The following is a 57,671-nucleotide window of genomic DNA, read 5'->3' as shown; positions in this document are numbered from 1 at the left end:
CCGGTCGCGCCCACCGTCTCCGCGGCCCAGCGGCGTAGTCCCGCACCGCCCGCGACGAGTAGCACCCGCGACCCATTGTGCACACCGAGAGCGGTGAGCAGTCGCGCGGTGCGCGGATCGTATGTCTGGTCCAAGGCGGACACTATGTCTCTCATCCGCCGAGCCCGGCCGCCACTATCGGTCCCCGCAGTCATCGCGATGCTCCCCACGAGCCACTCAGAGACCGTCGCCGAGTACCGGTCTCGCCGTGGTAATAGGGATGAAAGGCGAACCGCGACGCCAACTCTCGACAGAACTGGATTCCGCGCACCGAGTTCCCGCGCCGATCGAGCCGGGGCGAGAACACACAGACACCCAGCACGTTCGGTATCACCACCATGATCGCGCCGGATACCCCGCTCTTGGCGGGCAGCCCGACCGAGTACGCGAATTGCCCCGAGTAGTCGTACATTCCGCAGAGCGACAACAGCGACAGACATCGACGTACCGTCGCGGGACTGAATATTCGCCGTCCGGTCAACGGCGTCCGACCGCCGTTCGCGAAGGCTGCCGCAGCGACGGCGAGCGATTCCGCATCCAGTTCGATCGAACAGCACCGCAGGTACAGCTCGAGGGTCCGCCCGAGTTCGGCTCCTGCCGGAAAGGCGTCCATCATCAGCTCGCCGATCGCGAAATTACGCTCGGCCGACTCTGTTTCGGATCGGAAGCAATTCGCATCGAACGCGGGCCGAGTGGAATCGGTCAACCGCCGCCAAGTATCCATTATGTACTCGAAACCGGCAGCCGGATCATGATGCGATGCCAGTAGCGAACAACACATGATCGCGCCGGAATTGATCATCGGATTGTGCGGCAATCCGTCTTCGGCCAGCACGAGCGCGTTGAACGCTTGCCCGCTCGGTTCGTAGCCGACAAACCGGTGCACCCGCTCCGGACCATGCGCCTGCAGTGCCAAACAGTAGTTGACGGGTTTGCACACCGACTGCACGCAGAATCCGTCACGCGCATCTCCCACGGAGAAACGCTGACCGTCCACCGTGCATACCGAAACCGCGAACGCACCGTCGTCGGTCGGGGCCAGCCGTTGGTAGATATCGGTCACCTCGTCGGTGAACTCGGTGAACTCGGATCCGACAGCGCCGCGTCGCGTCCGACCGACCGATATCGGCGATGCCGATGCGAGTGTGCTCAACGGGGCCTCCAGAATGCTGTGCCACAGCGTGACGCCGGACAGGGAACGAGAGTTGATCCGTCGATGGAACCAGAATGGCGACCGTCGGCCGATGGCCGATCGCACAACGCTCGACCGGTCGTCGCTGTGCATTCGTCGCGCACCGAACATGTTGGGCAACAACACATTCACGCATGTCGAGGATTGTGCGGGCGCCCAGACCGAGCAGGTCGGCGCCCGCCTAACCTCCATTGAGCGAATCGCCAGCCCCCACACCTGCTCTGAACGGTGATGCCTATGCCAACCGCCTTTCCCACCAGCAAAATAGCGCCCACTGCTCTGGTTATCGGCGCCGGAGTCAACGGCCTGACTACCGCACTATGCCTGCGGCACAGCGGATTCAAGGTCACCATTCTCACCCGCCACCGGGCCCCCGACACCGTGTCCATGGTCGCGGGCGCGCTGTGGGAGTGGCCACCCGCCGTCTGCGGCGCACATACCGACACCGTCTCACTGGCTCGCGCAAAAGGCTGGAGCTACGTCTCCTACCGCGAATTCGAACGTCTCAGCACCGACCCGCACAGCGGCGTCTTCCTGCGACCGGCCGTCTGCTATTTGCGCAAGCCGCTCCTCGACGATCCGGCACAGCGGCACAAGGCCACCGAAATGCGCAATTACATCAAGGAATTTCGGCATGACGCCGCGCTGATCGACGAGCACGGGGTCAACCCCGAGGCAGGCGCGGTCGACGCCTACTCCTACCTCGCGCCGATGGTCGACACCGAGGTCTATTTGCCGTGGCTGCTGGATTGGGCGCTGGCCGAGGGCGTCGATGTGCGGATTCGCGGCGTCGACGGGGATCTGCGCGAGCGCAGCGCGACCCTGCGCGCCGAGTATCGCGCCGATATCATCATCAACTGCGCCGGTCTGGGCGCAGCCGAGCTGGCCGGCGACGACACCATCTATCCGCTACGCGGCGCGCTCGTGCATGTGCTCAACGATGGTATCGAGATGCCGCGAATCACGGCCGCGCACTTCATGGCCCATGATGCGAGCCTGGGCCGACAGAATATGGTCTCCATCGTCCCGCGCGGTAACGACACCCTCGTACTCGGTGGATTGGTCGAACCCGGCGAATGGTCCCTCGACCTCGATGGCGAGTACCCGCCGATCCGCGATATGGTCGAACGCTGCCGCCGGTTCCTGCCCGCATTGCGCACCGCCACGGCCGACCACTCGATTCGAGTCGGGCTGCATCCAGCGCGAAAACAGGACGTGCGCTTGGACTTCGAGACCGAGACCCACCTGGTGCACAACTACGGGCACGGCGGTTCCGGCGTGACGCTGTCCTGGGGCTGTGCCAGAGAGGTGGCCCGCATGGCCACACACCTGGTCTGACCCCTAGCAATGCACTCGCCATCGAAATAGGGATGCGTCCGCGCGGACCGGTCTGCACTGTTGCCCGCGAGCGGTGGAAGAGTATTTGAAATGTGGTGTCGTGCAATCAATGTGACGACATCCGTAGGTCTCCTACCTGCTGTTCCTGGAGAAACAGCTGGCCGATCTGCACAGCTTCGTGAAGAAGCTGCCGGTGCTCGACGCCGCCGAGGCGTGGGCGTTCGACGATTCGTCCGACACCTGGCGCACCGATGCCGTGCGCACCATTCGCACCAAGAAGGTGCCACGCAACCACGTCAAGGGCAGCCCGGTGCGGATTTATCGGTAGGCCGCGCAGCAGGGCCCTGATCTGGTGCCGGGCGCCCTACGTAATCCGTTGTCCGAGAGTAAAGTACGTCTAGCATGCAGGGAGGTACCGTTGGATTCCGGGCGAGCGTTGATATATCGCGATCAGGCTGGTGCGATGGTCGTCCGCTACCCGGCCGGTCCGCAGACGGCGGTGTGGATTACCCGCGACGAGCTGGCGCTGAAGTGGCGGAGGCATGAGGTGTGGCTGATCGCTGCGGGCGTCACCCTCATCATCATGGGCTACCGCCTTCTCCGGTATCTGATTTCGCTGACGGTTTCGCCCGGTCGCTATCGCACCTGGACCAGCGGTTTCGCCGTGGTGGTGACGACCTTGGCGATCTATGTGGGCGTGCTGGTGGTTCTGGCGGTGTTGTCGGTGCTGGAAGCTCGGCGCGGCTCGCCGCGGGTGCGGCGATATGCGGATCCGGGTGCGGTATTGCAGCTCCGGTACCTGAGCGACGGTCTGGAGTTGACGACCGCCGTCGAGTCCGTGACCTACCCCTACGATCGGATCAAGCGAGCACACCGTGGCGGTGTCCGGTGGGCTGGGCCTGCGAGTGCTTCCGCGCGAACTCTTTCCAGCAGAGGCGCTGTCATTCCTCGAGCGTTCGACAGCGGTGCGGCTGTGCTAGGCGAGAAGTGGCTAATTGCAGAGGGAATTCCGGTTCGGCTAGAGCATGTCGGCGTCGGCGGACAGGTCGCGAATGAGCAGTGCGGTGTGCAGCGAGGTACGGGATTCACCGTCCTCGAGGTCGACGTCGAGGATCCGCTCGATGCGGGCGAGCCGATCGTAGAGGGTCGGTCTGCTGATATTGAGCCGCTTGGCGAGTTCGGTCTTATTGCCCGCCACATCGAGGAACTGCCGCAGCGTGCGCGTCAGATCCGCCGCATGCTGAATGTCGTAGCGCAGCAACGCACTCAGCTCCGTTTCGGCGAAACTCTGCACACCGGGTTCATTGCGGATCAGCGAGAGCAGTCCGCGCAATCGGATATCGCCGCTGCGATAGAACGGCCGCGGCTCTGCCACGCGAGCGACAGGCCCCGAGGCGATAGCGGAGCGCACCCCCGCCGTGCCCCGTGAGCGCGGTAAATCGGATACCGACGACTCCAGCGACAGCGCAACCTCGGCGACGTGCGACGCGTGCGCCAACTCGCGCGCGGTATCCAGCAGCGAATCCCCCTCGGCGCCAACGCCGATGACCACGCGGTGCACCCCGTCCACCCGCCGCACCTCGGCGGTGATCGCCGTGCATACGGCACGGAGCGTGTCGTCCAGATCGGCGCTGCGCACAACCGCGAGCACCATGCCGACCCGATCGCCGTGCTCGGCCGCGGTCAATGCGGTCGCCTTCGACAGTCCGAGCCCGTGGGTCACCGCGTCCAGCACGCCGGCACTGCGGCGCTGCCTGGCGACCTGGTCGGCTTCGGCGAGGGCGGCGACGGCTACCGCGAGCGGAACGTAGTTCACCCGACGGGTCAGCAGACCCAGCGCGGCCGCCCTGGCCTGCGCATCGCGCTCGTCGAGTACACGGCCATTGACCATATCGTCGATGAGTCCGGTCTGCGCCTGCCGATGCAGGCCAAAGCGGTCCTTGTCGATCATCCGGTGCAGCGTCAGCGTCTGGGCCGCGCGCTCCAGCACCATGCGCGCCCGCGACGTCGGGACCCGACTCGATCGCAGAATCAGCCGACCCCACCGCTGGGTATGCGGGCCGACCGCGACCACATCCCACCTGTCGGGCCAGAGTCGCGAGGTGGTCTCCCAGTTCTCCAGGATCGTCGAGGTACTGGCATGCCGGGCGGTGAGCGCGAGTACCCGGTGCGCCAGATCTTCCAGCACCACCGAGGAATCGAGCATGTCCGCGGCGGTTTTGACGATCTCGGCCAGCGAGGCCCGGCGCACACTCAACTCGGTGAACGTCTCGTGCACGGTGCGCGCGAACTCCAGTTCGGCGTACTGGTCGGCCACGATGACCCGGTGCACCGCCTCGGTGATCTCCACGAATCGGGTGACCCGATGCAGCGCGACCACCGGCAGCTCGAGTTCATCGGCCAGCTCCACGACCACCCGAGGTAACTCCGGCACAGCATCGCCGAGTTCCACAACCAGCCCGGCCACCCCCGCCGCGGCCAGCGACCGCAGATAGGCGACCGTCGATTCGTCACCACCGGTCAGTGCCAAGCCCGTGGTCAGCATCAGTTCCCCGCCGACCAGCAGTTCGGCGACATCCGGCAGGTCACTGACGTGCACCCACCGCACCGGCCGATCCAGCGATCCCCCACCGACGACCTGCGGCTCGCCCGCGCGCACGACCGGCATGGCCAGCACATCGGCAACGGAGAGCAGCACCTACAAATTGTAAAACAAGATCCGAAATCACGTACAGATCGTTGGGTCGATTTGGCCGGTCCATAGTGCAGAGTTAGGACCACAACAGCATCCGACACACCGTCACCACCGGCACACCGCTGAACGGCAACGATCGCCGCCAGCCCGACCGGCAAGCCCGGCAGCCACAACCAGATGACCCCACCCCGGCGAACCCTGGGATCCGATCGAAGCATCCGTGCAGCACCGCCCACGGCGCGTCCCGGATCCCGGTGACCAGCCGGGGACAACGGTGCATCGGCACCCAACAGCTCAGCGGTCGACGACACCCCCAACGCTCACGAACGAATCGAGGAAATATGCAGACAATCGCGCATTGGCTCGACGGCAAGCCCTTTGCTGGCACGAGTTCGGCGTCCGCGCCGGTGACGAATCCGGCGACCGGGGTGGTGACCGGGCAGGTCGCGCTGGCCGGTGTCGAGGATGCCAGGGCGGTGATCGAATCGGCCAAGGCAGCGTTTCCGGACTGGCGCGATACCTCGCTGGCGCGGCGCACCCAGATCCTTTTCCGGTTCCGCGAACTGCTCAATGAACGCAAGGAAGAACTCGCCGAGCTGATCACGGCCGAGCACGGCAAGGTGCGCTCCGATGCGCTCGGCGAGGTGACCCGCGGCCTCGAGGTGGTCGAATTCGCCTGCGGTATCCCGCATTTGGTGAAGGGCGGATTCACCGAGAATGCGTCGACGAAGGTGGATATCTTCTCGATCCGCCAGCCGCTCGGCCCGGTCGCGGTGATATCACCGTTCAACTTCCCGGCGATGGTGCCGATGTGGTTCTTCCCGATCGCGATAGCCGCCGGGAATACCGTGGTGCTCAAGCCGAGTGAGAAGGATCCGTCCTCTTCGCTGTGGCTGGCCGAGCTGTGGCACGAGGCCGGTTTGCCCGCAGGGGTTTTCAATGTGCTGCAGGGCGATAAGGTCGCGGTCGACGAACTGCTCGACAATCCGAATATCAAGGCCGTCTCATTCGTCGGCTCGACACCGATCGCGAAGTACGTCTACCAGCGCGGCACCGCCAATGGCAAGCGCGTACAGGCGCTCGGTGGCGCCAAGAACCATATGGTCGTGCTGCCCGACGCCGACCTGAATCTGGCCGCCGACGCCGCAGTGAACGCCGGATTCGGCTCCGCGGGTGAGCGTTGTATGGCGATCAGCGTGGTGCTCGCGGTCGGCGCGGTCGGCGACGAACTGGTCGCCAAGATCACCGAGCGCGCCAAGACCATCAAGACCGGCGATGGCACCCGCGATACCGATATGGGCCCGCTGGTGACCCGTGCGCACCGCGATCGCGTCGCCGCCTATATCGATGCGGGCGATTCCGCCGGTGCCACTGTCGTTCTCGACGGACGCGGCGTTCGTGCCGACGGGGAGGCGGACGGATTCTGGCTCGGGCCAACGATTCTCGATCACGTCGGCACCGAGATGAGCGTCTACACCGATGAGATCTTCGGCCCGGTGCTGTCGGTCGTGCGTGTCGACAGCTACGACGAGGCGCTGGCCCTGATCAACGACAACCCCTACGGCAACGGCACCGCGATCTTCACCAATGACGGCGGCGCGGCGCGGCGCTTCCACAACGAGGTGGAGGTCGGGATGGTCGGCATCAATGTGCCGATCCCGGTTCCGATGGCCTACTACAGCTTCGGCGGCTGGAAGAACTCGCTGTTCGGCGATTCGCACGCGCACGGCACCGAGGGCGTGCACTTCTTCACCAGGGCCAAGGCCGTGACGACGCGCTGGCTCGATCCGAGCCACGGCGGACTCGAACTCGGATTCCCGCAGAACAAGTAGCCGGTCCTCGACTCACGCAGGAGAACTCGCCGATGACCCTCCCGAATGGATTGACAGCCGAGGATGCCAGGCGGGCCGCCGCGCGCGCCTACGAGCTCGACCGTCGCCACGTATTCCACTCCTGGTCCGCGCAGGCACAGCTGACGCCGATGACCATCACCGCGGCCCAGGGCTGCTACGTCTGGGATGGCGATGGCAACCGCCTGCTCGATTTCTCCTCGCAGCTGGTGAACACCAATATCGGTCACCAGCATCCGAAAGTCGTTGCCGCGGTACAGGAACAGGCCGCCAAGCTGTGCACCGTGGGACCGCAGCACGTCAACGACGCCCGCTCCGAGGCCGCCCGGCTCATTGCCGAGCGGACCCCGGGCGAGCTGAACAAGATCTTCTTCACCAATGGCGGCGCCGATGCCGTCGAGCATGCGGTCCGGATGGCGCGCCTACATACCGGGCGCTACAAGGTGCTCGCGCGCTACCGCTCCTATCACGGCGGCACCGAGACCGCGATCAACCTCACTGGCGACCCGCGACGCTGGCCCAATGACCACGGCAATAGCGGGGTCGTCCACTTTTTCGGCCCGTTCCTGTACCGGTCGCAATTCCACGCGAGCACCGAATCCGAGGAAGCCGAACGCGCTTTGGCGCATCTCGAGCAGACCATCGCATTCGAGGGGCCGGATACGATCGCCGCGATCGTGCTCGAATCCATCCCCGGCACCGCGGGAATCATGGTGCCACCGGCCGGATATATGGCGGGTGTGCGGGAGCTGTGCGATAAGTACGGCATCGTCTTCATCGCCGATGAGGTGATGTCGGGTTTCGGTCGCACCGGAAAGTGGTTCGCCATAGCGCATTTCGACGGTGTCGTCCCCGATCTGGTGACCTTCGCCAAGGGGGTGAACTCCGGCTATGTGCCGCTCGGCGGTGTCGCGATCAGTCCGGCCATCGCGGCGAGCTTCGATGATCGCCCCTACCCGGGCGGGCTGACCTATTCGGGTCATCCGTTGGCGACGGCGGCCGCGGTCGCCACCATCAACGCGATGCGCGACGAGCGAATCGTGGAGAATGCCGCCGATATCGGTGCGCGAGTCCTCGGTCCGGGTCTGCACGAACTCGCCGAACGCCATCCCAGCATCGGTGAGGTGCGCGGTACGGGCGTGTTCTGGGCGCTGGAACTGGTGCGGGACAGGCGAACTCGCGAACCGCTGGCCCCCTATGGCGGCACCAGCACCGCGATGTCGGCGACGGTCGCCGCGGCGAAGGCGGCGGGCCTGCTGCTCTTCGTCAATTTCAATCGGCTGCATGTGGTCCCGCCGTGCGTCATCGGCGAGGCGGAGGCGAAGGAGGGGCTGGCTATCCTCGACCAGGTGCTTTCAATTGCCGACGGGCACGTGGACTGAGCAGATTATTCGGCAGCGGCCCGGGCCTCGCCTGCGGCCTGATCCGACAATACCTAGCGCGCGTCCGGCCGATCGGATCGGGAATGTCCTTGATCGGCCGGACGTTTCACCCCCGCATGACCAGTGCTGTGCTTTCCGATGAGTTGAAGAAGTATCTGGACGAGGCCAAGGTGTATGCGACCGCGGCCACGATCGGGCCGAGCGGACAACCGCATCTGACCGTCATCTGGCTCGAGCGCGACGGCGATGACTTGCTGTTCTCCACCACCGTGGATCGCCAGCAGGGCAAGAACCTGGCCCGCGACCCGCGGATCACCATCATGATCAATCCGCCGGAGAACCCGTACGTGTACGCGGAGATTCGCGGCACCGCCACCCTGACACCCGATCCGGACAAGGCACTCCCGAACAAGCTGTCGAACCACTACCACGGACTCCCGTACGTCGAATTCAACCCCGCCTCCGTCAATGACGGACCCCGTGTGATCGTCCGGGTCACCCCGCACAAGGTCGCCGGCCGCCTGTGAGCCGACGGCCGAGCGGATCACCCCTGCTTGGCCGCCTCCTGAGCATGCTGCGCCTGCCCCACCTCCGCTGCGGTGTATCGCAAGGTCAGCGCGATCAGACCGACGAGCAGCGCGCCGAACGCGGCGACGAAAAGTACCAGCGTGTAACCGCTGCCGAGGGCATCGAGTTGGGCCGGGGTCATGTCGGAGGGTTTGCCGGTGGTGCCACCGAGTGACAGCGTGCGGGTGGCGGCGACCGGTGCGAGCAGTCCGATCGCGATCGGTGTGCCCAGATTCATGAACATCTGGCCGACCGCCGTCAGCGGTCCGATATTCCTCGGCGGCACACCGACCAGCACGCACAGCGGGACCATCACCACCGCCACGCCGATGCCGAATCCGATGACGATGAACAGCACCAGCAGCGTCGGCAGGTACCGCACGCCGCGGTCCAGGGTCGAGCCGAACAGCAATCCGGCGACCATGATCGCCGCGGCACCGCTCAATAGCCAGCGCGGCGCCACGGTCATCGCCAGTTTCGAGGCGAGCGCGGTACCCATACCCGCGCCGATGGTGAATGGAATGAAGGCGAGCCCGGCGACCAGCGGGCTGTATCCGACGGCATTCTGGACGAACAGACCCGCGAAATAGGTTGTCGCGCCGAGCACTCCGCTGGCCAGCAGGATCGCACCGAAGGTCGCGTTGCGGTCGCGGTGATCGAACAGCGACCAGGGCAATAGCGGATTGCGGACCCACCGCTCGGCGAGAACGAAGCAGATCAGCAGCACCACACCGGCGACCAGCGAGCCGATGATGATCGGACTGTCCCAGCCGAATTCGGGTCCCTCGGTCGCACCGAATACCAAGGACGCGCACGCCGCCGTGCCGAGCACCGCGCCGCGCACGTCCAGGGGTAGTCGATGGTGGGTGGTATCGCGCAGTTGGAACAGCGCACCCCACAGGATCATCACCCCGATCGGCACATTGATCAGGAATATCCACCGCCAGCTCGCCTCGGTCAGCGCGCCGCCGATCACCAAACCGCCGACCGAGCCGACCGCCATCATCGAGCCGAAGATCGCGATCGCCTTGTTGCGCTCCCGGCCGGGTGCGAAGGTGGTCGCCACCAGGGCCAGTGCCGTCGGGGCCGCGAGCGCCGCACCGGTGCCCTGGATCGCGCGGGCCGCGATCAGCATCCCATCGTTCTGGGCGAGTCCGCACAGCAGTGAGGCCAGTGTGAACAGCGCGACCCCGGCGATGAACATGGGCTTGCGGCCGAACGAGTCACCGATCCGGCCGCCGAGCAACATCAGACCTGCGAAGGGCAGGCCGTAGGCGGTGACCATCCAGGCGCTACCCGAACTCGATAATCCCAGTTCGTCCTGTAGTCGGGGCAGCGCGAGAATCACCACCGTGCCGTCGAGCACGACCATCAGCTGCAACCCGCTCAGCACCAGAATTGCGAGTCCGAACGCCCGCCGCGTCACCGGATAACGCGTCGCCGCGGGATTGTCTGGCACAGTCAGCCACTGTAGTCAGGACCGACGGATGACCGGAATCGGCCCGGTCCGCGGGATGACCGGCATGGACCCGGTCCGCTGCGATTCCTCCTGCGCATGCTGCGCCTCGGCCAGTTGTGTCGGCGTGAAACGCAGCATCAGCGCGATGAAGCCGGCCGCGACCGCGACGAGTGAGCAGACCGCGAGGACCAGCGTGTACCCGCTGCCGAGCGCGAAGATCTCGGCCTCGTTCATATCCGCCGCCTTTCCGGTGCGCCCGCCCATGGACATCGTGCGCGAGGCCGCGATCGGAGTGAGCAGCCCGATGAATACCGGCGTCGCCAAATTCATGAACATCTGGCCCACCGCCGACAGCGGACCGATATCCGACGGCGGCACACCGACCAACACGCACAGCGGCGCGAGCACCATCGCGACGCCGACGCCGAAACCGATCACGATCAGCAGCGGCAGCAGGACGGTCAGGTAGCTCACACCGCCATCGAGCTGCGAACCGACCAGCAGTCCGGCCGACAACACGAACGCGGAGCCGCACAGCAGCCAGCGCGGTGCGACGACCAACGCCGCCTTGGAGGCCAGCGCGCCGCCGACGCCGATCCCGATCGTGAACGGAATCGAGGCGACACCGGCCACCAGCGGGCCGTAGCCGAGCACATTCTGCAGAAACTGTGCGACAAAGAACGTCATCGCGCCGAGCACACCACCGGCCAGGAAGATCAGTGCGAAGGTGGTGATCCGATCGCGGCTGTCGAACAGCGACCACGGCAGCAGTGGATCGTCGACGGTGCGCTCCACGACCACGAAGACGATGAGCAGCACCACACCCGCCACCAGCGCGCCGATGATCGCCGGACTGCCCCAGCCCATTTCCGGCCCTTCGGTCGCGCCGAAGACGATCGAGGCGCAGGCCAGGGTGCCGAGCACCGCGCCGCGGATATCGAGTGGGGACCGGTGGTGTTCGGTGTCCGCGAGCTGGAACAGCGCACCGATGATGATCAATGTGCCGATCGGCACATTGATCAGGAAGATCCAGCGCCAGGACAACTGGGTCAGTGCACCGCCGACCACCAGACCGCCGACCGAGCCGATACCGACCATCGAGCCGACGAACGCGATCGCCTGATTGCGCGCCTTTCCGGGCGCGAAGGTCGTCGCCACCAGCGCGAACGCCGTCGGCGCCGCGATCGCGGCACCCGCACCCTGTACCGCGCGCGCCGCGATCAGCATGGCCTGACTCTGCGCGAGTCCGCAGAGCAGCGACGCGACCGTGAACAATCCGACGCCGACCATCAGCATCCGCTTACGCCCGAATGCATCGCCGAGTCGCCCGCCGAGCAGCATGAGACCGGCGAAGGTCAGTCCGTACGAGGTCACCGTCCATGCGGCCCCCGCGCTGGTCATCCCCATCTCCTGCTGCAGTCGCGGCAGGGCGAAGATCACCACCGTGCCGTCGAGCACAACCATCAGCTGCAACCCGCTCAACACCAGAATCGCGAGACCAAAGGCCCGCTCCGTCACCGGATACTTCATCGTCGCCGCGGGATTATCGAGCACGGTGAGCCACTGTAATTGATACCGGTCTCACCTCCGCGCCCGCGCGGGTGCGATTCGCGCAGTCATAGCGGAAGCCGCTGGGCCTTGTGACAAGCCCCAATTGTCTGTGCTACTCGGCCGATGACGCGGCGCGCGGCTCGACGGAATCGGCCGAAAAACCTGCCGTGGGGCCGATGACGACGATCGCGGGCGGGCGGATGCCCTCCTCGCGGACGCGGGCGGCGACGGTGCCGAGGTCGGCGCGCAGGACGCGCTGGGTGCGCAGGGTCCCCTCCTGGATGACGGTCGCCGGGGTGTCGGCGGGGCGGCCGCCCTCGATCAGCGCGGTCGCGAATTGTTCGATGCGCTCGACCGCCATCATCAGCACGATCGTGCCGCGCAGCCGGGCCAGGGCGGGCCAGTCGACAAGCGAATCCGGGTGGTCGGGTGCGACATGGCCGCTCACCACGACGAACTCATGGGTGACGCCGCGATGGGTCACCGGGATGCCCGCGGCGGCGGGGACGGAGATGGGGCTGGTGATACCCGGTACCACGGTCACCGGAACGCCCGCCTCGACGCAGGCCTCGAGTTCCTCATAGCCACGGCCGAAGACATACGGGTCGCCACCCTTGAGCCGCACCACGAATTTGCCCGCCTTCGCACCCTCGATCAGCGCGGAATTGATCGCCTCCTGCGCCATGGCCCGCCCGTACGGAATCTTCGCCGCATCGATCACCTCGACATCAGGACCGAGTTCGGCCAGCAGCTCCGGCGGTGCGAGCCGGTCGGCGACAACGAGATTCGCGCGCGCGAGCAGGCGGCGGCCGCGCACCGTGATCAGATCCGGATCGCCGGGACCGCCGCCGACCAGCGCGACGCCCGGGGTGATCGGCGTCGAATCATCGATCACCACACCCGATTGCAGCGCCTCCAGCAGCGCATTGCGCACCGCCGCCGAGCGCCGATGCTGGCCACCGGCCAGCACACCGAGGGTGAGTCCGTCGTGCCGGGCGGTCGCGGGAGTCACCGCGGTGCCGAGCCGGGCACTGTCGGCGCGCACACAGAAGATCCGCCGCCGGGTGGCCTCCTCGACCACCGCGGCATTGGTCTCCGGTTCATCGGTGCAGGCGATCGCGTACCAGGCGCCATCCAGATCGCCATCGGCATAGGCACGCAAGGTCAGCGTGAGCTGCCCCGATGTCGCCATACCCTCCACCGCCGGGGTGACTTCGCGACTGACCACATGCACATCCGCCCCGGATGCGATCAGCAACCCGAGCCTGCGCTGCGCCACCGTCCCGCCACCGACCACGACCACACGCCGCCCATTGAGATCGAGCCCGACCAGGTAGTTCGGATCGCTGGCTGGACGCGCATCGGAGTCGTGTTCCGACTGGTCATCGGTGGGTACAGGCGTGTTCGGCACAGTGTTCGAGCCTACGTCCTGCGTGTGCGCTCTCGGCACTCACCCGCCACAGCAACTGCGCGGCAAGGCATCGCCCGTGAGCTGGCGATCCGCGACCAGCAGGCAGGCCGACATCAGGCGGATGCCGACGGTCCTTGCCCCAACCAGATTTCGGCTCGAGCGGTCCTTATACTTCGGCACATGAATCGCTGGGGCCGGGTGGTCCGTGCGGCGGTATCGGTGCTGTTGATCGGCTGGCTCGCGACGGGTGGTAGCGCGCAGGCGGATCCGGCGGCCTATACGCCTGCCGACGGAGTCGAATCGATGTACTTCCAGGCGGGCCCCTCGGAGGTCACCGAAGAGATCGGATTCGGTTGTTGTGATTCGACGGGGGCCGAGTACGACATCTGGTACCCGAGCGATCTCGGTGCTACTCGGCATCCGATCGTGGTGTGGGGCAACGGCACCGATGCGGTGCCGAGCCAATACGGCCATCTGCTGCGACATTTGGCGTCGTGGGGATTCGTCGTGATCGCGACGGAGAATCGGCAGACCGGGTCCGGGGTCGACATACTCTCGTCGCTCACCTACCTGCTGGACCGAGCACAGGATCCGTCGAGCGCATTCTTCGGAAAGCTGGACCCGACGGCGGTCGGCGCGCTGGGCCATTCGCAAGGCGCGAACGGTGTACTCAACGCGATGATCAAATCGGCCGGGGCGATCAAGACCGTGATTCCGTTCGAATTGCCCGCCCGGATCTGGTGCTCGGGCACCTGTGCCGACACTCGAAGCCTGAGTTCGGGTTCGCTGTTCTTGGTGAACGGCTCGGCGGATACATTCATTTCACCGTCGGATCAGCTACGGCCGTGGGAGTCCAGCGGGTTGCAGTCGAATCGGGCGTATTACGAGGCGGCAACCGTGCCGAAGGCATGGGGCACGCTGAACGGGTTGAACCACAACGATATTCAGGGCCAACCGGACTGCGCTCGAGCTTCCTTCTCGTGCACCACCGGGGTGTACGGATACCTGGGCTATCCGACCGCCTGGCTGCTGGCCGAACTCCGTGGCGACACCACCGCCCGCAGCATATTCGTCACGGGCACCGGCCCATTTCTGGCCTCATCACCGAACTGGAGCAACCAAACCAGCACAGTGCACTGACGTCGCGACGAACTGTCCGCAGCGAAGCTCGCGCTGGCGTACGATTCGACGGTTGTCCGGAACCCGGTCAGCAACCAGTGTTCAGGGATGGCATTGACCGATGACACGCCGCTGGCCTCCGAATACGCCGATCGCGTCATCGCGGTGGAACCGGGCGGCAACGAATACATTCCCGACGACGCGCGGCACGGCACCCCGCGCCAACTCTTCTGGACCTGGACCTCACCGAACCTGGAGTTCGCCACCATCTTCATCGGCGTGCTGTCGGTGACCGCCTTCGGCATGAACTTCTGGCAAGCCGGACTCGGGCTGGCAGTCGGCGTCGGACTCGGCGCGGCCGCACATTACGCATTGTCCGCGCGTGGCCCACTATTCGGTGTGCCGCAAATGGTCTTGGGCCGTACGGCATTCGGCTATCGCGGCAACGCGCTGCCCGCGGCATTCATGTCGATCATGTGCGGCGTCGGCTGGTTCGCCACCAATAGCGTCAGCGGTGCGTTCGCGCTGAGCACACTGACCGGGATGCCCAAAGTCGCCGCACTGGCGCTGATCGTGGTGGCGCAGACCGGATTTGCCGTCTCCGGTCACAATTTGGTGCACGCGTTCGAGCGGATCGTGTTCCCGGTGCTGGCCATGGTGTTCCTGATCGTGACGGTCGTGATCTTCACCAAGGCCGACCTAGGTGCCGCGGCGCCGTCCGGTGGCGTGGGCGGTATCGGCGGGTTCCTGCTCACCGTCGGCACCGCGTTCGGGTACGCGGGTGGCTGGAATCCATACGCGGCGGACTACTCTCGCTATCTGCCCGCCACGGTGTCGAAGGTCGCGACGGGCGGATACGCGGCGGCCGGATTGTTCGTCTCCTGCCTGTGGCTGTCGGTGCTCGGTGCCGCCTCGGCGACCATCACCAGCACGGTTGCCGGCAGTCCGACCGATATCTTCACGGCGAATCTGCCTACGGCGCTTGCCGATCTGACATTGTTGGCGATCGCCATCGGGGCCGTCGCCGCCAATGCGCTCAATGTGTATTCGGGTGCAATGGCTTTCGTGACAATTGGTGTCAAGTTGCCGCTGCGTACCCAGCGGGCCGTTGTATCGATCGCGTTCGGCGCTATCGGATTTCTGGTCGCGTGGTGGGCACTGCCCGATGCGGCAGCCAGCTACGAAGCGTTCCTGCTCGTCGTCGCCTACTGGATCGGTCCCTGGCTCGGCGTCATGTTCGCTGACCAATACCTGCGACACGGCCGCAAACTCGACGGTCTGCTGTACAACCGCTCCTACACCAATTGGGGTGGTGTGGCAGCATTCCTGATCGGTCTGGTCATCTCCGTATTGTTGTTTTCCAACCAAGCCAAGTTCACCGGCTACGCGGTTCGCGAGCTACCGGACCTCGGCGATATCACCTTCTTCGTCGGCTTCCTGCTTTCTGGAGCCGCCTATTTGCTGCTCGCGCGGCCGGGTAACTCTGCCGACGATTCGGTCGCCGCGGCTACCGAGTGACCGTGTCGGGGCGGTATATGGGCCGACGATCGCCGATTCAGTGGACCTGATCAGGCGTAGGCCGTACAGTTGAGCTATCACGCGAGTGATGCTGGCGATGGGACGCCGCTGCTACGACGTCCCATCTTATGGGGTTTACTTAGCCCGCAACCAGCGGACCAGAACGAGGGCCCCGGCGATGACGGCAGCTAATCCGAGACAGATGCCGTAGTCGACCGGGGCCTTGCTCTTTTTCCGGCGATGTTTCGCCATCCCCACCACCTCCCTTCTGGGCGCGGAGTAGGACCGAGTCCTCCGCCCCTCGAAGAGAGGTGGCATCACCGTACGTGAGCCCACCGACGAAAACTGCTGTATTGCTGGGATTTTCCGACGCCTACGGCGCGTCAGCGCACTGCGGCGAGTCGGTGGGCGCACAGGGCTAGCAGCAAAGTTCCGGCCAATGCCGGGTCGCTCGGGTCGTAACCGAGGAGTTCGCGGATGCGGTCGAGGCGTTGGTAGAGAGATTGGCGTCCGATATGCAAGGCGGTGGCGCTGCGAGTCGGGCTGGCGCCGTGCCGGAGGTAGACCTCCAGGGTGCGGGACAAATCGCTGTGATGGCTTGCGTCCCAGGCGATCAGGGGTGCGACGGTGGTGGCTATCAAGCGAGTTCGTTCGGATTCCGGCAGAGATTCGACCACCAACTCAGTGGCCAGCTCACGGCAGGTCGAGATCGGACCGCCCGCCAGCCGATCCCGGCGATGAAGCGTCGCGAGCCGGAGTGCGGCGCGTGTGGCTTGCAGCGAGCCGGTGAGTGCGGGTGCGGTGAACTCACAAGGATCGCCGACCACGATCGTGACCCCTTCGACGGTATTGGTGGCAAACGACTTTCGCAGTACGCGTACTGTCTCACCGACCGGATCCGCACCACCTCGCTCGACCGTGAGCAGCCCATACGTCGTGGCATGAACCTCCCCGACCAGCCCCGACCTACCGAGTTCCTTTGCCGCGGTATCCAATAGACGCGCGGCAATACGCGCATCAGGCGCGTCGAGCGCAACCGGGACCAGTATCCGTCCCGACAGCGCAGGAACTCCGGCTGCGGTACCGCGCACCTTCAGATCCGCCTGCCGAATCGGCTTGCCGTCCAATAGATCCGCCAGCAGGGTCATCGCCGCAAGCTGCGGCCGACCGGTCGGCGCACCCGAATTCGTCAGGGCCAAGCCGAGGCTCGGCGCGGACTGCTCCAGCACCTGCGCCAGCGTGGCCTCGTCGAGCACGGATCCCGGTCCCGCCGTGAGCGTTCCCCAGTTGTTCTCCCGCGCACGGATCGGCGCCGAGGCGACCGCCGCTTCGACGGCGGCCCACGCCGATCGATCATCATCGACGCCGTGCGCCGCGATCAACGCACCATTGCCGCTGGTCACGATCAACGCACAGCCGGTAGTCGCACCGATCCTGGCGAGCAGATGCGCCAACCCGTTACCCGCCGCGAGCTCCCTGGTGACATCGCGCGCGAGCTCGTTGAGCAAACGCAGCGCCGACACCTCGCGCGACACGATCTCGGTATTGGCCGCCCGGCACAGGTCGATGAACGGCACCACAGCGCGCAGCGCGATCAGCGGCAGCCCATTGCGCGAGGCCTCCGCGACCATATCCGGCGGCATCGCGTCGAAGGTGCGCCCCAACTCGAACGCCACCCCGGTGACCCCGCGGCCCGCGATCTCGCGCAGATAGTGCCGCCGCGTCCCCGCATCGACACCGGCCAGGCCCAGGCCGGTGGTGAGCAGCAGTTCACCACCGGACAGCAGCGGGCTGATCTCGTAGATCTCGCTGGAGTGCACCCAGCGAACCGACCGCCCCAATCTACGGTGACCAGCGAGAACGAGCGGATCGGCCGCACTGAACTGGTCGGCGAGTAGCTCGCGGACGGTGGGCAACATATGGTCATCTTGTCACTCCGGCCGTTGATCTGAGCGGACGAACTGTACGTTGCGATAGCCGCCCGGTTCCTGGAGGTTGGAGCCATGACGCAGGCGATAACGGCACAGCAACTGCTAGCGGTGGCTTATGACGAGGCGCTGCGGGGGCTGGCGGAAGGCGGGATCCCGATCGGCGCGGCCCTGTTCGCGGCGGACGGCACTCTGCTCGGACGCGGGCACAACCGCCGGGTGCAGTCCGACGACCCCAGCATCCACGCCGAGACCGATGCGTTTCGCAATGCGGGCCGTCGCCGCGACTACGGCTCGACCATCATGGTGACCACCCTGTCGCCCTGCTGGTACTGCAGCGGGCTGGTACGCCAGTTCGGCATCGGAGCGGTCATCATCGGGGAGTCGCAGACCTTCCACGGCGGTCACGACTGGCTGGCCGAACACGGCGTCGCGGTGACCGTGCTCGAAGACCAGCGCTGCATCGACCTGATGACCGAGTTCATCGCCGACCAACCACTGCTCTGGCACGAAGACATCGGAGTGTCCGACCAGATCGACGCATAGCGACAGAACACTTCCGTCGAGCATTCCCGCACGGTAGCGCTGGCCGAACAGAAGGGACCGAAGCATGAACGCGATCGCCTCGATCGACCTCGCCCGGTGGCGGGTGGGCGGATCGGCCGCCGCCGAAGTCGAACGCGATGTGGACTTGGGGTTGCGTCGCGCCGGATTTCTGCTCGTCTATGGGCACGGCATACCGGCGGAATTGCCCGCGCAGGTGCGCGCGGCGGCCCGCCGCTTCTTCGCGCTACCGGACGAGGTCAAGCAGCGCTATGCGGTCACCGTCGGCGGCCGTGGCTGGATCGGTCCCGGCAAGGAGGCCAACGGTTATGCCGAGGGCACCGAAACGCCACCCGATCTCAAGGAGACCTACGCCGTCGGCGCCGACACCCGCACCGGCGATCCCGAGGTCGACGAGGTCTGGTTCCTGCCCAATGTCTGGCCCGAGGAGGTGATCGAACTGCGCGAGCTGATGACCGCCTACACCGCCGCCATGCGCACCCTCTCCGATGAACTGCTCGCTCTCTTCGCCGCCGCACTCGAGTTGCCCGCCAACCCTTTCCAGGGTCTGGCCGCACGTCCTACCTGGACCTGCAATATCAACCACTACCCGCCGCTCAGCGCGGTCGGCGCGCCTGAACCCGGTCAGTACCGCATCGGCCCGCATACCGATTTCGGCACGGTCACCGTGCTCGATCGCGAGCCCGGCGCAGGCGGATTGCAGATCTACACCGAAGCCGGAGGCTGGGCCGACGCACCCTACGATCCGGCCGCGCTGACCGTGAATATCGGTGACCTGCTCGCCTATTGGAGCGGCGAACGCTGGCCGTCCGGCAGGCATCGGGTGCAGCCACCGCAACCGGAAGCGCCCGAGGAGGATCTGGTCTCGCTGATCTACTTCTACGAACTCGATCACGATGCCGTGGTCACCCCGCTCGAGCCGCCGATCGGCCGGGTGAGCGGACTGCAACCGGTGGTGTCGGCCGCCTTCCTGCGCACCAGGCTGGATGCCATCACCATCGGCTGATCCGCCACTCCGGCAAGGGATTTCAGCGGAAGTACGGGTAGTCCTGCACCCAATTGAACCCACGGCCGCGCAGCGGGAAGCTGTTCAGATCGACCTGCTGCAGGGAAATGGTCACCGGGCGACCGTTCAACTGCCCGTTCAGCGTCAGGCGGTCGGGTGTGGGCTGTTCGAAGGTGAACATGGCGATCGAACTCGGCTGCGCGTCCGGGCGCTGCGGCGGCGCGGATACCGCGATCGTATGTGCGGCGGTGTCGACAGCGGGAACGACCGGCACAAGTGTGCCGTCCATTTTCTGATAGGTCATGCCCAGCACATCGAAAACGACTCGCTGCCAACGTGTTTCATCGGTGGTCAGCGGCGGAACCGGCGCCCCGTCCTGGGTGAACTCCGATACCGTCCAGATCCCGTACAGCGGCGGCTTCGGGCTGCCACCGCCGCCCTCGTTCCAGTACTTCAGCCCCGTGTGCACGAAACCCAATGCCATCCACACCCCGAGCGCGACCTGCAGTGCGATCGCTATCCATCGAGTTCGGTTGCCGCGGAAGGGATCCGGTTGCGTGGCTGGTTCGGACGGCCGGTTCAGCACCAGCACATTCGCCAGCCGCCGCGCCTGCGGCGCCAGCAGGACCATGCTCAGCAGCATGAGGTGGAAGGCCAGGATCTTGACCGGGACGTCGAAGGTCATATTGAGCACGAAGACCTGGGCCAAGCTCACCAGGCTCAACATCGCGCCGATCGTCGCGGTGCGCGGCACGAAAAGCAAGAGCCCGCCGAGCACTTCCGCGCAGCCGAGCAAGATCTCGTAGGTCGGTGCACTCCCGACCTGATGCCACAGCACCGAGGCGGGGCTGAACTCACCGTATGGTTGCAGCAGTTTGGCGAGCGAGGGCTCGGGCATCTGCGTCGGAATCGCCTTGGCGAACCCGTACAGCAGCATCTGCCCGCCCAGGCAGATCCGGATGAAGAGCAGGAACCAGGCCTGCAGCCGCTGATAGTTCGGCCGGTGCCGGTCCAGCACCGTCCAGATGAGCGTCGCCACCGCCGCGACGATCAGCAAGCAGTAGACGAACGACCAGAAGAACCACTGATCGCCGCTGCCGGAATTCTCCCGCAACACTACTTCGGTATCGAAGAACCCTCGCCCGGCCCATTCGATGACCGGGCTCATCACGCGAAATTCCCAGAGCGCCGCGTTGTCGGGCAGGGAATCGACCAGTAGTCCGGCGAATGCGAAAGGAATCTGGGAAAACAGCAGGCAGAACAGGCCGAAATAGACGAAGCAGAATCGGAACACAATCTGGGCCAACGGATTCCACCGAGCCGGCTCCCCGAGCGGTGTGACGCTGTCTTCCCGATCCAGAACCTCCGTACCGACCACACTCACATCGATCCCCTCACTCTCACCCAACGACGCCACGTCTGCCGACGGTATCCGGGCGCTCACCCCACGCGCTTCCAGGAAAACCCCGATCTCCACCCCGACCCACCGGGGTATGCGCATCCGCCGGAAGTATGACCGCCCGCCCGCCGACCACTCGGCGCGCTGGAATGTCAATACCGAATTTCACCCAGTGAGGGTCGTAGGTTTTCTTCTAATTTTTGCGGTAAGCGCCAACTAGAACGCGTTACAGTCGCCGCAGGCACATGCGTCAGGAGGACAGAGAATGGCCGAAGATCCGGACCCCACCGCGCGGCGGCAGCTGACCGTCAGCGCGCGGGACCTCGACACCCTCGCCGAGGATCTGTCCCGTTGGCTGGGCGGCAGGGTCGGAGCGGATCACCCGCCCAAGATCTCGGCGCTGTCGCGGCCGCAGGGCGCCGGGATGTCGAGTCCGACGGTGCTGTTCGACGCCGAATGGAGTGTGGGCGGGCAGACCGAGCACGGCTCGTTCGTGGCCAGGATGACCCCGGATGCCGATTCGTTCCCGGTCTTCGAAACCTATGACCTGGAACTGCAATACCGGATCATGGCAGGGGTCGCGGCGGCCTCGGAGGTGCCGGTGCCCGAACTGTGCTGGCTGGAGACCGACGAGAAGGCGCTCGGCACAAAGTTTTTCGTAATGCGCCAGATCGAGGGCCGGGTGCCCTCGGACAATCCGCCGTATGTGTTCATCGGCTGGCTGTTCGACGCGAGTCCGCAGGAGCGGGCCGAACTGACCGCGAAGACCGTCGAGGTCATCGCGAAGGTGCACGAAATCCCGGACCCGGCAACACGATTCCCGATGCTGGACGGTCCCGGGCAGGCACTGCGCCGCCATGTCGAATGGCATCGGAACTGGTATCGCTGGGCATTGGCCGATGACGGCTACCCGATCCCGCTGATCGAGCGGACCTTCGACTGGCTCGACGCGCACTGGCCCGCCGATCCCGGCCCCGACGTACTGAGCTGGGGCGACTCCCGACCCGGCAATGTGCTGTACGACGGATTCACCCCGGTCGGCGTACTCGACTGGGAAATGGCCGGACTCGGCCCGCGTGAACTGGATATCGCCTGGCTCATCTTCATTCACCGCTTCTTCCAGGACATCGCCACCCGCTTCGACCAGCCGGGGCTGCCGGACTTCCTGCGACGCGCGGACGTTGTCGCGAAATACGAAGAGATCACCGGATATACGGTTCGCGATCTCGACTTCTACATCGTCTACGCGGCGCTGCGGCACGCGATCGTCATGGCCAGGGTCAAGCGCCGGATGATCCACTTCGGCGAGGATACCGACACTCCCGATCGCGACGACTACGTAATGCACCGGGCAAGCCTGGAGGCGCTGCTCGACGGAACCTACGAATGGGATTAGAGGAAATCATGGCTGTACCCGAGGGTCGCTCCGCAGGCTCCGCGCCTTCGCCCCTTGATGAATACCCCATCCACCAGACACATCTGTCGATGGCCCGAGTCGCCAGCAGCGACCGGAACTTCTACGACCGAAGCTATTTCAACGGTCACGACCGCGATGGCGGCACCTTCTTCGTCACCGGCGGCGGTGTCTATCCGAACCTCGGGGTGATCGACGCGTACGCCTGCGTGCGGCGCGGTGATATCCAGCGCACGGTCCGCTTCTCCGACGCGCTCGGTGATCGCGGCATCGACCTGAGCGTCGGCGGCTACCGCATCGAGGTACAGGAACCGCTGCAGCGGATCCGGGTGGTCTGCGAGCACGACGATCTCGGCTTCGACCTCACCTGGCACGGATCGTTTCCCACCGTCGAGGAACAACCGCATCTGATCCTCAACGGCAATCGTCCGATCATCCAGGCGACCCGTTTCGCGCAGGTCGGCTCGTGGGAGGGGACACTGCACGTCGACGGCACGGACCTCACCATCGACCCGGCCGTCTGGATGGGCACCAGGGACCGCTCCTGGGGCATCCGCCCGGTCGGCGAACCCGAGCCGCCCGGCCGCGCCGCCGCCGAACCCTCGGGCGGATTCTGGTGGATGTATGTGCCGATTCGCTTCGACGATTTCGCCATCGTGGTGATTCTGCAGGAGGAGCCCGACGGCAAGCGCACCCTCAACGACGCCGTCCGGGTCTTCCCGGACGGCCGCACCGAACAGTTGGGATGGCCGCGCTACCACATCGAATACCGTTCCGGCACAAGACATCCTGTAGGCGCCCGATTGGAGCTCACCACCCAGGACGGTAAGCCGCTCGAGGTCGAGATCCGCACCGTCACCAATGTCCCCCTGCACGTCGGCTGCGGCTACGGCGGCGACCCGGACTGGCTGCACGGCCGCTGGATGGGCCGCGACTGGTCCTCGAACAGCACCTACGACCTCACCGACCCGGCCATCGCAAGCCGCATCCCCTTCGGCGTCATCGACCACGTCGCGCATGCCCGCTGCGGGGAGTCCGAGGGGTGGGGTTTGTTCGAGCACGCGAGTCTCGGGCGGCACGATCCGACCGGCTTCGCCGACTGGGGTTCCGTGGCGCCGTAGGGTTTCCGGGCGGGCACGTCCGAGCCGGCGGGCACGTCCGAGCCGGCGGGCACATCCGAGCCGGCGGGCACGTCCGAGCCGGCGGGCACGTCCGAGCGGGCGGGCACGTCCCGAGTAGCTTCTTCGCACAGGTGCGTCTGAGCGGGCTCATCTGGGCCGGGCACGTATAAGCAGGCAAGGCACGTCTGGCCGGGCACGTCTGGCCGGGCACGTCTGGCCGGGCACGTCTGGCCGGGCACGTCTGCAGGCTGCCCGTTCATCCAGAGGTTGAACTTGTGTTATGCCGAAGGCGATTCGGCGACGAGCGCGGCGGCAATCACGATTCCATCGACCGTCCGCCTGGGAATAACAAGCGGCCCACCGGCGGCGAGCAGCGCGGCGGCCTCCGCGACGCTTGCCGTACCGAGCGCGTCGCCGGTGCGGGCCGAGGGATTGGGAACATCAACCTCGGCAAGTTCGGCCGCTGCATAGGCACGGACCGAAGCACCCAACCGGCTCGCGACACCGAGCAGGCCACGCTCCCCAGCACGCCGGTCGATGGTCGCGAGACAGGCAATGGGCTTGTCACCCATCACTTCTCGCAGCGCAGCCAGCAGGCGTTCGCTCGATGTCCCGGGCCGGAACCCGATCCCGACAGCCAAATCAGGTGATCGCGCTTGCCTATTGGGCGATGCGACCACATTCGCCGATGCGTCGGCTCGCACCTCAGGGGTGCCGAACGGCGGCACGAGTTCGGGTGTAGTGGGCGGCTGCGGCGACGAAACGGCTTGTGGCTTCGGGATTTCCGGCGGGGTGGGTATGTAGGTAAGAGGCGTGTACGCGGTGGATGAGGGCGCCCTCGCGGATGCGGTCGCCTGCGGTGTGCCAGCCCCACGCGGGGGCGTCGGTGCCGGAGGTCACCAGTCGGGTGCGGTGGAATTCGTGGCCGCGTACGCGCTCGCCCGCTCGCCACAGTGCGGAATCGGTGAGTGCCACGGCATCTCGGTAGCCAAGGGTAAGGCGGGGGCCGAATTCCGCCGTTGCGTCGACCACACCCGCCATCGGGTGTCCGTCGAGCGAGCGGGTCAGATACAGCAGCCCGGCGCATTCGGCATGCACCGGAAGCCCGGCCCGCGCACCGGCACCCACCTGCGCCAACAGCTGAGTATTCGCCGCCAATTCCGCCGCATGTTCCTCCGGAAATCCACCCGGCAACACCAATCCCGATGTACCAGAGGGAAGTTCATCACGCATCGGATCGAAAACCACAACCCGAGCCCCCGCCGCCGCCAACAACTCCCGATGCTCGGCATACCCAAACGTGAACGCGGGCCCACCGGCTATCGCGATCACCGGGCCGAGCCCCACCCCCGCAGCCCCACCGCCGTCCCCCGGCGCCGTCACACCGCCCACCGCAATCCCACGACTCGTGCCCACCACCGCCGCATCGCTCACGCCCCCGGCGACTCCCACCGCTCCGGTACGACCCGATCCCGTGGCAACCGCATCACTTCGACCAGTGATCGATTGCGACGCGCCTGTTTCCGGCCGCGACGCGCTCCTCTCGGCGAGTGCATCCCGTTCGGACAGCGACTCCGCGGCGGCGTGGATCGCGGTGGCTGGATCCCATGCGGGGCCGGTGACGGTTGTGTGGGCCAAGCGGGCTATGGCGGGGAGATCGACGTGGGTGGCGACGAGATTTGTCATTGCTTCGACGGCTGCGGTGGCGGCGGGGCCGTGCTCTACGGCGGGGATGAGGCCCAGGTGGCGGGAGGGGACCTCTAGTTCGGTCATGCGGGGCAGGCAGCCGAGGACGGGGAGGCCTACCCGGTCGCAGGCGGCGCGCAGGACCTCCTCGTGGCGTTCGCTGCCGACGCGATTCAGGATGACGCCGCCCAGGCGGATCCCGGAGTCGAAGGTGGCGAAGCCGTGCAGTAGGGCGGCGAGGCTCTGGCTGTGGCCGCGGGCATCGACGACCAATATCACTGGGGCGCCGAGCAATCCGGCGACCTGGGCGGTGGATCCCTCGGCGATCGGTCCGGATCGGTTCTCGTCGATGCGCCCGTCGAACAGCCCCATCACACCTTCGACCACCGCAAGATCACAGCCATCCGCACCGTGCCGGTAAAGCGGCACAACGCGTTCCGCGCCAACCAATACCGGATCGAGATTGCGCCCCGGCCGCCCCGCAGCCAACCCGTGATATCCCGGATCGATGTAATCCGGCCCCACCTTGAACGGCGCCACCCGATGCCCTGCCCGCCGCAGCGCCCCGATCAACCCCGTAGCCAGCGTCGTCTTCCCACTCCCCGAAGCCGGAGCCGCAATAACCACCGCCGGAACGCGCCTCCCCAACAAATCCCCGCTGGTCAATTGATCACCATGCACTGGTGCAGGCAAACGTCGAGTACCCACCTGCACCAGCGCATTCTCGCGGGGTTCACCATTCGATGCCTCGTTGGCCTTTGCGGCCTGCGTCCATGGGGTGCTTGAGTTTGGTCATTTCGGTTACTAGGTCGGCGGCGTCGAGTAGGGGTTGGGGGGCGTCGCGGCCGGTGATGACTATGTGTTGGGTGCCGGGGCGGGTTTTTAGGGTGTCTACTACCTCGTTGATGTCGATCCAGCCCCATTTGAGGGGGTAGGTGAATTCGTCGAGGACGTAGAAGCGGTGTTGTTCGGCGGTTAGTCTGCGGGCGATTTCGCGCCAGCCTGCTAGGGCTGCGGCGGCGTGGTCTTCATCGGTGCCCTGTTTGCGGGTCCAGGACCAGCCTTCGCCCATCTTGTGCCATTCGACCGGTGCGCCGGTGCCGGTCTCCTCGTGTAGGCGGCCGAGCGTGCGGAATGCGGCCTCCTCCCCGACCTTCCACTTGGCGCTCTTCACGAACTGGAATACCGCTATATCGAAGCCCTGATTCCACGCCCGCAATGCCATCCCGAAGGCGGCCGTCGACTTCCCCTTACCCGGCCCGGTATGCACCGCGAGCACCGGCTGATTGCGCCGCTGCCGGGTGGTCAGCCCATCATCCGGAACCGTCTCCGGCACACCCTTAGGCATTGAAACTCCTTGGGAATCGATTGATCAGAGCGCCTTCGCGATTCGCGGGCATATCGTCGGTCGTACGACCGAAACTGATGCGACGCTCTGCCGTCACAGCTGACAGCGTGGGCTTCGGTGTCGCCGCCGAGCGAATCGTACGTCGAAGCCCGGAACGACCACTGATCGCTCGGGTTCGACCAATGACGGTCGCGTCACCACGATCAAGCGGTGCCGACTTGTACAGAATTGCCGAATATCGTTGGCCCGCCGCGGATTCGACGCAGGACACTGACATCGACACGATCAGGTGACTCGGGTCGTTGCGACAGCCGCCCGGGCGCGGACGAAGTCCGCGACCGAATCGCCGGTCAGCCCATCGAGTTGGGGATATCCGGCCAGTAGAGCGCGAGCCAGGTCGACCGCCAGGCGGCAGCACACCGATCACGCGGCTCGGGTCGCACTGACACCCGGACGACCCGATCCGATGCGAACGCCATCCGCTACCGAACCGCGGGTCAGCTCGCCGAGCGAGACATATCCGGCACGCATTACGTGGGCCACGTCGGCGGCCAGGCGGCAGCACCCCGATCATGCGGCTCGGGTCGCACTGACACCCGGACGACCCGATCCGGCACGGACGACATTCGCTACCGAATCGCCGGTCAGTTCGGCGAGTTGCAGGTATCCGGCGCGGAGGGTGCGGGCCAGATCGGCGGCGAGGCCGAGGCGGATCATGCCGCGTTCGCAGTCGACGACGATCGAGGTGATCGCCTCGTTGGCGAGCAGATTCGCGGCGGCGCGGGCGCGTAGGACCGGGTCGGTGCCGCCGGTGGCGCGGCCGTCGGTGAGGAGCACCAGCATCGGGCGGCGGCGGGGATCGCGGACGCGCTCGCGGTGTATGACTTCGCGCGCCTTCAATAGTCCTGCGGCGAGGGGGGTTTTGCCGCCGGTGCGCATGCCGGACAGGCGGCGCACGGCAATGTCCACCGAGGATGTCGGCGGCAGGACGAGTTCGGCTTCCTGACCGCGCACGGTGATCACCGCGACCTTGTCGCGTCGCTGATAAGCGTCGCGCAGCAGCGCGACCACAGCGCCGGTAACCGCCGAAAGCCGATCCCGGGCCGCCATGGATCCGGAGGCGTCGACCACGAAGACGACCAGATTGCCTTCGCGCCCTTCGCGATACGCGCCGCGCAGATCATCGGCGGCCAACCTCAACGGCCCATCGGCGCGACCACGGGAACGCTGATGCGGCGCGGCAGCGAAGACGGTGCCGAGCAGATGTAGGCCAGCGGAGGTGTCGGCGCTGGAGCGAACAGTGCGGCCCTGTCTGGTCTGCGCACGCGAACGGCGACCCGCCGCGCCCTCACCGACGCCTGGCACCTCCCAACGTGGCGGTGTCACAACGGATGTCGTGGGTGCGCCGGTGCGCCCCACGCGCGCGGACGGCGATTGCCCGCCACCGGGCCCGCCGCTCGGCGAATCCGGACCATCGTCATCGGGACCACGTCCGTCCGCATCATCGTCGGGGCCTGCACCATCCGGGCCACCGTTGCCATCCGCGTCCAGGTTGTCGATCAGGCCGGTGTCATCGCCATCGCTCGGACCGCCATCAGATGCCGTATCGTCCCGATGGTCATTCAGACCCGCGTTGTCGGCATCGCTCGGGCTGCCATCGGATGCCGCATCGTCCGGATGGCTGTCCGCGCCGTCGTCCCCCGAACTCGACTGCTCCAATTCGTCACGCCCACCGGACTTTTCGGCCCGCGCGGCCTCTTCCCCCGCCTCGCGCATCGCCTCATCCAGCTGCTCTTCGCTGATCCCCGGCTCATCGAAGGGATCCCGACGCCGCCGATGCGGCAGTGCCAGCTCAGCGGCGACGCGCACATCCTCCTCGGCCACCGCATCCGCCCCACGCCAAGCCGCATGCGCGGTAGCGGTTCTGGCGACCACCAGATCCGCCCGCATCCCATCGACATCGAAAGATGCACACAGCGCGGCAATCCGCCGCAGCTCGACATTGTCGAGTGCGACAGCGGCGACCCGATCGCGGGCGGTGAGAATCCGTTCGGCCACTTCCCGATCGGCGGCGGCATAGCGTCCCGCGAACCCGGCCGGATCCGCCTCGTAGTCGAGGCGACGTCGCACCACCGCCATCCGGATGTCCACATTCCGCGAGGCCGCGACGTCGACGGTAAGCCCGAATCGGTCCAGCAGCTGCGGCCGTAGCTCACCCTCCTCCGGATTCATGGTGCCGACCAGCACGAATCGGGCGGGGTGCGAATGCGAGACCCCATCGCGCTCGATATGCACCCGCCCCATGGCCGCGGCGTCCAGCAGGACGTCGACCAGGTGGTCGTGCAGCAGATTCACCTCGTCGACGTAGAGCACGCCGTGATGTGCGGCCGCCAGCAGCCCGGGCCGGAACGCCTGCTCACCATCGCGCAGCACCCGCTCCAGATCCAGCGACCCGACCACCCGGTCCTCGGTGGCGCCCACGGGTAGTTCGACCAGCCGAGCGGGCCGCGCACCGGTCTCATCGACAACGGGCGGCAGTAACTGCGCAAGTGCCCGCACCACAGTCGATTTCGCGGTCCCCTTCTCTCCGCGCACCAGCACGCCGCCGATCCCGGGGTGCACCGCGCACAGGATCAGCGCCAGCTGCAACCGTTCCTGTCCGACCACCGCCGAGAAAGGGAATCCCGCAGCACCGTCGGTATCCGGACGCGAACCGGTCAGCGAGGGGGCATGCGGCGCGGTTTCCATATGGGACAGGGACACGTCCCAACTGTATTCGCGCCGGAACCGCCACCCGGCAGCACCCTCCACCGGCCCGAACCGTGCCGCCGAGCCGTGCGCATCCGGCGCGCCTGTCGATCGGCACCCCTGCGGCGGGACCGCATGCGACGTTCGCAGCTCAATGCCCGGGCGATGGCCTCACATCGTCACAACCTGTGCGACGTAGCAACTTGAACATGCGCCCGGTCGAGCACGCACCGCCCGCACAAAGCGCCATGCTCGACAAGCCGGCAGCCCCAACTCAAAGCCCGCCTCCACGGGCTCCCCAGCGGACCACCTCACTGGACCGCGTCAGCGCGCTCCGCAGACCAACTCGCAAGCCTGCCTCCGCGCTCCCCAGCGACCACCTCCCGGGCCGCCTCTACACGACCACCTCACTGGACCACGTCTACGCGCTCCCCAGACCAACTCACACGACCTCGTCAAAGCGCTCCCAAGACCATCTCGCAAGCCCGCCTCCGCGCGCTCCCTAGCGACCACGACACAGGACCGCGTCAGCGTGGTCCCCAGACCAACTCGCAAGCCCGTCCCCGCGCTCCCCATCGACCAGCTCCACGCCCGTCCGCCTCCACGCGCTCGCCCAGCGACCAACGCCGAAAGGCCGCCTCCACGCTCCGCAGCGACCTCCTCCCAGGCCGCCTCCGCACGACCACTCACGGCCCGCGTCTATGCGCTCCCCAGCGACCAGCTCGCAAGCCCGCCACGCACCCCCAGCACCGGCTCGCAAGCCCCCGCATCCCCCAGCAACCGATCCACATGCCCGCGTCTGCACGCGCCCCCATCGACCACCTCGCACAAGCTGACACCATTGCGCGAGGCGCTCACGATCTACCCGACAGCCAGCATCAGCCCCTGCGCATGGGCAGATGCATAATGCCGTCTTCCTCGAACTCCTCGCCATCGGGCTTGAACCCGAACTTGGCGTACATATCGACCAGGTACGTCTGCGCACTCAGCCGCACCGTCGCCGACCCCGCCTCGGCGAGCGCCGCCTGCACCAGCCGAGTGGTGTAGCCATGCCCGCGCGCCGGAACCGCGGTGCACACCCGCCCGATGCGGAACGATTTCACGCCGTTCTCGTGCTCCTCGAGCAAGCGCAGCGTCGAAATGACCTCACCCTCGTCATCGAGCCAGAAATGGCGCGTCTCCGGCAGCAGGTCGAGACCGTCCAGCTCCGGATACGCGCATTTCTGTTCGACGACAAAGACTTCGACGCGAAGCTTCAACAGCTGGTACAGGGTGGCGGTGTCGAGATCGAGCGCCCAGGACCGTTTGAGTGCAACCGTTGACATCATCGCGTCTTGCTATCACAACTAGGCGATCGGCGCGACCCCTACAGCTTGGGCGTGTTGTCCGACACGCCGTTCAGGTTCAGGGTTTTGGTCGACCAATCCCAGACTTCCTGGAACAGCGCCTGATTTTCCGAGAGCTTCACGCCCAGCGAGGGCACCATTTCCTTCAGCTTCGGCGTCCAGTCGGCGTACTCCCGCGGGAAGCAGCGCTGCAGCACGTCGATCATGGCGCTCACACAGGTCGACGCGCCGGGCGAGGCGCCGAGCAGACCCGCGATGGTGCCGTCCTCGGCGGCGATAACCGCGGTGCCGAACTCGAGCACACCGCCTGCGCCCTTGCGCCGGATCACCTGTACGCGCTGCCCCGCGGTGATCAGCTCCCAGTCGTGTCCGTCCGCGCGCGGCATGAACTCCGTCAGGGTGGCCACCTTGCCCGCCTCGGACTTGAGCAGCTCGCTGATCAAGTACTTGGTCAGGCCGAGTTCGGTGACGCCGACGCCGAGCAGCGAGAAGATATTGTTCGGCTTGACCGACTTGAACAGGTCGGTGTTCTTGCCGTCCTTGAGGAACTTCGGCGTCCACCCGGCGTACGGCCCGAACAGCAGTCCGGGCTTGCCCTTGATGATGCGAGTGTCCAAGTGCGGCACCGACATCGGCGGCGCGCCGACCGCGGCCTTGCCGTAGACCTTGGCCTCGTGCTTGGAGATCAGCTCCGGGTTGGTGCAGCGGATGAACTGGCCGCTGATCGGGAAGCCACCAAAACCCTTGGCCTCCTTGATACCCGACTTCTGCAGCAGCGGCAGCGCGCCACCACCGGCGCCGACGAAAACGAATTTGCTGATGAGCGTGCGGGTTCGGCGGGTGCGCAGGTTGCGCACCGTGACCAGCCAGGAGCCGTCGGCCTGCTTACTGAGGTCGCGGACCTCGTGGCCGAAGGCCAGATCCACCCCGCTGCGGCCGAGGTAGGCCAGCAGTTCGCTGGTGAGCGAACCGAAGTCGATATCGGTGCCCTCATTGGTCCAGTTGAGCGCGATCGGATCGGAGAAGTCACGGCCCTTGGCCATCAGCGGTAGTCGCTTCGCGAATTCGTCCGGGCTGTCGATGTATTCCATGGTGGCGAACAGCGGGTGCCGTGACAGCGCCTCATAGCGCTTGCGCAGGTAGTCCACATTGTCCGCGCCGTGCACGAAGCTGACGTGCGGGATGGGGTTGATGAACGCGCCGGGATCGCCGAGGATGCCGTTCTCCACGCCGTAGGACCAGAACTGGCGCGAGACCTGGAAGCGCTCGTTGATGTCGATGGCCTTGCTGATATCGACCGACCCGTCCGAATTCTGCGGGCTGTAGTTGAGTTCACATAGTGCGGAGTGTCCGGTGCCCGCGTTGTTCCACGGATCGCTGCTCTCGGCGGCGGCGGCGTCGAGCCGCTCGAACAGGGAGATCGACCATTCCGGCTGCAACTGCCGAAGCAGTGCGCCGAGGGTGGCACTCATGATCCCGGCACCGATGAGTACTACATCGGTCTTTTCAGTCATGGCAGCGTTCGGCACGGGTAGATCGACTTCCTTGTCCTTCTGCGCACGCCCACCCCCACGGTGGGCCTGCTGGGCACGGGCGCTATGTGGTTGTTCGCGAGTCCTGCGTGACTCGGCGGAAGTAGGTTACCCGCCGTTCACCTACGCCCAATTGTGCACCTCAGCTGTTCGAAGCCCGACAGCGAACTTGCCGAATGTGACATAGATTCCTTCCCTGGTTCGATCTTCGATCCGACGCAGACGTCGCCTAGATTGGTCCTTGTGACGAACGAAGCCCCGCTCAGCGTGTCCGATATCACGGCTCCGGCCGCCGAGCGGTGGACGCCGGACGTCCTCGGTGTGGGCTATGAGCAGCGAACCCTGCCGCTCGGTCCGGACCCCGACGGTGAAGGCGAGGCGGTCGCCACCCTCGTGCGGTACATCCCCGATACCGCCGCCACCGCCACCGAACCCGCGGTGCTGTACCTGCACGGGTTCACCGACTACTTCTTCCAGCAGCATCTCGCCGAACACTTCGCCGAGCGCGGGCATCGCTTCTACGCGCTCGATCTGCGCAAGTGCGGTCGCTCGCTGCGCGACGGCCAGACACCGCACTATGTGACCGATCTGGCGCTCTACGACGCCGAACTGAACGAATCGCTGCGGATCGTTCAGGAGGAGGCGGGCGAGCACGTGCTGGTGGTCGCGCATTCGACCGGCGGACTGATCGCCTCGCTCTGGCTGGACCGGCTCGACAAGGCGACGGGTACGGCCGCGTCGGGCATCGTCGGCCTGGTCCTCAACAGCCCGTGGTTCGACCTGCAGGGCCCGTCGTACTACCGGACCGTCGGCACCCCGGTGATCAAGGCGCTGGGCCGGTTCCGCTCGATGTTCGAACTACCCGGCGGCAAGATCAGCTCCTACGGCGACAGCCTGCACCGCAGTGTGGCGGGCGAATGGGATTACAACCTGGATTGGAAGCCCCTGGCGGGGTTCCCGGTCCGGCTCGGCTGGCTGCGGGCCATCCGCAATGGGCATGCCAAGCTGCAGGCGGGTCTATCGGTCGGCGTGCCCGCGCTGATTCTGCGTTCGCGCATTACGAAATTCGCGCGCCAGTACGGTCCGGCCGTCGACGTGGCGGATGCGGTGCTCGACGTCAGGCAGATTCAACGCTGGTCCGGCTGTCTCGGTGACCGGACCAATATCGTCCCCATCGACGGCGCGCGCCACGATGTGTTCCTGTCTTCGGCCGAACCGCTGGCCAAGGCCTTCGCCGAACTCGACAGCTGGCTGGACTGGTTGGCGATCTTCCGCAAGAAGACCGCCGATTCACCAGAGGCTGGTGCGTAGCACGATCTCGGTGGCCAATTCGTGGTCGGCCTCGGTCGCCACATTGTCGACGTCGATCTCCACGACCCGGAATTCGCCGTAGACGTAGCGCCCGGACGAGTCCGCGACCGAGCGGGCCAGATTCTTGGTGACCAGCACCGTGGCGGCCACCTCCACCGGCCGACAGTTCGGGTCCAGCACCGTGCCGTCGGCGGCAGGTACCGCAGGATGGCCGCGATCGGCCACCACAAGGCTGATGAACCGGCCGAAACCACCCGCGCAGACCTGCCAGGCCAGCGTCGCGCCGGCACCCCGTCCGGCGACGTTCACCCACGGAACGCCCAGCTCGTCGAGGATGGCGTACACGCCCGCCGGATCCAGGTCCGCCACCGATTCCACCGCTATCGTGCGCAGGTCCGAGGTGTGCAAACGCGCACATACCTGGTCGTAGACGTCGACCGGATCACCGGCGTCGGGCAACAGCAGCACGCTGTGCCGAGACTCCGGGCCGTCGACCCGCACGGTCCATGCCCGGTCACCGACTGTGATCCGCCGAGATTTCATGCCGGAGTACGGTACACGCCTCAATTGAACGGAACCGCGTGTCACTTGCCCGCGCGTTAGGGACATAAACATTCCGGTTGTCCGCCACGGTGCGAAATCACCGTAGTGTGCTGCCGATTCCCAGGCTGGACACGATGGTGGGCAGCTCGGCCGGTACACCGTCGGTGAGCACGCGCTCGATAGCGGCGATATCGAGATGATCTTCGATCAGGTCGGCGAGGAGGTCGAGCTGGGCCGAGCGGATCGCCGCTACCGAAGTGTCGTCGGCGACGATGAAATCGTGACGCCGTGCCTGTGCGGCAACCTCGCGCAGCCAGCTGCGGCGGAACTCGTCCGATTCCAGCAGGCCGTGCAGATGCGTGCCCCAGATCGCGCCGCGGGCACTGCCCTCGGGTTCGAATCCGTTCAGCTCCAGCCAGGCCGGATCACCGGTGCGCGCGACCCGACCATGATGGATTTCGTAGCCGTGCACGGGAATTCCGTTGCCGATGCCGCGCCCGGTGCTGCGCCGCAGCATCTTCGGGTCGGCGAATTCGATCTCGAGATCGAGCAGACCCAATCCCGCGACCGTCCCCGCATCGGATTCGACGCGATCCACGATGCGAGCGCCGAGCATCTGATAGCCGCCGCAGATGCCGAGGACCGGCCGCCCCGCGGCAGCCCTGGCACGCAGCGCATCGGCAATTCCGGTGCGCCGCAACCATTCCAGATCCGAGACCGTCGCCTTACTGCCCGGCAGCACCACCAGATCGGCATCGGCCAGCCGCGACGGGTCGCTGACCCAGCGCACCGCGACACCCGGCTCACCGGCCAGGGCCTCGATATCGGTGGAGTTGGAGATGCGCGGCAGGCGGATGGCAGCGACGGTGAGCCATTCGCCGCCGAGCGGCGGGCGGGGACGGCCGACCGGTGCGTCGGCGACGGTGCCGAGCGAATCCTCCGCGTCGATCCACAGCTCGTCCGCGTACGGAATGACGCCCAGCGTGGGGCGGCCGGTCAATTCGGCGAGCCGGTCGAGTCCGGGGCGCAGCAGTTCGACATCGCCGCGGAACTTGTTGACGATGAAGCCGCGGATCAGTTGCTGATCTTCGGGTTCCAACACCGCCACCGTGCCGAACAGGTGCGCGAGTACGCCGCCGCGGTCGATATCGCCGACCACGAGCACCGGCAGTCGCGCCGCCCGCGCCAGACCCATATTCGCCAGATCGGTGGCGCGCAGATTGATCTCGGCGGGCGAACCGGCACCCTCGCAGATCACCACATCGAATTCGGCGCGCAGCGAATTCAGTTCGGCGGCAACGACTTCGCGCAGATCCCGGCGATGCTGGAAGTAGTCGCTGGCACCGACGGTGCCAATGGCCTTGCCGCGCACCACCAGCTGTGAGCGGCGGTCACTACCGGGTTTCAGCAGCACCGGATTGAACCGCACGCTCGGCTCCAGCCCACATGCCGCCGCCTGCAGCGCCTGCGCGCGGCCGATCTCGCCACCGTCGAGCGTGACCACCGAGTTATTGGACATGTTCTGTGCCTTGAACGGCGCGACGCGTATCCCGCGCCGGGCCAGCATCCGGCAAAGTCCGGCCACCACAACGCTTTTCCCGGCGTCGGAGGTCGTTCCGGCGACCAGCAGCGCGCCCTTCGGCTCGCCGGTCACGGCAGCTCGGTGCACGTACTCACCGCATCCCCGTCAGGCGCGGCCACGCGCACAACGGCAAGCTCGGAATTTCGGCACCCGACTCCTCGACGGCACAGCAGCGCACGCCTCGAACCGCGCGGCTCACCTGTCACGGCAACGTCAGAATTTCGGCGCCCGTCTCCGTCACGACCAGCGTGTGTTCGAACTGCGCGGTCCACTTGCGGTCCTTGGTGACCACGGTCCAGCCGTCGTCCCAGATCTCGTAATCGATGCCGCCGAGGTTGATCATCGGCTCGATGGTGAAGGTCATACCGGGCTCGATGACCGATTCCACAGCGGGCTGGTCGTAGTGCAGGATGACCAGGCCGCTGTGGAACGTTGGGCCGACACCGTGGCCGGTGAAATCGCGCACCACGCCGTAGCCGAATCGGTTGGCGTAGGACTCGATCACCCGCCCGATCACATTGAGCGCACGGCCCGGCCGAACCGCCTTTATGGCACGCATGGTCGCCTCGTGCGTGCGCTCGACCAGCAGCCGCACCTCCTCGTCGACATCACCGGCCAGGAAGGTCTTATTGGTGTCGCCGTGTACGCCATCGATATAGGCGGTGACATCGATATTGACGATGTCACCGTCCTGGATCACGGTCGAGTCCGGAATGCCGTGGCAGATCACCTCGTTCAGCGAGGTGCAGCACGACTTCGGAAAACCCTTGTACCCCAATGTCGATGGGTACGCGCCGTGATCGCACATGTACTCGTGCGCGATCCGGTCCAGCTCATCGGTGGTGACGCCGGGCGCCACCGCCCGGCCCGCCTCCTCGAGCGCCTGTGCCGCGATCTTGCCCGCGAGCCGCATCTTTTCGATGGTCTCGGCGGTCTGCACCCAGGGCTCGCGCCCCTCGTTCACGGTCTTCTTCCACGCATACTCCGGACGCTCGATCGAGCGTGGAACTTCACGGGTGGGCGAAAGCGTGCCGGGAACAAGTGGCTGACGGGTACGCACAGACATGGAACAAGACTATCCGCACCGACCATCGCGCACCGTCCGTCCCCGCGCCCGACCTGGCCATGAGCATATGGCCATCCGATGGAATAGTTTCGGACCATGGTCCGTTTAGTCTAGTGGTTGACATAGAAACTACACGGGAACAGGACTCGAGCTGTGGAACTGGGACTCACGACCTTCGCGGAGCTGTACCCGGTCGGCGACCGACCGGCGCCCACCGCGGCCGAACGCTTGCGCGAGGTGGTGGACGAGGCCGTCGCCACCGAACGCGCCGGACTCGACGTCTACGGCGTCGGCGAACATCACCGCAAGGACTTCGCGGCATCCGCGCCCGCGGTCGTGCTCGCGGCGATCGCGGCGCGCACCGAGCGCATTCAGCTGACCAGTGCGGTGAGCGTGCTGAGCTCGGATGATCCGGTACGGGTGTACCAGGATTTCGCCACGCTGGACGGTCTCTCGAACGGCCGCGCCGAACTGATGGCCGGGCGTGGTTCGTTCACCGAGAGCTTTCCGCTGTTCGGATATGACCTGAGCGACTACGACGAGCTCTTCGAGGAGAAGCTGGCACTGCTGCTGCACATTCGCGCGGATGAGCCGGTGACCTGGAACGGCAAATTCCGCGCTCCCCTGCGCGATGCGGTGATCTACCCGCGCACGGACAACCGGCCGCTGCCGGTCTGGATCGCGGTGGGCGGTAGCCCGGAATCCGTGGTCCGCGCCGGACTGCTCGGCCTACCGCTGGCGATCGCGATCATCGGCGGCCAACCTGCACGCTTCAAGCCGCTGGTGGATCTCTACCACCGTGCGCTCGAGGAGGGCGGGCACGAGAAGCAGCCGGTGGCGGTGCACGCGCACGGCTATATCGCCGATACCGATGAGCAGGCGGTCGCTGATTTCTATGAGCCGTACGCCGTGGCCATGAGCACGATTGGGCGCGAACGCGGTTGGGGTCCGATGACCCGCCCGCAGTTCGATGGCATGCGCTCGCAAAGCGGTTCGCTGTTCGTCGGCACGCCCGACTACGTGGCCGAGAAGATCGCCGACATCCGCGACACCCTGGGCCTGGACCGTTTCATGCTGCACACCAGCGTCGGCACGCTGCCGCACGAGAAGGTGCTGCACAATATCGATCTACTCGGCACAAAGGTCGCACCGCAGATCGGCTGACACCCCATTCACGAGGTGGGCAAGCGGATCTCGGGATCATGCTGCTGAAGCAGGGATTGCGGTGCCGGAAGTGCGGTGACGATCCCCAGATCCGGTCGCGCGCAAGCGTAGAAGCGGTCCCTGGCTTCCGAGGCCGCCGCGACTGCCCGCCGGTCGACCGGTCACGATCGCGGCACTGTAGAGAGCAAGCACCGGCCCACAGTACGCGGCCGACCATCAAGGCACACCACAGATCTCGGCGACGGTGCTGGTCAGCGGATTTCGGAGATCTTGTCCGGGTTGGTTATCGAATAGATCGCGGTGACCTGATTCGTCTCGGGATACAGCTCGATGACGATAACGGCGAGAGGCCGACCTTCGGAGCAGATCAGCACACAGGGATCGCCCGCGACATATCGGTAGTCGATGCTCAGGCGGGTCGGCCGGGGGTCGGCGGCAATGGCCATGAACACGGCGGCGACGCGGTCGCGGCCGTGGACCGGTTCCAGGCTCTTTGCCACGCCTCGGCCGCCGCTATCGGTCCACAGCGTGACCTCGGGCGCGAGGGCCTCGAGCAGGGCGGTGAGATCACCGCCGAGTGTCGCGGCCATCAGTCGTTCGGCGACCTCGGTGCCGCTATTCGGGCGCGATGTGGTGCGCGGGCGCCGGGCGTGGATGTGGCGGCGCGCCCGAACGGCGAGCTGGCGCACCGCCGCCGGTGAGCGCTCCAGCATCTCGGCGATCTCGCCGTGTGCGAATCCGAAGACGTCGTGCAGTACGAAAACCACCCGTTCCAGCGGTGACAGCGTTTCCAGCACGACGAGCATCGCCATGGTCAGCGATTCCTTACGCTCGACCGCGTCGGCCGCGGTATCCGCGGTGGCCAGCAGCGGTTCGGGCAGCCACGGGCCGATATAGGTTTCACGATTGCGCCGCATGGCGCTTCGGCGTGCTATCGCGAGATTGGTGCAGACGCGCACCAGATAGGCGCGCGGGTTCGCCACCGGAGTCGCAGCTGTGGCGCGGTGGCGAGTCGACCAGGCCAGCCAGGTCTCCTGCAGGACATCCTCGGTGTCGGCGACGGTGCCGAGCATGTTGTAGACGATCGAGAACAGCAGCTCGCGATGGTCCAGGAAGCTGTCGACCTGGTCGTGTGTGGTCTCGGGTGTCATATGTCCTCCTCATCCGTCATAACCCACGGAGGTACTGGGCGCACGAAATGTGACATGGGGGCGGCAATCGTGTTCCACGTCACGGTCACGTCACATCGAGCGGCCCGAACACCTCTATGGCAGTGCCCGGAATGGTTCCGGGGCATGTTGCGAGGAGCAGCGATGACCAACTCGAACAGCTACGACAAAGCCCTGCTCGTCCGGCACGACGAAGCCGAGACGCTGGACACTATGGGGGTCCGGCTCTACGCCGATCACGATATGACCGGCGGAAAGCTCAGCGCGAACCGCGCCTTTCTCCCGGCGGGCGCGGATGGACCGCCCCCGCACTACCATGCGAGCTCCGCCGAACTGTTCTACCTGCTCGACGGCACGCTGCGGGTGCTGGCAGGCGAGGAGATCCAGGTGATCAATGCGGGCGACTTCCTGCTGATACCACCGAATATGACGCACGCGTGGGCGGCTCCCGCAACCGCGTCGGCGGATGTTCTGGTGATCTTCACACCCGGTATCGAACGTTTCGACTACTTCCGGCTGGGCGAGCGCATCCGCAAAGGCGAGGCGAGCCCACTCGAAATCCTCGATACCCAGGAACGGTTCGACAACCATTTCGTCGACAGCCCGATCTGGCGACAGGCCCAGAAGGGCGATGCTCGCGGTCTGCTCGACCAGGACGGCCACCGCACCGAATTCCTTGCGAGCGACGCGCTCCAGATCCAGTCGACGACCAGCGAGAGCTGACCAGCGCGCTCGGGCAGGTTCGCCCTACTTGCTGAGTTGGGCCTCGAAGGCGATGCGGTCGCCGCGGTAGAGGGAGCGCACGCGCTCGACCGGCTCGCCGTGCCGGTCGACGCTGCGCCGATGCAGCAGCAGCAGCGGCAGCGATGTGGTGCATTCGAGTAGGGCGGCCTCGCGTGGAGAGGCGAGCACCGTCTCGATTCGCTCGGTGGCGCTGCCGAGCTCCACGCCGGCGGCGCGCACCGCCGCGTACAGCGAGGTGGTCGGGTCGTAGGTGCCGCGCAGATGGCCGAAACGAGCGAGCGACATGAAGGTGCTCTCCAACCCGATGCGCTCGCCGTCCGCGAGCAGCACCCGCTCCAGGTGCATGACCGGAGTGCCGATGGTGAGCCCGAGGTCGCGGGCGGTGTCGGCGTCGGCGGGCACATCGTCCCAGCCGACGAGCAGACGCCCCGGCACCCGGCCGTAACTGATGGCGCCCTCGGTATAGGAGCGCAGCTGCAACGGCTGCACCATCTTCGGCCGCGACACCACGGTGCCCCGGCCCTGGCGGCGGATCCGCCCCTCTACCAGCAGATCTCGCAGGGCCTGCCGGACGGTTTCGCGGGCAACCTCGAACCGAACGGCCAGATCCCGCTCAGAGGGGACCGGATCGCCCTCCTCCAGATCGGTCAGCAGCTGTTCGAGTTCGGTGCGCACCAGGTAGGACTTCGGCAGCCGCGGCGCTAAATCGATGCGCCCACTGCGCATTTCATCGCCATCGGTTCCCGTCGCACCTGATGTCTCCATGCCGACAGCCTACCCGGTATTGGTCTATACCAATTGTTAACCTGCCGTTCGCGCGCGAAACACTCCTTGGTCTAGACCATTGCCCACTATGTACCCATGCGATTGGTCATCATCGGCGGCGGCATCCTCGGCACCGCACACGCCATGGCCGCCATTGGCCGTGGTCACGAGGTCGTGCAGCTGGAGCGCGAGCCCGAGGCGCGCGGCGCAACGGTGCGCAACTTCGGTCTGGTGTGGGTGTCCGGACGATCGGCCACCGAACTCGATTTCACCCTGCGCTCCCGACAGCTATGGGAGGAGATCGGCGGCAAGGTTCCCGGTGTCGGTTTCCGACCCACCGGATCGGTCACGCTGGTCAAGACGCCGACCGAACTGGCGGTCGCCGAGGCCGCCGCGGCGAGCCCGCATGCCCAGGCGCGCGGCTTCGAACTGCTCGAACCCGAACAGGTGCGCGCGATCAATCCGGCGCTGCGCGGTAAATTCCTTGCCGGACTGCACTGTTGGACCGATGCTGCCGTCGAATCGCGCCAGGCACTGCCCGCACTGCGCGCCTATATGACCGCATCGGATCGCTACACCTTCCATGCCGGCACCGAGGCTCGCACGGTTACCGATACCGGTTCCGGTGCAACGGTTCTCGACGATCATGGCCGCATCTTCGAGGCCGATCTGGTGCTGGTCTGCCCCGGTGCCGCGCACACCGGCCTGACCCGCGAACTCGTCGGCACCATCCCGGTCCGCCGGGTCCGGCTGCAGATGATGCAGACGGCGCCGCTGGGCGAAGCGCTGACCACCGCGATCGCCGACGGCGACAGCTTCCGCTACTACCCGGGCTTCGCCGGACCGGAGTTGGACGTGCTGAACGCCGAGCAGTCCCAGACCGCCATTGCCGCCGAGCACAAGATGCAACTGCTGTGCGTACAGCGCCTGCACGGTGGCCTGACCATCGGCGACACCCACGAATACGAGGAGCCGTTCGCCTTCGACGTGGACGAGGCCCCGTACGAACACCTCACCGCCGTCACCGAGGAACTGCTCGGACGCAAACTGCCGCAGGTGATTCGACGCTGGGCGGGCGTCTACAGCCAGAGCATCGATCCGGCCACCATCGTGACCCGCGCCGAGGCCGATGCGCATATCTGGGTCGTCACCGGGCCGGGCGGCCGCGGGATGACCCTCGGCCCCGCGATCGGCGAGGAAACCGCCGATCTGCTCAACCTCTGAGGAGCGCTGTGTCGGATAAGAACATTGCCCTGGCCGTCCTCGATATGGCGGGCACCACGGTCGCCGACGGCGGACTGGTCCTTCGCGCCTTCGATATCGCCGCCACCAGCGCCGGTATCGAAACCGAAGGGCCGCAGCGCGATAGCGCCCGCCAATATGTGCTCGACACCATGGGCCAGTCGAAAATCGCGGTCTTCCGTGCCCTACTCGGCGACGAGGAGCGCGCGCAGGCCGCCAACCTCGCCTTCGAGGCCGCTTATGACGCATTGATCGACGAGGTCGAGATCAGCCCGATTCCCGGTGCGGCCGAGGCGATTACCGCGCTGCGGGCCGCGGGCGTCAAGGTCGCACTCAGCACCGGCTTCAGCCGCACCACCCAGGATCGACTGCTGAATGCGCTGGGCTGGAACGAGATCGCCGATCTGACGCTGGCGCCATCGGATGCCGGACGCGGCCGTCCCTATCCGGACATGGTCCTGACCGCGCTGCTACGCCTCGACATCGATGCCGTGCATCAGATCGCGGTACTCGGCGATACGACCAGCGATATCGCCAGCGGTCTGGCCGCCGGTGCCCGCATCGTCGCTGGCACGCTGACCGGCGCGCATGACGCGGCACAGTTGCGTGCCGCCGGAGCCACCCATGTGGTGGCCTCGGTCACCGAATTCGCGGAGCTGATCCTCGCCAGCAGAACCTGACAGCCTCCCGGCGAAAGCCGGGCCCAGAACCGCGATCCCGGCGTCGGCCGAGATGACGGAAACCCCCGCCCCTTCGATTCCACACCCCACACGAACCGAAAGTTGCAGTCATCGTGCGTACTTCGAACACGCAGGGCCGTCTGGCACGCACCATTTCCCGGACCGCGCTGGCCGTCGCCGCCGTCACCACCGTCGCGCTCACCGCGGCCTGTGGTGGCACGGGCACCGACAGCGGCGACGGCAAGACCATCACCGTCTACTCCGCCGACGGCGTCGGCAGTTGGTACACCACCCAATTCGCCGAATTCAAGAAGAAGACCGGCATCTCGGTCAACCTGGTCGAGGCCGGTTCGGGTGAGGTCGTCAACCGGGTGGACAAGGAGCAGTCCAACCCGCAGGCCGATGTGCTCGTCACGCTGCCGCCGTTCATCCAGAAGGCGAAGAGCTCGGGGCTGTTGCAGGACAGCGGAATCGACACCAGCTTCGTCGCGGCGACCGATAAGGATGCCGACGGCAAGTACGTCACGCTGGCGGGCAACTACCTGTCCTTCATTGCCAATCCGTCGGTCGACACCACCAATCTCACCTGGGACGACCTGCTGAAGCCGGAATTCAAGGGCAAGCTGCAGTACTCGACGCCAGGTCAGGCCGGTGACGGCACCGCGGTGCTGATCCTGCTGCAGAACCTGCTCGGCAAGCAGGGTGCACTGGATTACCTCGCCAAGCTGCAGGCCAATAATGTCGGTCCGTCCTCGTCCACCGGCAAGTTGCAGGCCAAGGTCGACAAGGGTGAGCTGGTGGTTGCCAATGGCGATGTCCAGATGAATCTGACCACGGTCAAGGACAAGGGTTCGAAGTTCACTGTCTTCTTCCCCGCGGCTGCCGACGGCAAGCGCTCCACCGTGGCCGTGCCCTATGCGATGGGACTGGCCAAGGGCGCGCCGCATCAGGGCGAGGCGAAGCAGCTCATGGAGTTCCTGCTGTCGGCCGATGCGCAGAAGTCGCTGCCCGACACCTTCGCGGTGCCCGCGCGCAAGGAGCTGCGTGATGCCCCCGCAACCGGTACCGGTCCCTCGGCTAGCGCGGTGCTCAAGGGCGTGGAAGTCGTGAATGTCGACTGGACCAAGGTGCTTTCCGAGCTGGACGCCGATGTGTCCGCCTATCAGAAGGCGACGGGACAGTAGCCGAACCCGGGAAGGTCAGGAGCCGCAATCATGTTCGACGGTGACGCGCATTCGACATCGGCCATCGCGACTGCCATGGACGGAAAGGTCACGGCCGCAACGGAACCCGCGATCGTCTTCGACCGGGTCGGAGTCCGCTACGGCCGCGGCCGTAAGACCACGGTCGCCCTGGCCGATTTCAATCTGCGTGTCGCCGCCGGTGAAACGGTGGCGCTCCTCGGACCGAGCGGATCGGGCAAGTCGACCGCACTCAAGGCGCTGGCGGGCTTCGTCCGTCCCACCTCGGGTGCGGTCCGGCTGGCTGGGCGCGATGTCACCGATCTGTCGCCGGCCAAGCGCGGGATCGGCGTGGTCGTCCAGTCCTACGCCCTGTTCCCGCATATGCGGGTGCACGACAATGTGGCCTTCGGGCTGAGGGCACATCGGGTGCCGCGCAAGGATATCGACGCACGCGTGGCCGAGGCGCTGGAGATGGTCGGCATGGCGGCCTACACCAAGCGGCTGCCGCGCGAACTGTCCGGCGGTCAGCAGCAGCGGGTGGCGATCGCCCGTGCGCTGGCGATCCGACCGAAGGTGCTGCTGCTCGACGAACCGCTGGCCGCGCTCGACGCACAGTTGCGGCAGTCGATGCTCGGTGAGCTACAGGAGTTGCGAAAGGCGCTGCCGGATACGGCGATGCTGTACGTCACCCATGATCAGGCCGAGGCGCTGGCCTTGGCGGATCGGATCGCGGTGATGCGCGACGCCCGACTGGTCGATATCGATACCGCCGAGAATCTGTGGCGTCGCCCGCCGAGTGATTTCACGGCGGCGTTCCTCGGTGGTGCGAACCTGTTGTCCTGCACCGTGAATCGAGTATCGGGCAGCTCGGCACTGGTTACTGCCGGCACCTTTACGCTGCGGGCCGAGGCACCGGACGTCAGGCCGGGCGGTTGGGAGGTGAACGCACCCGGATTGCTGTGTGTGCGTCCACATACGGTGCAGATCGGTGCCACCTCGGAGCGCAATGCGGTACGCGGCACCGTCGTATCGAGTGTGTGGCGCGGGGCTTCGACTCGGTTGCGGCTGGCGGTCGACGGACTGACCGACGAGATCACCGCCGATGTGCCGGGGCATCTCGATACCGAGGTCGGCGCGGTCGTCGGCGTGCGGTTCCCGGACCCGGCGGGTGTGTTGATTCCGCCGACATTCGGTACCGAAACCATCAGTGCGGCAGAGACATCGGCCGTATCCGAGCCGGGCGCGCCGAAATGAGGGGCGGCGCGATTCCGGCTCGCTGTGTCGGCACCGTGTTCCCTGCTGTCCGGGGAAGTCTCCGTGGTCTCGGCGGCGACCGCAGCCCAACCGCCGAGCGCGCGCTGGTCTCCGTCGGGACGGACGGAAGTCCAACTGGCCCGGGGGTCCGACAATGAGCACTTCCGCACTGCTCGAACCCCAGATCCACGATGAAGCTCCGACTGCGGACACCGCGCTGCGGCGGAACTGGCGGCCGGTGCTGTGGACGCTGCCGCCGCTGCTGGTGGTCCTCGTCATTGCGGTGTACCCGATCGTGCGGGTGCTCGCCGAATCGACCGAGACCAAGGACGGTCGCGGTACGGCGGTCTGGTCGCAGGTGCTCGGCTCCGAATCGTTCCGCAATGCGTTGTGGCGCACCATTTCCATTGCGGTGTGCGCCACCGCGGGATGTCTCGTGCTCGGTACCTTCCTCGCGATCGTGCTGGCGTTCGTGCCGTTCCCCGGTTCGTCGCTGGTCGGCAGATTGATCGATACGGTGCTCACGCTGCCGTCGTTCTTGATCACACTCGCCTTCACCTTCCTCTACGGCACTGCCGGTGCGGTGAATGCCCTGATCGCCCGGATCACCGGAGATCGAACGCCGGTGCTGGACTTCCTGAGCACCCCGCTCGGGGTGATCCTCGCCGAGATCACCTTCTTCACCCCGTTCGTGGTGCGCCCGCTGCTGGCCGGGTTCGCCCAGCTGCCGCGCGAACAACTGGATGTGGCCGCCAGCCTCGGCGCCTCGCCCTGGCGGGTGCTGCGTCAGGTGGTCCTGCCGGAGGCGTGGCCCGCGCTGGCGGCGGGCGGCAGTCTGGTCCTGCTATTGACGCTCAACGAATTCGGCATCGTGCTGTTCACCGGCGCGAAGGGCGTGACAACCCTGCCCGCGCTGATCTACACCCGCGGCATCGTCACCTTCGACCTGCCCGGCGCGGCGGTCCTGGCCACGGTGCAGGTGCTGCTGTCGCTGAGCCTGTACATCGGCTACCGACTGATCTTCGGGCGCGCCGGAAAGGAGAGCTGAGCATGCTGGTCTGGACTCGTCGTGGCCGTGCGACGGTGCTCGTGGTCTTCGCGGTCGTCGTGGTCGTGGTGTTCCTCGCCCCCATTGCGACCGTGATCGCGGCCGCGCTGGCGGGCAGTTGGACCGGCCCACTGCCCTCGAATCTCGGCCTCGCCAACTTCCGAGCGGCACTGTCCGGGCAGGATGCCGCGAGTCTGTCGGTCAGCCTGCAGACCGCACTGCTCGCCGGCGGCTCGGCCCTGTTCCTGGGTACCTGGGCCGCACTCGCCGCCCGCGAGGCACCCGGCTGGTGGCGCAAGATCACCGATGCGGTCTTCCACCTGCCGGTGGCGGTGCCATCGGTGGCCATCGGCCTCGGCGTGCTGATCGCCTTCAACGAGCGACCGCTGCTGCTCGGCGGCACCAAATGGATTGTCATCGTGGCACATTCGGTGCTGGTACTGGCCTACGCCTTCAGCGCCGTCTCGGCTGCCCTGGATCGGCTCGATCCCGGCTATCGCCAGGCCGCGGAATCTCTTGGGGCCGGGCCGGTTCGAGTCTTGCTGCTGGTGACGCTGCCACTGCTGCTGCCTGCACTCGGTGCCGCAGCCGGGTTGGCCATCGCGCTGTCCATGGGCGAACTCGGTGCGACCATCATGGTGTACCCGGCCACCTGGAAAACATTGCCGGTCACCATATTCGGTCTCACCGATCGCGGTGAAGTCTTCGATGCGGCCGCGAGCACCTGTTTGCTGCTCATGGTGACGCTGGTCGCCTTGGTCGCGCTGGGTCGGCTGCGTGGCCGCGCCGCGCTGCGCTGACCCGGGGCGAACACCATACGATGACGCAATGTCAGCACTGCCCTTGATCTTCACCGCAGGCTGGGCGAGCGGGGTCAACGCCTATGCGGTGGTCCTGCTGCTCGGCATCTTCGGCGCGACCGGCCTATCCGACGATGTGCCGCAGGCACTGCAGCGCACCGATGTGCTGATCGCGGCCGCGGTGTTATTCCTCATTGAGGCCGTCGCCGACAAGATCCCCTACCTGGATACGTTTTGGGATGCCGTGCACACCATCGTGCGTCCGGCAGCCGGCGCCGTTGTCGCCGCACTGCTCGCCGGGCAGGACGGCTCGCTACCCCAACTCGCGGCCGGTGCCCTCGGCGGCACCACCGCCCTGGCCAGCCATCTCGTCAAGGCCGGTACGCGGATGGCGATCAACACCTCACCGGAGCCCGCGAGCAATATCATCATGAGCCTCGTCGAGGATCTGGCCGTCGGCGGCATTATCACCATCGCGATCTTCCATCCGGTCGTCGCGGCCTGCTGTGCTGGCACCCTGCTCGTGATCGGCGTGATCCTGGTCTATCTGCTGGCGAGCCGGATCCGCCGCTATCTGATCCGGCGCAGACAACGCCGTGCCGCCAAACGCGCTGCCGCCGTCGTCTGATCGCGCACGCTAGCCGGTCCGAAAGGTCTGCGGCGCTACCGATTTCAGTCGGATTCAGGCGGGTTTGCGCCACACCAATGAGTAACGCCAAAAGACCAGCCGTCGCACCCGCGCACCGGGAAGTATCGTTGCCACCTGCTCTCGCACCTGCCGCGTCGTCAATGGCGGATCGAGCACAACCGGCATGACATCATGGGTCGCCTCGACGGCATACCAACTCCCCCGCCTCCGCGCGCGCAAGATCCGAAACACCATCCCGAGCACCCGATGCCCGATCGCCGCAACCAGCTCAATGGGCGCCTCCCGCACCAGATCATGGCGCGGCAAGGCCACGGCAGCGAGCACACCGCCCGGTCGCAATGCCCGCGCCAACAGCGGCAACACCTCATCGAGCGGCATATGGTGCAACGTGCTGATCGACACGATGGCGTCATAGGTTCCCTCGGGCAACGGCTCGGTCTGCACATCGCCGAGGATGCAGCTGACATTGTCCGGCGTTGCCTGCCTTGCGGCATCGATCATCACCGGTGATCGATCGATGGCGTCGACCTGCTCGACATGTCGGGCGAGTTCGGCCGCGAAAGCTCCTGCCCCACAACCGACATCCAGCACACGAATGCAACGGGCGGGCAGCTGCCGTATGAGAAACCGGTGGTAGTACGCGTTGTGACTCCAGCTGAACTTACTCATCGGCCACACTCCCGGTCGCCGGACACAGCCGCTGTGCCAATGCTCGCGCACCACGCCGCCACCGCGGGAATGGTGAACACTGGCCTGACTCCACCGATCACCGAATACATGAACTGCCGTCGCACCACCACCCGGCCATGGTAGGTCGGTTGTCGTCTCCGGCGTGTTCAGCTTTCGGTCGGACCGCGTGCGTATTCTCTCCGCGAGTTCATCATGATCGTCAACCAGGTCGACGCCGATGGTCACTGAATATTTGCCGGAGCTCGACTACGCCGCCGAGAACTGGGCGGCATTGGGCCGCAGACACATCGATGCGGTCCTCCATCATGTCGAAGAGCTCACGGCACAAGCGGGTGAGGCGGATCGGCCGGGGCTACCGGCTGGATCGCGGCGGTAGCGTTCCCCGTCGCACGCCGCGATCCCGGCCGGCTGCTCGCCCTGGCCGCGAAGACGATCCGGCACACCTCGATCTACCAAATGAACCGGCTGGTCGGCACCGGGGATTGAACTTCGCACCGCATTGCGCGCACCCGACATCGCCGATATTCGCGCCACGGCGGCATCGGCCCGGACAGTTGCCGAATGAATTCTGACACTGCGTAATTCGATGGCGGGCGTGCCGCGCCAGTCGACCACGCGGCACGCCGGGCGGGGCGCCCCGTTGCGCCCGCCGTCACTGTTTCGGTGACGTTAGCGTCCGGGACGGGCCATTGGTCGGATAACCCGGACCCGGGACGTCACCAATTGCGCAGTGACGCTGTCGGGGCAGTGTCACTATTGCGGACGAGGGTCGCCGTCGGACTTCACTGCTCGGGCAAACGGCGGCGGCCACCGGCCACGTCGGTTACCAGATCAGTGTAGCCGTCAACGAGTTCCGCCAGGTGGTACCAATGTTTATGGGTATTGTCGCTGCGCGCGCCGTCGACATCGATGGCCGTGTTCGCGTCGACCCAACTGCGCGCCATCCGATCCACCACCGCCCCGAGGCTCTCGGTATGTAGCGAAGCACCGTTGCGATGCTGCGGGACCTCCTGCGCAATCCACTCATTGATATCGTCGACGAGTTCGCTACGACGGCAATCAATTTCGGCTATCAGGCTCATATCGTCGACTTGCGCACGGCGTGCGTGCAGCTCGGCCAGCGCATGCGCAGAACGCAGCAATTCAAGATCTTGGAAACGACGTCCCTGAAATGCACACAGAATCTGCGGAGCGGTCGGCAGCACCCCTACCGTCGGCGCGCTCATCGCCATACCCCGAATTCACTCGACACCAACGCGCTTTGTACCAACATGATTGGCTCTCGATTCGGTTATCCCGGTCATCGGATCGGTTGTTCTCAACTAGCGTAGCTGGATCATGCTCTTACAAATGCAAGAACGCAAGAGTGCGTTCTCACTGCTGCGGTCCCCGCCCCGATCACCAAGCCCCACCCCCACAACCACCCAGCAACAACAACTTTCACCCTCGACACACACCAACAACAGCACCAGTCGCCAAGAGTTTGCCACCCCACCCCGCACCCCCCCAAGCACCGACAATCAGCCGAGAATGCACTGACGCTGGTTCGCTCTCGACGTTTACCTACATGAGCGCTTGGTGATCGCTCGTCCAAGAGGCAACACGGGTAGGTCTGTTGCCTGGTGGTGGTGAGTTGGATCGGGTGGTGTTGATCGTCGTCGGGCCCGGTGGGATTTCGCCTCGTGTTCGGTCCGGCCGGCAGCTGTGACAGCGCGGGGTGGGGACTGGCGAAATCGTCATATTCTCGGAGGAAAACTCCGAACTTCCTTGCTATCAAAGGCGGTATTGTCTGCGTTATGGCAGGTAAGCGCACAGTCCTCACGGCGGGTTTGCGGCGGCTCTCGGTGCTGCTGACCGAGATGCGCGAACATGCGGGCCTCAGCAAAGAGGAGGTCAGCGGCAAGACCGGAATCAATATCACCACGCTCTACCGCATCGAGACGGCGCAGGCGCGGCCGCAGCGCCGCACGCTGATGGCGATGCTCGACCTATACGGCGTCACCGAACAGCAGCGCGCGGATGCGGTGGAGTTGTTGTCGGACGCGCTCAAGCCCGGCATGTCGCGGCCCTACGAGGCGACGCTGACCGAGGTGCACGCGGCCTATATCAACTTCGAATCCGAGGCACTCTCGGCCCGGCACTACCAAACTTCCTATATCCCAGGGCTATTGCAGACCTCGGAGTACGCCGAGGCGGTCATCGACACCAATATGCCGAAGCTGGACGCGGCCACGGTGCAGCACAATGTGCGGGCGCGAATGGATCGGGCCATGCACCTCACCAAGACCGATCCGCTCGAGCTCTGGGTCGTGCTCGATGAGGCGGCGATCCGGCGCGTGGTCGGCGGGGTCGATGTCATGAAGGGGCAGCTGAAGCGGCTCCTGGACGATTCGCAGATGAAAAACGTTATTCTGCAGATACTTCCGTTCACCGCAGGGGTGCATCCGGGCATGGCCGGTGCGTTCACACTGCTGGACTTCAAGGATCCGGCCGATCCGGAGCTGGTCTATGTGGAGGGCATCGCGGGCGACCAGCTGATCGAGGGGCATCCGCAGATCCGGCGCTTCGGCATTATTTTCGATCAGCTGCGGGCCATGGCTTTGAGCCCGCGCGACTCCATGATGCTGATCGCCAAGGCGTCCGACGAGATGCGCTGATCAGCTGCGACTGGCCCGCCGATAGCCCAGTGCCGCAGGTATCGCGAAAACTACGAGCGCACCGACACACCAGGCGAGGGTGGCCAGCAGCGGCTCCCGCACCGGACCGCCGAGGGACAGACCGCGCATGGCGTCGATGGCATAGGACATCGGCTGGTGGCGCACGATCGGCCGGGCCCACGCCGGATAGGCGACCAGCGGTACGAACCCGGAACTGAAGAACATCAGCAGCGACGAGCCGAGCGAAACCGCCTCCACCAGTGCGGCTTTCGCGCTGAAAACGGCAACCGCAGTGACCATGGTGGCGAAGGCGATACCGAACAGCAGGGGCACCCCGAACAGCGCGATACCAGCGAGCAGCCCCTGCTGGAATCGGAAGCCGAGCACCACCCCCACCGCGAACAGCACCACGGTGCACAACAGGATCCGGATCCCCTCCGCGACGATGCGCGCGACCAGTCCGGACGCGCGGTGCACCGGCAGCACCCAGAAGCGGGCCAGCAAGCCCTCATCGCGCTCGCGGCCGAGGGTGATGGCACCGGCCACCGAACCGGACATCACACCGACCAGCGCCACCATCGGCACCGAACCGTAGAGCGCATTCACTCCGGAGAAGGCCGAAATCTGGTTTCCGAGAATGGTATTCAGCACGACCAGCAGGAGCGCGGGAAAGACGAGCGACTGCACGACGGTCAGCGGATCACGCCACCAGCGCACCAATAGCCGCTTGGTCTGAATCATCGTTTGCGGGATCAGCAAACGCCAGGTCTCGGTCCGACCGCTGACCCGCGGCAGTTCCCGGGCAGGATCCAGTACCTCGGTCATGACGACCTCCGCATCGACATGTATACCGCCCCGGCGCCGAACACCACGGCGGGGATGGCTATCCAGGCCAGCGCGGGCCCGAAGATCGACCAGCCGACCACGCCCGCATGGCCCGACGGATCACCGGCCAGCGCCCGCAGCCCGTACACCATGTGCGAGATCGGCTGGTTGCGTGCGAAACCCTGGATCCAGTGCGGGAATTGGTAGGCCGGCGCGAATCCGGTGGAGACCATGCCGAGGATCAGCTGGGGCAGGATGAGCGCCTGGGTGGTCGCCTCCGGGCTCTTGGTCGCGGTGCCGAGCAGATCCGCGCCCAGGCACAGGTCCAGTGCTATCAGCATCGCGAACCCGAGGAAACCGATTGTGTCCCACCAGCTTCCATAGAAGCGGAAGCCGATCACATGGGCGGACACCAGGGCAGCGGCCAGAGCGACCGCCGCCCGGAACAGTGCGGTCGTAACCCGCGCCGCGAGCGGCACCACCGAAACCATCGGCATCGATCCGAACCGGGTATTGAGACCGTCCCTGGCATCGGAGGCCGACCGGAATGCGGCTGTGATAGCGCAGAAGGCGACCGCCTGCATGACGATCATCGGCGTGAGGTATTGCGCATAGCTGCTCAGCCCGTGCCCGCGCACGGTCATCACCAGATTCAACGGCACGTAGAACCCGACGGTGAAGACCGCTGGCGCGAGCAGTGCCATGATCAGTTCGCCATTGCGCCAGGATGGCCGGACCAGGCGCCAGGTCAGCGCCCACCATTGCGCCATGGTCGCCATGCGTGGCGGTGGCGCGTCCACCAGCCGCTCGCTGCTCAGGCGGCGGGTTTCCCCGTCGCCGCGTTCCTGCTGGACGGTGCTCGATCCAATGTCGCTGCCGATGCTCATCCGCACACTCCCGTCTGCGCGTCACCCGTGCCCGTTGGTGGGGAACCAGCTGTTCTCAGCATGTCGCACACACCGGCGGCCGGTCCAGCTTTCCGCGCTGCTCCAGTACCAGCGCAGTCCCCGACAGCACCTCAGCGGCTGTCATCGCGTCGCAGGCGATCCCGAGCAGGTGCGCGCAAATGCGGCCTCTGACGTGCGGGCGCCAGCACCGCCCCGCGCCTCCAGAATCCCCCTCGGCCGAGCCGCCGAGTTCCGGCGCGATGAAGGAACCATTCACGCGCCCCGGATGGCCATCGTCGATGGCGGTCACGATCTCCGACGAACACCGCTCGCATAACGTTGCGGTATCGATCACCCGCAGATAGCCGGTGCCGAACGCACGACCGGCCCGCAGACCGAACTCGGCCAGCACATCGAGATGCAGATCGCCGACTACCTCGATGTATCGGGCCGTGGCGATCGGCGCCGACCCGGCCACCTGCTCGGGGAACCGGATACCGCGCTGGGCGGCACACCGTTCGACCGCCATATCGCGCCGAGACGTGTCCTCGATATCCGATTCCACCGGCCTATACCGCATAGTTCCCTCGTCCGCTTTCGTCCCTGCCCACCGAAACCGGGCGCGCCGCCAAATCGCGTCGTGCATCAAATCTCGTAGACGAGAGCACGTTTCGATACCGCCCCCGGGTGTCGGAACGACGACTCCGAGGGGTCCCGAAACCCCCACCAAGGTGTATGAGCATGATTTCCGTCATATCTCGCTCGCGCGCCGCGGACTGTGAATTATGCTATGCCGCTATCACTCTCGGCGGAATGTCCGAATCACGGGGTGACGACCGCGCACGGGGTGAGTAAGGTGTGCCCCGATGACCAGCATGGAAGCCCGTTTCCGTGACGCCACACGGACCGTGCCCCTCCCCAGTCCTTGGAATCTGTCCGCCTACCTCGCAAATGTCGCCGCGCACCGTGGCCGCTCCATCTCGCTGCAGGCGGTCCCCGCGTCCGCGCTGGCGGATATCGGCTGCCGCGGCAGCGGACTCTGGGTGGCGCGCGGCCGCGACGACATCATCGTCTACGACGCCTCCGCGACCGAGCGCAATGCGGACCACATCATCTTGCATGAAGTCGGACACATGCTCTTCGGACATGGCCGGGGCGAGAAGGATGCCGCCGCGCCGATCGCCACAACGCTGGCCGCACTGCTCCCTTCCATTTCACCGGCCTCCATCGAATATGTGCTCGGCCGCAACGAATTCGGCGCCGAGCGCGAACGGGACGCGGAGGTCTTCGCCGATATGACCATGGTCTACGCGACGCTGCCGCGCCGCAGAGACCGGTCGTTTCGCCTGTTCGGGCGCGGCCGCTAGGGACCGTCGGGTAACCGACGAGTTCCGGCGCGCAGCTCGTCGACGAGATCCTGATAGGCGTCGGCCAATTCGTTGAGCTGCACCCACGCGTCGTAGAAGACCGATTCGGGCGCATGCGCGAGTGGAACGAAGGCCTGCGTGGTCATCCTGGCCAGTCGATCCACGATCTGGCCGACGGTCTCGGTGTGCAACCATGCGGCGGTGCAGGGCACCGGCATCGCCAGCGTTACCCAGAGGTCGATCGAACGGACCAACTGAGCGCGCCGCCGATCCAGTTTGGCCATCTCACTTATCGGCGTCCGTTCGCGAATCTCGTGCAGCTGTGCCAGTTCCCCCGCCGCTTCCAGCATCGGATGGTCCTCATGCGGCAGCCCGCGAAACGCGGCCAGCAGCAGATCCCGCCCCGGCATCATCTGGTTGCTTCCGACATATCTCATCTCGGCCTCCCGTCGACGTCCGACCTCGTCGGCAAACCTCCCGACCAGCAATATCGTTGCCGCAAAGCCCGACGGCACTCCCCCCGATTATCGACCCAGATCCCCGCTCACGGCCAGAAACCGCCGATACCAATCTGTTATGGACCAGCGTCGGCGGCGCTACCTGCCTCAATTGAGTGCGAAGAGTCGAGGCCGGGGGGCCGCGATGCCGATCAACATGCGATGCCCACCCGAGCACTGGACCGGCGCAGGACGCGAGCGGAGCAGGCACGGCCTCGATCGACCGAGGTGCTCGAACCGTTCGACACCAGAACCGACGCCACCGACCGTTCGACTACGCGTATATACCCTCCGCGTCGTCGGCCAGGTAGTCCGGACCACCGACATAGAAGGTACGGCCGGATTCGGTTGCCGCACTTGCGGCCTCGGCGACGACGGCGGCGAACTCCGCGATGGTGGGGAGTGCGCCGTGATCGCGGCGGGCCGAAACCGCATCGGGACTGCGGCGTTCGAGCAGGCGCACGATCATCGTGCCGTCGATCATGTCGCCGGACACCACATTCAGTCCGATCCCCCGCGCGGTCAGCTCGGGCACCATGGCGCGCAACGCGTCTTCCCCAGCCCGCTTACTCGCGGCGATCGGCTCGTAGTCCGCCGGAACGGGCTTGCGGCCGTGGAAGTGCGCTTGATGGCTGGTCACAAAGACGATCCGGCCGCCGGAGGGCAGATGCGGCGCGGCCTGGTGGACCAATCGAACCTGCGCGTCGCGGTTGAGCGCCATCGCATAGTCGGGACCGGCATTGCGCTCGAGTCCGCCGGATGCGTTGAGCACCAGCACATCCAGCCGCCCGAACTCGGCCACCACACCGGCGATCAGCGCGGCGGTCGACTCGGCATCCGCGATATCCGCGCCCGCGATCGATGCACTGCCACCGGCCGCGATGATCTCCCCGGCGATCGTCTCGGCGCGCTTGCGCTTCTCGCGGTAGTTGACGATCACGTGGTCACCGCCCGCCGCCAGCACCTTCGCCGTCTCGGCCCCGATCCCTCGCGAAGCACCGGTGATCAGCACAATCCGTCGTTCCGTCGAGTCGCCCACCGTTTCCCTTTCACCCATCAACCCACAGCAATGCTTCTAATTTAGAATCACTATGGTAGTTCGAAATGAGAAGTGCAAGTGGAGCGAAACCGTCCAGGGGTCGAACCGACCCGGCGCACGGGCCGATATTGGCGACCATGGACCTGATCGGCCAACGCTGGATCCTGCGCGTCCTATGGGAACTCGAACCCGGCCGTCTGGGCTTCCTCGAACTGCGCCGCCGCATGGGCAACTGCTCATCGAGCATGCTCTCCACCCGCCTGCAACACCTCCAGTCCGCAGGCGTGATCACCAAAAGTCCGGATAAGACCTACGAACTGACCCCTGCCGGACAAGAACTCACCGAAGCCCTGCAACCACTCTGGAACTGGTCCAAACGCTGGCCCCCACAAGTGTCCGAATAGAAGTACGTGCGGGCGACTTGGTGCCTCTCAGCCTTTTGCCCAGGCCCAGGCCGTCAAGCGCCAGTCGGTGCCGACTTTGCGAAGTGCCACAGTGAAGACCGCGCCGGCTTGCGTAACCTGCCGGCCCCGAAGGTTGAACGAGAGGATCACCGGAACAACGACATACCCGTAGTCGCTGGCGATATCGACATGCCGGGGTGCACCGAGCTCGAGGTGGTAGCCGGAAGCCCCTACGCGCTCACTTTCCACGAGCACATCCCGCCACCAGTCCGCCGCAGCGGTCGGCCCCTGCCACACGTGCGGCGACATTCCGTCCAGAATCTGCATCGGGTCAGCACACATCGCTGCCATCGCCTTCTCGTCACCATTGTTGAACGCGTCGGCGTACCGGCGCACCGCCGCCATCGGATCACTGGAGCTGGACATGACAGGTCTCCTCTCTCGTGATGCTTCGCTCATTGTCGTCCAGATCCGCAGTCCCGTTCGGGAGTCGCATCTCGAGGGCGGGTTCGGGTGGATACGACGAAGGCGGCCCCCGGAGCACATCCGGGAACCGCCTTCGGGGACAGCGCTACTTCAGCCGAAGCTTGCCGAACAGACCTTCCTTCTCGTCCTCCGGCCCGGCGGTGAAGTACAGCGAGTCGGCGTCGCCGAGGCTTTCACCATTGCCGAACATCAGGGCCCATAGACCAGGGATCTCGACCGGCTTGCCCTTCTCATCGCGCAGGTAGTCGACGAACTTGCCGGTGGTGTCGTCATAGGCGAGCACATGGCCGAGGCCGCCGAAATTGCCGACGAGCAGCTTGCCGCTGAGCGGACCGAAGTTCGCGGGAGCCACCGCGACACCCCACGGCGCGTTGAGGCGACCGCCGTCGTCGAGGATGCGGACCAGCTTGCCGTTGGCGTCGAACTCGGCAAGCTTGCCCTTGGCGGGCTTACCGTTGGCGTCCTTCTCCTGGTCCTTGTCGAGCGAATCCTCTTCGGCCTTGTCGAACTTCGTCGCGTCCTGTTCATCTGGCTTGGTGTCGGCGTAGGCGACGAAGATGCGGTTGCCGATGGTGGTCACATTGAACGGGGCCGGATCGCCGGGCTTGGCCTTCTTACCCTTTTCGGCTGCGGCCGGATCGATCTGGTCGCCGGTGGCGAACGGGTTGGCAAAGCCGACGGTCGGAATCAGCTGCCAGTCCTTGTCGAACGTGCGGATCTGCGGGTTCTCGCCGAAGTCGGCGGCGAGCAGCTTATCGGCGGACGGAGTCAGCGCGATGCCGAAGAACGCCATGCCCTGCGACTCGCCGTCGAAGACCAGATTCGCGGGACCGTCGTGCCGGATGATCGCGCCCTCCGGGCCGAGTTCGGTCCAGGCGGAGATCTTGCCGGAATCGGTGGCGAAGATGAACCGCGACGAACCGGTCAACAGCAGCGGACCACCCTCGGCATCCACCGGCTGATCACGCACGACGAACAGATCCGAGGTGATCGGCGCGCCGTTGAAGACGACACCGGTGGTCCTGCCGATGCTCTTATCCGAGGTATCGGCGTCCGCGCCCGGAATCGTGACGATCTTCAGCGGATCCTGGAACAGCTTCTGCACTTTGGGATCCGCCGACGCGGTGACATCACCGACGAACTGGAAGGACTTACCGCCCGCGCCCACCCAGAAGTGCCCGCCGGCACCCTTGGGGCGATCGGCCAGGCCCCAGGCATTCACCATGTCGGGGAAGGTGTACTGCGCCTTGTATTCGGCCTTGTTGGCAGCGAGGTTGGTCTGCGCGTAGTGATTGCCGTCCAGGGCGGGCACATCGTCGCTCGACGACTTCGAATCCGAACATGCCGCGGCGACGACCAGGGCCGCCCCGAGCACCGATACGCGCAGCAGACCATTGCGGGTCCG

General features: G+C 66.0%; 53 protein-coding genes (2 of these 53 running past the window's edge). 25 read left to right on the top strand and 28 right to left on the bottom strand.

The annotated features are described in order from the left end of the window. Both ABZ293_RS05800 and glsA read right to left on the bottom strand, forming a co-directional pair. Positions 1–134 carry the 5' portion of a hypothetical protein gene (locus ABZ293_RS05800; RefSeq protein WP_355177620.1) on the bottom strand. Its footprint begins 541 nt before the window's first position, so 134 of the gene's 675 nt are visible here — the first part of the coding sequence; its start codon is at positions 132–134; its stop codon lies off the left edge, out of view. Positions 135–190: 56 nt separating this feature from the next. Beyond that, complete coding sequence (gene glsA, locus ABZ293_RS05795; protein ID WP_355177618.1) at positions 191–1,192, bottom strand: glutaminase A; 1,002 nt, start codon at positions 1,190–1,192, stop codon at positions 191–193. 276 nt (positions 1,193–1,468) lie between these two features. On the opposite strand from glsA, the gene ABZ293_RS05790 reads away from it, so the two are divergent. Both ABZ293_RS05790 and ABZ293_RS05785 read left to right on the top strand, forming a co-directional pair. Continuing rightward, a complete protein-coding gene (locus ABZ293_RS05790) occupies positions 1,469–2,569 on the top strand; it encodes an FAD-dependent oxidoreductase (protein WP_355177616.1) in 1,101 nt (366 codons plus the stop codon). A gap of 178 nt (positions 2,570–2,747) precedes the next feature. Further along, on the top strand, positions 2,748–2,897 hold the full coding sequence (locus ABZ293_RS05785) for a hypothetical protein (RefSeq protein ID WP_355177614.1): 150 nt from the start codon (positions 2,748–2,750) through the stop codon (positions 2,895–2,897). Between the two features lie 690 nt (positions 2,898–3,587). On the opposite strand, the gene ABZ293_RS05780 is transcribed toward ABZ293_RS05785, so the two are convergent. Beyond that, positions 3,588–5,267 (bottom strand): PucR family transcriptional regulator, encoded by a 1,680-nt coding sequence (locus ABZ293_RS05780; protein WP_355177612.1) that lies wholly within the window; start codon positions 5,265–5,267, stop codon positions 3,588–3,590. 338 nt (positions 5,268–5,605) lie between these two features. Between ABZ293_RS05780 and ABZ293_RS05775 the strand changes: the two genes are divergently transcribed. The 3 genes from ABZ293_RS05775 (at position 5,606) to ABZ293_RS05765 (ending at position 9,023) form a co-directional block, all read left to right on the top strand. Beyond that, positions 5,606–7,096, top strand: coding sequence for a CoA-acylating methylmalonate-semialdehyde dehydrogenase (locus ABZ293_RS05775; protein WP_355177610.1), 1,491 nt, complete (start codon positions 5,606–5,608; stop codon positions 7,094–7,096). 32 nt (positions 7,097–7,128) lie between these two features. Next, complete coding sequence (locus tag ABZ293_RS05770) at positions 7,129–8,496, top strand: aspartate aminotransferase family protein (RefSeq protein ID WP_355177608.1); 1,368 nt, start codon at positions 7,129–7,131, stop codon at positions 8,494–8,496. Positions 8,497–8,612: 116 nt separating this feature from the next. After that, positions 8,613–9,023 carry a PPOX class F420-dependent oxidoreductase gene (locus ABZ293_RS05765; protein WP_355177606.1) on the top strand — a complete coding sequence of 137 codons (411 nt, stop codon included), beginning with the start codon at positions 8,613–8,615 and terminating at the stop codon, positions 9,021–9,023. Between the two features lie 17 nt (positions 9,024–9,040). Here the strand turns inward: ABZ293_RS05765 and ABZ293_RS05760 are convergent, their stop codons facing one another. From ABZ293_RS05760 to cobA, 3 genes are all read right to left on the bottom strand, one after another. Beyond that, complete coding sequence (locus ABZ293_RS05760) at positions 9,041–10,522, bottom strand: MFS transporter (RefSeq protein ID WP_355177604.1); 1,482 nt, start codon at positions 10,520–10,522, stop codon at positions 9,041–9,043. Between the two features lie 15 nt (positions 10,523–10,537). Further along, positions 10,538–12,052 (bottom strand): MFS transporter, encoded by a 1,515-nt coding sequence (locus tag ABZ293_RS05755; RefSeq protein ID WP_355177881.1) that lies wholly within the window; start codon positions 12,050–12,052, stop codon positions 10,538–10,540. A 133-nt stretch (positions 12,053–12,185) separates the two neighbouring features. Continuing rightward, positions 12,186–13,406: a uroporphyrinogen-III C-methyltransferase gene (cobA, locus tag ABZ293_RS05750; protein WP_355177879.1), complete on the bottom strand. Its 1,221-nt coding sequence runs from the start codon at positions 13,404–13,406 to the stop codon at positions 12,186–12,188. A gap of 258 nt (positions 13,407–13,664) precedes the next feature. On the opposite strand from cobA, the gene ABZ293_RS05745 reads away from it, so the two are divergent. Together ABZ293_RS05745 and ABZ293_RS05740 are read left to right on the top strand one after the other, a co-directional pair. Continuing rightward, the gene (locus tag ABZ293_RS05745) at positions 13,665–14,624 is read left to right on the top strand and encodes a hypothetical protein (RefSeq protein WP_355177602.1); all 960 of its coding nucleotides are present in this window, start codon (positions 13,665–13,667) and stop codon (positions 14,622–14,624) included. 87 nt (positions 14,625–14,711) lie between these two features. Then, positions 14,712–16,121, top strand: coding sequence for a cytosine permease (locus ABZ293_RS05740; protein ID WP_355177600.1), 1,410 nt, complete (start codon positions 14,712–14,714; stop codon positions 16,119–16,121). A 383-nt stretch (positions 16,122–16,504) separates the two neighbouring features. Here the strand turns inward: ABZ293_RS05740 and ABZ293_RS05735 are convergent, their stop codons facing one another. Beyond that, positions 16,505–18,040 carry a PucR family transcriptional regulator gene (locus tag ABZ293_RS05735; RefSeq protein ID WP_355177598.1) on the bottom strand — a complete coding sequence of 512 codons (1,536 nt, stop codon included), beginning with the start codon at positions 18,038–18,040 and terminating at the stop codon, positions 16,505–16,507. 84 nt (positions 18,041–18,124) lie between these two features. Between ABZ293_RS05735 and ABZ293_RS05730 the strand changes: the two genes are divergently transcribed. Beyond that, on the top strand, positions 18,125–18,595 hold the full coding sequence (locus tag ABZ293_RS05730; RefSeq protein ID WP_355177596.1) for a nucleoside deaminase: 471 nt from the start codon (positions 18,125–18,127) through the stop codon (positions 18,593–18,595). A gap of 64 nt (positions 18,596–18,659) precedes the next feature. Further along, positions 18,660–19,619 (top strand): 2-oxoglutarate and iron-dependent oxygenase domain-containing protein, encoded by a 960-nt coding sequence (locus ABZ293_RS05725; RefSeq protein ID WP_355177594.1) that lies wholly within the window; start codon positions 18,660–18,662, stop codon positions 19,617–19,619. A 22-nt stretch (positions 19,620–19,641) separates the two neighbouring features. Here ABZ293_RS05725 and ABZ293_RS05720 read toward each other — a convergent pair whose 3' ends face one another. Then, positions 19,642–21,120, bottom strand: coding sequence for a DoxX family protein (locus tag ABZ293_RS05720; RefSeq protein WP_355177592.1), 1,479 nt, complete (start codon positions 21,118–21,120; stop codon positions 19,642–19,644). 163 nt (positions 21,121–21,283) lie between these two features. On the opposite strand from ABZ293_RS05720, the gene ABZ293_RS05715 reads away from it, so the two are divergent. Together ABZ293_RS05715 and ABZ293_RS05710 are read left to right on the top strand one after the other, a co-directional pair. Then, positions 21,284–22,414 (top strand): phosphotransferase family protein, encoded by a 1,131-nt coding sequence (locus tag ABZ293_RS05715; protein WP_355177590.1) that lies wholly within the window; start codon positions 21,284–21,286, stop codon positions 22,412–22,414. Between the two features lie 89 nt (positions 22,415–22,503). Further along, positions 22,504–23,553 (top strand): hypothetical protein, encoded by a 1,050-nt coding sequence (locus ABZ293_RS05710; RefSeq protein ID WP_355177588.1) that lies wholly within the window; start codon positions 22,504–22,506, stop codon positions 23,551–23,553. Positions 23,554–23,831: 278 nt separating this feature from the next. Here the strand turns inward: ABZ293_RS05710 and ABZ293_RS05705 are convergent, their stop codons facing one another. The 6 genes from ABZ293_RS05705 to mqo all read right to left on the bottom strand — a co-directional run bounded on the left by ABZ293_RS05705 (position 23,832) and on the right by mqo (position 32,195). Then, the gene (locus ABZ293_RS05705; protein WP_355177877.1) at positions 23,832–24,233 is read right to left on the bottom strand and encodes a cobalamin biosynthesis protein; all 402 of its coding nucleotides are present in this window, start codon (positions 24,231–24,233) and stop codon (positions 23,832–23,834) included. Between the two features lie 25 nt (positions 24,234–24,258). Further along, positions 24,259–25,905: a cobyrinate a,c-diamide synthase gene (locus ABZ293_RS05700; RefSeq protein ID WP_355177586.1), complete on the bottom strand. Its 1,647-nt coding sequence runs from the start codon at positions 25,903–25,905 to the stop codon at positions 24,259–24,261. Positions 25,906–25,972: 67 nt separating this feature from the next. Continuing rightward, entirely contained in the window at positions 25,973–26,587 is a 615-nt protein-coding gene (cobO, locus tag ABZ293_RS05695; RefSeq protein ID WP_355177584.1) for a cob(I)yrinic acid a,c-diamide adenosyltransferase, read from the bottom strand. A 570-nt stretch (positions 26,588–27,157) separates the two neighbouring features. Next, positions 27,158–29,335 (bottom strand): VWA domain-containing protein, encoded by a 2,178-nt coding sequence (locus ABZ293_RS05690; RefSeq protein ID WP_355177875.1) that lies wholly within the window; start codon positions 29,333–29,335, stop codon positions 27,158–27,160. 878 nt (positions 29,336–30,213) lie between these two features. Continuing rightward, positions 30,214–30,663 (bottom strand): GNAT family N-acetyltransferase, encoded by a 450-nt coding sequence (locus ABZ293_RS05685; protein WP_355177582.1) that lies wholly within the window; start codon positions 30,661–30,663, stop codon positions 30,214–30,216. Between the two features lie 38 nt (positions 30,664–30,701). Beyond that, complete coding sequence (mqo, locus tag ABZ293_RS05680) at positions 30,702–32,195, bottom strand: malate dehydrogenase (quinone) (RefSeq protein WP_355177580.1); 1,494 nt, start codon at positions 32,193–32,195, stop codon at positions 30,702–30,704. Positions 32,196–32,456: 261 nt separating this feature from the next. Between mqo and ABZ293_RS05675 the strand changes: the two genes are divergently transcribed. Then, on the top strand, positions 32,457–33,524 hold the full coding sequence (locus ABZ293_RS05675; RefSeq protein WP_355177578.1) for an alpha/beta hydrolase: 1,068 nt from the start codon (positions 32,457–32,459) through the stop codon (positions 33,522–33,524). Here the strand turns inward: ABZ293_RS05675 and ABZ293_RS05670 are convergent. The 3 genes from ABZ293_RS05670 to map all read right to left on the bottom strand — a co-directional run bounded on the left by ABZ293_RS05670 (position 33,504) and on the right by map (position 36,715). Then, entirely contained in the window at positions 33,504–34,067 is a 564-nt protein-coding gene (locus ABZ293_RS05670) for an alpha/beta hydrolase (protein ID WP_355177576.1), read from the bottom strand. The two genes, ABZ293_RS05675 and ABZ293_RS05670, sit on opposite strands and share 21 nt — an antisense overlap. A 97-nt stretch (positions 34,068–34,164) precedes the next feature. Beyond that, on the bottom strand, positions 34,165–35,721 hold the full coding sequence (locus ABZ293_RS05665) for a cobyric acid synthase (protein WP_355177574.1): 1,557 nt from the start codon (positions 35,719–35,721) through the stop codon (positions 34,165–34,167). 130 nt (positions 35,722–35,851) lie between these two features. Beyond that, entirely contained in the window at positions 35,852–36,715 is an 864-nt protein-coding gene (gene map / locus ABZ293_RS05660; RefSeq protein ID WP_354957805.1) for a type I methionyl aminopeptidase, read from the bottom strand. Between the two features lie 153 nt (positions 36,716–36,868). Here map and ABZ293_RS05655 point away from each other — a divergent pair, with 153 nt between their 5' ends. Next, positions 36,869–37,879 carry an LLM class flavin-dependent oxidoreductase gene (locus tag ABZ293_RS05655; RefSeq protein WP_355177572.1) on the top strand — a complete coding sequence of 337 codons (1,011 nt, stop codon included), beginning with the start codon at positions 36,869–36,871 and terminating at the stop codon, positions 37,877–37,879. A 251-nt stretch (positions 37,880–38,130) separates the two neighbouring features. Here the strand turns inward: ABZ293_RS05655 and sigJ are convergent, their stop codons facing one another. Then, on the bottom strand, positions 38,131–39,030 hold the full coding sequence (gene sigJ / locus ABZ293_RS05650) for an RNA polymerase sigma factor SigJ (RefSeq protein WP_355177570.1): 900 nt from the start codon (positions 39,028–39,030) through the stop codon (positions 38,131–38,133). Between the two features lie 162 nt (positions 39,031–39,192). Between sigJ and ABZ293_RS05645 the strand changes: the two genes are divergently transcribed. Beyond that, positions 39,193–39,771: a cupin domain-containing protein gene (locus ABZ293_RS05645; RefSeq protein ID WP_355177568.1), complete on the top strand. Its 579-nt coding sequence runs from the start codon at positions 39,193–39,195 to the stop codon at positions 39,769–39,771. A 24-nt stretch (positions 39,772–39,795) separates the two neighbouring features. Here the strand turns inward: ABZ293_RS05645 and ABZ293_RS05640 are convergent, their stop codons facing one another. Continuing rightward, positions 39,796–40,518 (bottom strand): GntR family transcriptional regulator, encoded by a 723-nt coding sequence (locus ABZ293_RS05640; protein ID WP_355177873.1) that lies wholly within the window; start codon positions 40,516–40,518, stop codon positions 39,796–39,798. 135 nt (positions 40,519–40,653) lie between these two features. On the opposite strand from ABZ293_RS05640, the gene ABZ293_RS05635 reads away from it, so the two are divergent. The 7 genes from ABZ293_RS05635 to ABZ293_RS05605 all read left to right on the top strand — a co-directional run bounded on the left by ABZ293_RS05635 (position 40,654) and on the right by ABZ293_RS05605 (position 47,393). Beyond that, on the top strand, positions 40,654–41,781 hold the full coding sequence (locus ABZ293_RS05635) for a TIGR03364 family FAD-dependent oxidoreductase (protein WP_355177566.1): 1,128 nt from the start codon (positions 40,654–40,656) through the stop codon (positions 41,779–41,781). An 8-nt stretch (positions 41,782–41,789) separates the two neighbouring features. Further along, complete coding sequence (locus tag ABZ293_RS05630; RefSeq protein WP_355177564.1) at positions 41,790–42,479, top strand: phosphonatase-like hydrolase; 690 nt, start codon at positions 41,790–41,792, stop codon at positions 42,477–42,479. A 152-nt stretch (positions 42,480–42,631) separates the two neighbouring features. Further along, on the top strand, positions 42,632–43,663 hold the full coding sequence (locus tag ABZ293_RS05625) for a 2-aminoethylphosphonate ABC transporter substrate-binding protein (RefSeq protein WP_355177871.1): 1,032 nt from the start codon (positions 42,632–42,634) through the stop codon (positions 43,661–43,663). Positions 43,664–43,738: 75 nt separating this feature from the next. Next, complete coding sequence (locus ABZ293_RS05620) at positions 43,739–44,917, top strand: ABC transporter ATP-binding protein (RefSeq protein WP_355177869.1); 1,179 nt, start codon at positions 43,739–43,741, stop codon at positions 44,915–44,917. A gap of 154 nt (positions 44,918–45,071) precedes the next feature. After that, the gene (locus ABZ293_RS05615; RefSeq protein WP_355177562.1) at positions 45,072–45,965 is read left to right on the top strand and encodes a 2-aminoethylphosphonate ABC transporter permease subunit; all 894 of its coding nucleotides are present in this window, start codon (positions 45,072–45,074) and stop codon (positions 45,963–45,965) included. 2 nt (positions 45,966–45,967) lie between these two features. After that, a complete protein-coding gene (locus tag ABZ293_RS05610) occupies positions 45,968–46,765 on the top strand; it encodes an ABC transporter permease subunit (RefSeq protein WP_355177560.1) in 798 nt (265 codons plus the stop codon). 28 nt (positions 46,766–46,793) lie between these two features. Continuing rightward, a complete protein-coding gene (locus ABZ293_RS05605; RefSeq protein ID WP_355177558.1) occupies positions 46,794–47,393 on the top strand; it encodes a DUF4126 domain-containing protein in 600 nt (199 codons plus the stop codon). A gap of 54 nt (positions 47,394–47,447) precedes the next feature. Here ABZ293_RS05605 and ABZ293_RS05600 read toward each other — a convergent pair whose 3' ends face one another. After that, on the bottom strand, positions 47,448–48,083 hold the full coding sequence (locus ABZ293_RS05600) for a class I SAM-dependent methyltransferase (RefSeq protein ID WP_355177556.1): 636 nt from the start codon (positions 48,081–48,083) through the stop codon (positions 47,448–47,450). A gap of 238 nt (positions 48,084–48,321) precedes the next feature. Between ABZ293_RS05600 and ABZ293_RS05595 the strand changes: the two genes are divergently transcribed. Further along, positions 48,322–48,480 (top strand): hypothetical protein, encoded by a 159-nt coding sequence (locus ABZ293_RS05595; RefSeq protein WP_355177554.1) that lies wholly within the window; start codon positions 48,322–48,324, stop codon positions 48,478–48,480. Positions 48,481–48,886: 406 nt separating this feature from the next. Here ABZ293_RS05595 and ABZ293_RS05590 read toward each other — a convergent pair whose 3' ends face one another. Then, entirely contained in the window at positions 48,887–49,246 is a 360-nt protein-coding gene (locus ABZ293_RS05590; RefSeq protein ID WP_355177867.1) for a DUF4254 domain-containing protein, read from the bottom strand. Positions 49,247–49,900: 654 nt separating this feature from the next. Here ABZ293_RS05590 and ABZ293_RS05585 point away from each other — a divergent pair. After that, positions 49,901–50,761 (top strand): helix-turn-helix transcriptional regulator, encoded by an 861-nt coding sequence (locus ABZ293_RS05585; RefSeq protein ID WP_355177552.1) that lies wholly within the window; start codon positions 49,901–49,903, stop codon positions 50,759–50,761. Here the strand turns inward: ABZ293_RS05585 and ABZ293_RS05580 are convergent, their stop codons facing one another. The 3 genes from ABZ293_RS05580 to ABZ293_RS05570 are packed head-to-tail and all read right to left on the bottom strand — an operon-like array spanning position 50,762 to position 53,053. Beyond that, positions 50,762–51,586 carry an ABC transporter permease gene (locus tag ABZ293_RS05580; protein WP_355177550.1) on the bottom strand — a complete coding sequence of 275 codons (825 nt, stop codon included), beginning with the start codon at positions 51,584–51,586 and terminating at the stop codon, positions 50,762–50,764. Then, the gene (locus tag ABZ293_RS05575; protein ID WP_355177548.1) at positions 51,583–52,473 is read right to left on the bottom strand and encodes an ABC transporter permease; all 891 of its coding nucleotides are present in this window, start codon (positions 52,471–52,473) and stop codon (positions 51,583–51,585) included. Before ABZ293_RS05575 ends, ABZ293_RS05580 begins: the two co-directional genes overlap by 4 nt. A gap of 55 nt (positions 52,474–52,528) precedes the next feature. Continuing rightward, on the bottom strand, positions 52,529–53,053 hold the full coding sequence (locus ABZ293_RS05570) for a hypothetical protein (protein ID WP_355177546.1): 525 nt from the start codon (positions 53,051–53,053) through the stop codon (positions 52,529–52,531). Between the two features lie 286 nt (positions 53,054–53,339). On the opposite strand from ABZ293_RS05570, the gene ABZ293_RS05565 reads away from it, so the two are divergent. Further along, positions 53,340–53,840 (top strand): hypothetical protein, encoded by a 501-nt coding sequence (locus ABZ293_RS05565; protein ID WP_355177544.1) that lies wholly within the window; start codon positions 53,340–53,342, stop codon positions 53,838–53,840. Here ABZ293_RS05565 and ABZ293_RS05560 read toward each other — a convergent pair. Continuing rightward, complete coding sequence (locus tag ABZ293_RS05560; RefSeq protein WP_355177542.1) at positions 53,837–54,277, bottom strand: DUF4254 domain-containing protein; 441 nt, start codon at positions 54,275–54,277, stop codon at positions 53,837–53,839. The genes ABZ293_RS05565 and ABZ293_RS05560 overlap by 4 nt on opposite strands. Positions 54,278–54,611: 334 nt before the next feature. Beyond that, a complete protein-coding gene (locus ABZ293_RS05555; protein WP_355177540.1) occupies positions 54,612–55,394 on the bottom strand; it encodes an SDR family oxidoreductase in 783 nt (260 codons plus the stop codon). Between the two features lie 119 nt (positions 55,395–55,513). On the opposite strand from ABZ293_RS05555, the gene ABZ293_RS05550 reads away from it, so the two are divergent. Beyond that, positions 55,514–55,780 (top strand): helix-turn-helix domain-containing protein, encoded by a 267-nt coding sequence (locus tag ABZ293_RS05550; protein ID WP_355177539.1) that lies wholly within the window; start codon positions 55,514–55,516, stop codon positions 55,778–55,780. Between the two features lie 27 nt (positions 55,781–55,807). On the opposite strand, the gene ABZ293_RS05545 is transcribed toward ABZ293_RS05550, so the two are convergent. Next, a complete protein-coding gene (locus tag ABZ293_RS05545; protein WP_355177537.1) occupies positions 55,808–56,206 on the bottom strand; it encodes a nuclear transport factor 2 family protein in 399 nt (132 codons plus the stop codon). A gap of 145 nt (positions 56,207–56,351) precedes the next feature. After that, positions 56,352–57,671: the 3' portion of a TIGR03118 family protein gene (locus tag ABZ293_RS05540; RefSeq protein ID WP_355177535.1), read on the bottom strand. The gene runs 51 nt beyond the window's last position; 1,320 of the gene's 1,371 nt are visible here — the last part of the coding sequence; its start codon lies beyond the right edge, outside the window — the gene reads right to left on this strand; its stop codon occupies positions 56,352–56,354.

It is taken from the genome of Nocardia sp. NPDC005998, assembly GCF_040614395.1.
In the GTDB taxonomy this organism is placed as follows: Bacteria; Actinomycetota; Actinomycetes; order Mycobacteriales; family Mycobacteriaceae; genus Nocardia.
Note: the sequence above shows the minus strand (reverse complement) of the source record. Positions and strands in the feature narration are given on the sequence as shown.

Excerpts from the sequence above, each read along its gene's own strand:
- ABZ293_RS05600 (WP_355177556.1), bottom strand. The coding sequence starts at position 48,083 with ATGAGTAAGTTCAGCTGGAGTCACAACGCGTACTACCACCGGTTTCTC.
- ABZ293_RS05710 (WP_355177588.1), top strand. The coding sequence starts at position 22,504 with ATGGCCCGAGTCGCCAGCAGCGACCGGAACTTCTACGACCGAAGCTAT.
- ABZ293_RS05550 (WP_355177539.1), top strand. The coding sequence starts at position 55,514 with ATGGACCTGATCGGCCAACGCTGGATCCTGCGCGTCCTATGGGAACTC.
- ABZ293_RS05690 (WP_355177875.1), bottom strand. The coding sequence starts at position 29,335 with ATGGAAACCGCGCCGCATGCCCCCTCGCTGACCGGTTCGCGTCCGGAT.
- ABZ293_RS05735 (WP_355177598.1), bottom strand. The coding sequence starts at position 18,040 with ATGTTGCCCACCGTCCGCGAGCTACTCGCCGACCAGTTCAGTGCGGCC.
- ABZ293_RS05725 (WP_355177594.1), top strand. The coding sequence starts at position 18,660 with ATGAACGCGATCGCCTCGATCGACCTCGCCCGGTGGCGGGTGGGCGGA.
- ABZ293_RS05565 (WP_355177544.1), top strand. The coding sequence starts at position 53,340 with ATGACCAGCATGGAAGCCCGTTTCCGTGACGCCACACGGACCGTGCCC.
- ABZ293_RS05545 (WP_355177537.1), bottom strand. The coding sequence starts at position 56,206 with ATGTCCAGCTCCAGTGATCCGATGGCGGCGGTGCGCCGGTACGCCGAC.
- ABZ293_RS05595 (WP_355177554.1), top strand. The coding sequence starts at position 48,322 with ATGGTCACTGAATATTTGCCGGAGCTCGACTACGCCGCCGAGAACTGG.
- ABZ293_RS05585 (WP_355177552.1), top strand. The coding sequence starts at position 49,901 with ATGGCAGGTAAGCGCACAGTCCTCACGGCGGGTTTGCGGCGGCTCTCG.
- ABZ293_RS05745 (WP_355177602.1), top strand. The coding sequence starts at position 13,665 with ATGAATCGCTGGGGCCGGGTGGTCCGTGCGGCGGTATCGGTGCTGTTG.
- ABZ293_RS05610 (WP_355177560.1), top strand. The coding sequence starts at position 45,968 with ATGCTGGTCTGGACTCGTCGTGGCCGTGCGACGGTGCTCGTGGTCTTC.
- ABZ293_RS05790 (WP_355177616.1), top strand. The coding sequence starts at position 1,469 with ATGCCAACCGCCTTTCCCACCAGCAAAATAGCGCCCACTGCTCTGGTT.
- ABZ293_RS05645 (WP_355177568.1), top strand. The coding sequence starts at position 39,193 with ATGACCAACTCGAACAGCTACGACAAAGCCCTGCTCGTCCGGCACGAC.
- ABZ293_RS05615 (WP_355177562.1), top strand. The coding sequence starts at position 45,072 with ATGAGCACTTCCGCACTGCTCGAACCCCAGATCCACGATGAAGCTCCG.
- ABZ293_RS05580 (WP_355177550.1), bottom strand. The coding sequence starts at position 51,586 with ATGACCGAGGTACTGGATCCTGCCCGGGAACTGCCGCGGGTCAGCGGT.
- ABZ293_RS05740 (WP_355177600.1), top strand. The coding sequence starts at position 14,712 with ATGGCATTGACCGATGACACGCCGCTGGCCTCCGAATACGCCGATCGC.
- ABZ293_RS05685 (WP_355177582.1), bottom strand. The coding sequence starts at position 30,663 with ATGATGTCAACGGTTGCACTCAAACGGTCCTGGGCGCTCGATCTCGAC.
- map (WP_354957805.1), bottom strand. The coding sequence starts at position 36,715 with ATGTCTGTGCGTACCCGTCAGCCACTTGTTCCCGGCACGCTTTCGCCC.
- ABZ293_RS05755 (WP_355177881.1), bottom strand. The coding sequence starts at position 12,052 with ATGAAGTATCCGGTGACGGAGCGGGCCTTTGGTCTCGCGATTCTGGTG.
- ABZ293_RS05560 (WP_355177542.1), bottom strand. The coding sequence starts at position 54,277 with ATGAGATATGTCGGAAGCAACCAGATGATGCCGGGGCGGGATCTGCTG.
- ABZ293_RS05570 (WP_355177546.1), bottom strand. The coding sequence starts at position 53,053 with ATGCGGTATAGGCCGGTGGAATCGGATATCGAGGACACGTCTCGGCGC.
- ABZ293_RS05620 (WP_355177869.1), top strand. The coding sequence starts at position 43,739 with ATGGACGGAAAGGTCACGGCCGCAACGGAACCCGCGATCGTCTTCGAC.
- ABZ293_RS05775 (WP_355177610.1), top strand. The coding sequence starts at position 5,606 with ATGCAGACAATCGCGCATTGGCTCGACGGCAAGCCCTTTGCTGGCACG.
- ABZ293_RS05640 (WP_355177873.1), bottom strand. The coding sequence starts at position 40,518 with ATGCGCAGTGGGCGCATCGATTTAGCGCCGCGGCTGCCGAAGTCCTAC.
- ABZ293_RS05670 (WP_355177576.1), bottom strand. The coding sequence starts at position 34,067 with ATGAAATCTCGGCGGATCACAGTCGGTGACCGGGCATGGACCGTGCGG.
- sigJ (WP_355177570.1), bottom strand. The coding sequence starts at position 39,030 with ATGACACCCGAGACCACACACGACCAGGTCGACAGCTTCCTGGACCAT.
- ABZ293_RS05770 (WP_355177608.1), top strand. The coding sequence starts at position 7,129 with ATGACCCTCCCGAATGGATTGACAGCCGAGGATGCCAGGCGGGCCGCC.
- ABZ293_RS05635 (WP_355177566.1), top strand. The coding sequence starts at position 40,654 with ATGCGATTGGTCATCATCGGCGGCGGCATCCTCGGCACCGCACACGCC.
- ABZ293_RS05575 (WP_355177548.1), bottom strand. The coding sequence starts at position 52,473 with ATGAGCATCGGCAGCGACATTGGATCGAGCACCGTCCAGCAGGAACGC.
- ABZ293_RS05720 (WP_355177592.1), bottom strand. The coding sequence starts at position 21,120 with ATGCGCATACCCCGGTGGGTCGGGGTGGAGATCGGGGTTTTCCTGGAA.
- cobO (WP_355177584.1), bottom strand. The coding sequence starts at position 26,587 with ATGCCTAAGGGTGTGCCGGAGACGGTTCCGGATGATGGGCTGACCACC.
- ABZ293_RS05730 (WP_355177596.1), top strand. The coding sequence starts at position 18,125 with ATGACGCAGGCGATAACGGCACAGCAACTGCTAGCGGTGGCTTATGAC.
- ABZ293_RS05765 (WP_355177606.1), top strand. The coding sequence starts at position 8,613 with ATGACCAGTGCTGTGCTTTCCGATGAGTTGAAGAAGTATCTGGACGAG.
- ABZ293_RS05715 (WP_355177590.1), top strand. The coding sequence starts at position 21,284 with ATGGCCGAAGATCCGGACCCCACCGCGCGGCGGCAGCTGACCGTCAGC.
- mqo (WP_355177580.1), bottom strand. The coding sequence starts at position 32,195 with ATGACTGAAAAGACCGATGTAGTACTCATCGGTGCCGGGATCATGAGT.
- ABZ293_RS05605 (WP_355177558.1), top strand. The coding sequence starts at position 46,794 with ATGTCAGCACTGCCCTTGATCTTCACCGCAGGCTGGGCGAGCGGGGTC.
- ABZ293_RS05555 (WP_355177540.1), bottom strand. The coding sequence starts at position 55,394 with ATGGGTGAAAGGGAAACGGTGGGCGACTCGACGGAACGACGGATTGTG.